This is a genomic window from Brevibacillus schisleri (assembly GCF_055685845.1).
In genome coordinates this window covers 470172-527842 of sequence record NZ_JBVNDM010000001.1, presented here as the reverse complement: position 1 = coordinate 527842, position 57671 = coordinate 470172, and the positions used below count along the sequence as shown (strand labels likewise).

At 48.6% G+C, this 57671-nt stretch carries 58 protein-coding genes and 1 riboswitch (2 of these 59 cut by a window edge); of the genes, 25 read left to right on the top strand and 33 right to left on the bottom strand.

Annotated features, from left to right (window positions below; genetic code table 11):
• Positions 1 to 484, bottom strand: partial view of a hypothetical protein gene (locus ACUUHJ_RS02770; RefSeq protein WP_289675913.1) — the 5' portion only. It extends 287 nt beyond the left edge of the window; only the first 484 of its 771 coding nucleotides appear in the window; the start codon lies at positions 482 to 484; its stop codon lies off the left edge, out of view.
• Positions 485 to 586: 102 nt separating this feature from the next.
• Between ACUUHJ_RS02770 and ACUUHJ_RS02765 the strand changes: the two genes are divergently transcribed.
• Positions 587 to 925 (top strand): YqzG/YhdC family protein, encoded by a 339-nt coding sequence (locus ACUUHJ_RS02765; protein ID WP_289675912.1) that lies wholly within the window; start codon positions 587 to 589, stop codon positions 923 to 925.
• Here the strand turns inward: ACUUHJ_RS02765 and ACUUHJ_RS02760 are convergent.
• Entirely contained in the window at positions 922 to 1575 is a 654-nt protein-coding gene (locus tag ACUUHJ_RS02760) for an SCO family protein (protein ID WP_289675911.1), read from the bottom strand. The two genes, ACUUHJ_RS02765 and ACUUHJ_RS02760, sit on opposite strands and share 4 nt — an antisense overlap.
• 53 nt (positions 1576 to 1628) lie before the next feature.
• Entirely contained in the window at positions 1629 to 1940 is a 312-nt protein-coding gene (locus ACUUHJ_RS02755) for a rhodanese-like domain-containing protein (RefSeq protein WP_007721173.1), read from the bottom strand.
• 311 nt (positions 1941 to 2251) lie between these two features.
• A riboswitch (SAM riboswitch) is annotated at positions 2252 to 2358 on the top strand.
• A 90-nt stretch (positions 2359 to 2448) separates the two neighbouring features.
• On the opposite strand from ACUUHJ_RS02755, the gene ACUUHJ_RS02750 reads away from it, so the two are divergent.
• The 10 genes from ACUUHJ_RS02750 (at position 2449) to ACUUHJ_RS02705 (ending at position 13568) form a co-directional block, all read left to right on the top strand.
• Positions 2449 to 3753 carry a homocysteine synthase gene (locus tag ACUUHJ_RS02750; protein WP_472298209.1) on the top strand — a complete coding sequence of 435 codons (1305 nt, stop codon included), beginning with the start codon at positions 2449 to 2451 and terminating at the stop codon, positions 3751 to 3753.
• 154 nt (positions 3754 to 3907) lie between these two features.
• Positions 3908 to 4957, top strand: coding sequence for an ArsR/SmtB family transcription factor (locus ACUUHJ_RS02745; RefSeq protein ID WP_289675909.1), 1050 nt, complete (start codon positions 3908 to 3910; stop codon positions 4955 to 4957).
• Positions 4954 to 6180, top strand: a complete 1227-nt coding sequence (locus ACUUHJ_RS02740) for an MFS transporter (protein WP_289675908.1) — start codon at positions 4954 to 4956, stop codon at positions 6178 to 6180. The genes ACUUHJ_RS02745 and ACUUHJ_RS02740 overlap by 4 nt, the downstream gene beginning before the upstream one ends.
• Before the next feature lie 48 nt (positions 6181 to 6228).
• Positions 6229 to 7167, top strand: coding sequence for an AAA family ATPase (locus tag ACUUHJ_RS02735; RefSeq protein ID WP_289675906.1), 939 nt, complete (start codon positions 6229 to 6231; stop codon positions 7165 to 7167).
• Positions 7168 to 7171: 4 nt separating this feature from the next.
• The gene (locus ACUUHJ_RS02730; protein ID WP_472298208.1) at positions 7172 to 8362 is read left to right on the top strand and encodes a DUF58 domain-containing protein; all 1191 of its coding nucleotides are present in this window, start codon (positions 7172 to 7174) and stop codon (positions 8360 to 8362) included.
• Positions 8359 to 9687, top strand: coding sequence for a DUF4129 domain-containing protein (locus ACUUHJ_RS02725; protein ID WP_472298207.1), 1329 nt, complete (start codon positions 8359 to 8361; stop codon positions 9685 to 9687). Before ACUUHJ_RS02730 ends, ACUUHJ_RS02725 begins: the two co-directional genes overlap by 4 nt.
• 152 nt (positions 9688 to 9839) lie before the next feature.
• A complete protein-coding gene (locus ACUUHJ_RS02720; RefSeq protein ID WP_472298206.1) occupies positions 9840 to 10937 on the top strand; it encodes an ArsR/SmtB family transcription factor in 1098 nt (365 codons plus the stop codon).
• Position 10938: 1 nt separating this feature from the next.
• Positions 10939 to 11748, top strand: coding sequence for an ABC transporter permease (locus tag ACUUHJ_RS02715; protein ID WP_142498505.1), 810 nt, complete (start codon positions 10939 to 10941; stop codon positions 11746 to 11748).
• A 21-nt stretch (positions 11749 to 11769) separates the two neighbouring features.
• Positions 11770 to 12756 carry an ABC transporter ATP-binding protein gene (locus tag ACUUHJ_RS02710; protein WP_472298205.1) on the top strand — a complete coding sequence of 329 codons (987 nt, stop codon included), beginning with the start codon at positions 11770 to 11772 and terminating at the stop codon, positions 12754 to 12756.
• Entirely contained in the window at positions 12753 to 13568 is an 816-nt protein-coding gene (locus ACUUHJ_RS02705; protein ID WP_472298204.1) for an ABC transporter permease, read from the top strand. Before ACUUHJ_RS02710 ends, ACUUHJ_RS02705 begins: the two co-directional genes overlap by 4 nt.
• Positions 13569 to 14344: 776 nt before the next feature.
• Here the strand turns inward: ACUUHJ_RS02705 and ACUUHJ_RS02700 are convergent.
• The 9 genes from ACUUHJ_RS02700 to ACUUHJ_RS02660 form a co-directional block, all read right to left on the bottom strand.
• Positions 14345 to 15040, bottom strand: a complete 696-nt coding sequence (locus ACUUHJ_RS02700) for a M24 family metallopeptidase (RefSeq protein ID WP_472298203.1) — start codon at positions 15038 to 15040, stop codon at positions 14345 to 14347.
• Between the two features lie 20 nt (positions 15041 to 15060).
• A complete protein-coding gene (locus tag ACUUHJ_RS02695) occupies positions 15061 to 15834 on the bottom strand; it encodes an HAD hydrolase family protein (RefSeq protein ID WP_472298202.1) in 774 nt (257 codons plus the stop codon).
• A gap of 102 nt (positions 15835 to 15936) precedes the next feature.
• A complete protein-coding gene (gene pdxR / locus ACUUHJ_RS02690; RefSeq protein ID WP_472298201.1) occupies positions 15937 to 17322 on the bottom strand; it encodes a MocR-like pyridoxine biosynthesis transcription factor PdxR in 1386 nt (461 codons plus the stop codon).
• Between the two features lie 70 nt (positions 17323 to 17392).
• Positions 17393 to 18772, bottom strand: a complete 1380-nt coding sequence (locus tag ACUUHJ_RS02685; protein WP_472298200.1) for an MFS transporter — start codon at positions 18770 to 18772, stop codon at positions 17393 to 17395.
• Between the two features lie 74 nt (positions 18773 to 18846).
• Positions 18847 to 19437: a TetR/AcrR family transcriptional regulator gene (locus tag ACUUHJ_RS02680; protein ID WP_472298199.1), complete on the bottom strand. Its 591-nt coding sequence runs from the start codon at positions 19435 to 19437 to the stop codon at positions 18847 to 18849.
• Positions 19438 to 19583: 146 nt separating this feature from the next.
• The gene (locus tag ACUUHJ_RS02675) at positions 19584 to 20612 is read right to left on the bottom strand and encodes an NADH:flavin oxidoreductase/NADH oxidase (protein WP_016740841.1); all 1029 of its coding nucleotides are present in this window, start codon (positions 20610 to 20612) and stop codon (positions 19584 to 19586) included.
• 653 nt (positions 20613 to 21265) lie between these two features.
• Entirely contained in the window at positions 21266 to 22369 is a 1104-nt protein-coding gene (locus ACUUHJ_RS02670; RefSeq protein WP_472301131.1) for a citrate/2-methylcitrate synthase, read from the bottom strand.
• Positions 22370 to 22468: 99 nt separating this feature from the next.
• The gene (locus tag ACUUHJ_RS02665) at positions 22469 to 23557 is read right to left on the bottom strand and encodes a DUF418 domain-containing protein (protein WP_472298198.1); all 1089 of its coding nucleotides are present in this window, start codon (positions 23555 to 23557) and stop codon (positions 22469 to 22471) included.
• Positions 23558 to 23654: 97 nt separating this feature from the next.
• The gene (locus ACUUHJ_RS02660) at positions 23655 to 24569 is read right to left on the bottom strand and encodes a LysR family transcriptional regulator (RefSeq protein WP_016740844.1); all 915 of its coding nucleotides are present in this window, start codon (positions 24567 to 24569) and stop codon (positions 23655 to 23657) included.
• A gap of 214 nt (positions 24570 to 24783) precedes the next feature.
• On the opposite strand from ACUUHJ_RS02660, the gene ACUUHJ_RS02655 reads away from it, so the two are divergent.
• The 4 genes from ACUUHJ_RS02655 (at position 24784) to ACUUHJ_RS02640 (ending at position 29530) form a co-directional block, all read left to right on the top strand.
• Positions 24784 to 26433 carry a DUF6583 family protein gene (locus ACUUHJ_RS02655; RefSeq protein ID WP_289675891.1) on the top strand — a complete coding sequence of 550 codons (1650 nt, stop codon included), beginning with the start codon at positions 24784 to 24786 and terminating at the stop codon, positions 26431 to 26433.
• Positions 26434 to 26928: 495 nt separating this feature from the next.
• Positions 26929 to 27489 carry a hypothetical protein gene (locus ACUUHJ_RS02650; protein ID WP_472298197.1) on the top strand — a complete coding sequence of 187 codons (561 nt, stop codon included), beginning with the start codon at positions 26929 to 26931 and terminating at the stop codon, positions 27487 to 27489.
• 139 nt (positions 27490 to 27628) lie between these two features.
• A complete protein-coding gene (locus tag ACUUHJ_RS02645; protein ID WP_172142809.1) occupies positions 27629 to 28054 on the top strand; it encodes a hypothetical protein in 426 nt (141 codons plus the stop codon).
• Between the two features lie 111 nt (positions 28055 to 28165).
• Entirely contained in the window at positions 28166 to 29530 is a 1365-nt protein-coding gene (locus tag ACUUHJ_RS02640; protein ID WP_472298067.1) for an IS1182 family transposase, read from the top strand.
• Positions 29531 to 29660: 130 nt separating this feature from the next.
• On the opposite strand, the gene ACUUHJ_RS02635 is transcribed toward ACUUHJ_RS02640, so the two are convergent.
• From ACUUHJ_RS02635 to ACUUHJ_RS02605, 7 genes are all read right to left on the bottom strand, one after another.
• Positions 29661 to 30095 (bottom strand): metal-dependent hydrolase, encoded by a 435-nt coding sequence (locus tag ACUUHJ_RS02635; protein WP_016740846.1) that lies wholly within the window; start codon positions 30093 to 30095, stop codon positions 29661 to 29663.
• A gap of 89 nt (positions 30096 to 30184) precedes the next feature.
• Entirely contained in the window at positions 30185 to 30547 is a 363-nt protein-coding gene (locus tag ACUUHJ_RS02630) for a cupin (RefSeq protein ID WP_173627348.1), read from the bottom strand.
• 347 nt (positions 30548 to 30894) lie between these two features.
• Positions 30895 to 32580 carry a methyl-accepting chemotaxis protein gene (locus ACUUHJ_RS02625; protein ID WP_289675883.1) on the bottom strand — a complete coding sequence of 562 codons (1686 nt, stop codon included), beginning with the start codon at positions 32578 to 32580 and terminating at the stop codon, positions 30895 to 30897.
• Between the two features lie 165 nt (positions 32581 to 32745).
• The gene (gene clpP / locus ACUUHJ_RS02620) at positions 32746 to 33327 is read right to left on the bottom strand and encodes an ATP-dependent Clp endopeptidase proteolytic subunit ClpP (protein ID WP_142498520.1); all 582 of its coding nucleotides are present in this window, start codon (positions 33325 to 33327) and stop codon (positions 32746 to 32748) included.
• 35 nt (positions 33328 to 33362) lie between these two features.
• Entirely contained in the window at positions 33363 to 33620 is a 258-nt protein-coding gene (locus tag ACUUHJ_RS02615) for a hypothetical protein (RefSeq protein ID WP_472298196.1), read from the bottom strand.
• Positions 33617 to 34210 carry a winged helix-turn-helix domain-containing protein gene (locus ACUUHJ_RS02610; RefSeq protein ID WP_289675880.1) on the bottom strand — a complete coding sequence of 198 codons (594 nt, stop codon included), beginning with the start codon at positions 34208 to 34210 and terminating at the stop codon, positions 33617 to 33619. Before ACUUHJ_RS02610 ends, ACUUHJ_RS02615 begins: the two co-directional genes overlap by 4 nt.
• A gap of 151 nt (positions 34211 to 34361) precedes the next feature.
• On the bottom strand, positions 34362 to 35120 hold the full coding sequence (locus tag ACUUHJ_RS02605) for an MBL fold metallo-hydrolase (protein WP_472298195.1): 759 nt from the start codon (positions 35118 to 35120) through the stop codon (positions 34362 to 34364).
• Positions 35121 to 35238: 118 nt separating this feature from the next.
• Here ACUUHJ_RS02605 and ACUUHJ_RS02600 point away from each other — a divergent pair, with 118 nt between their 5' ends.
• The 3 genes from ACUUHJ_RS02600 (at position 35239) to ACUUHJ_RS02590 (ending at position 36204) form a co-directional block, all read left to right on the top strand.
• A complete protein-coding gene (locus ACUUHJ_RS02600) occupies positions 35239 to 35652 on the top strand; it encodes an Lrp/AsnC family transcriptional regulator (protein WP_289675876.1) in 414 nt (137 codons plus the stop codon).
• Between the two features lie 98 nt (positions 35653 to 35750).
• Positions 35751 to 36041, top strand: coding sequence for a hypothetical protein (locus tag ACUUHJ_RS02595; RefSeq protein ID WP_289675874.1), 291 nt, complete (start codon positions 35751 to 35753; stop codon positions 36039 to 36041).
• 28 nt (positions 36042 to 36069) lie between these two features.
• Positions 36070 to 36204 carry a hypothetical protein gene (locus tag ACUUHJ_RS02590; protein WP_012684166.1) on the top strand — a complete coding sequence of 45 codons (135 nt, stop codon included), beginning with the start codon at positions 36070 to 36072 and terminating at the stop codon, positions 36202 to 36204.
• 50 nt (positions 36205 to 36254) lie between these two features.
• Here the strand turns inward: ACUUHJ_RS02590 and ACUUHJ_RS02585 are convergent, their stop codons facing one another.
• Entirely contained in the window at positions 36255 to 36599 is a 345-nt protein-coding gene (locus tag ACUUHJ_RS02585; protein WP_289675872.1) for a cupin domain-containing protein, read from the bottom strand.
• A gap of 230 nt (positions 36600 to 36829) precedes the next feature.
• Between ACUUHJ_RS02585 and ACUUHJ_RS02580 the strand changes: the two genes are divergently transcribed.
• Positions 36830 to 37993: a cation:proton antiporter gene (locus tag ACUUHJ_RS02580; protein ID WP_472298194.1), complete on the top strand. Its 1164-nt coding sequence runs from the start codon at positions 36830 to 36832 to the stop codon at positions 37991 to 37993.
• 90 nt (positions 37994 to 38083) lie between these two features.
• Positions 38084 to 39241 carry a glycerate kinase gene (locus ACUUHJ_RS02575; protein WP_472298193.1) on the top strand — a complete coding sequence of 386 codons (1158 nt, stop codon included), beginning with the start codon at positions 38084 to 38086 and terminating at the stop codon, positions 39239 to 39241.
• A 1-nt stretch (position 39242) separates the two neighbouring features.
• Here the strand turns inward: ACUUHJ_RS02575 and rpmG are convergent, their stop codons facing one another.
• The 3 genes from rpmG to ACUUHJ_RS02560 form a co-directional block, all read right to left on the bottom strand.
• Complete coding sequence (gene rpmG, locus ACUUHJ_RS02570; protein ID WP_012684162.1) at positions 39243 to 39392, bottom strand: 50S ribosomal protein L33; 150 nt, start codon at positions 39390 to 39392, stop codon at positions 39243 to 39245.
• A gap of 24 nt (positions 39393 to 39416) precedes the next feature.
• Positions 39417 to 40631, bottom strand: a complete 1215-nt coding sequence (locus ACUUHJ_RS02565; RefSeq protein WP_472298192.1) for a GTP-binding protein — start codon at positions 40629 to 40631, stop codon at positions 39417 to 39419.
• 166 nt (positions 40632 to 40797) lie between these two features.
• Positions 40798 to 41754: a hypothetical protein gene (locus ACUUHJ_RS02560; RefSeq protein WP_289675865.1), complete on the bottom strand. Its 957-nt coding sequence runs from the start codon at positions 41752 to 41754 to the stop codon at positions 40798 to 40800.
• A gap of 254 nt (positions 41755 to 42008) precedes the next feature.
• Here ACUUHJ_RS02560 and ACUUHJ_RS02555 point away from each other — a divergent pair, with 254 nt between their 5' ends.
• The 3 genes from ACUUHJ_RS02555 to ACUUHJ_RS02545 are packed head-to-tail and all read left to right on the top strand — an operon-like array spanning position 42009 to position 45499.
• Positions 42009 to 43373: a VCBS repeat-containing protein gene (locus ACUUHJ_RS02555; RefSeq protein ID WP_472298191.1), complete on the top strand. Its 1365-nt coding sequence runs from the start codon at positions 42009 to 42011 to the stop codon at positions 43371 to 43373.
• A gap of 37 nt (positions 43374 to 43410) precedes the next feature.
• Complete coding sequence (locus tag ACUUHJ_RS02550) at positions 43411 to 44118, top strand: response regulator transcription factor (protein ID WP_142498532.1); 708 nt, start codon at positions 43411 to 43413, stop codon at positions 44116 to 44118.
• Positions 44105 to 45499 carry a sensor histidine kinase gene (locus ACUUHJ_RS02545; RefSeq protein ID WP_289675861.1) on the top strand — a complete coding sequence of 465 codons (1395 nt, stop codon included), beginning with the start codon at positions 44105 to 44107 and terminating at the stop codon, positions 45497 to 45499. The genes ACUUHJ_RS02550 and ACUUHJ_RS02545 overlap by 14 nt, the downstream gene beginning before the upstream one ends.
• 107 nt (positions 45500 to 45606) lie before the next feature.
• Here the strand turns inward: ACUUHJ_RS02545 and ACUUHJ_RS02540 are convergent, their stop codons facing one another.
• On the bottom strand, positions 45607 to 46239 hold the full coding sequence (locus ACUUHJ_RS02540; RefSeq protein WP_016738817.1) for a nitroreductase family protein: 633 nt from the start codon (positions 46237 to 46239) through the stop codon (positions 45607 to 45609).
• A gap of 127 nt (positions 46240 to 46366) precedes the next feature.
• Here ACUUHJ_RS02540 and ACUUHJ_RS02535 point away from each other — a divergent pair, with 127 nt between their 5' ends.
• The gene (locus tag ACUUHJ_RS02535; protein ID WP_289675859.1) at positions 46367 to 47122 is read left to right on the top strand and encodes an SDR family NAD(P)-dependent oxidoreductase; all 756 of its coding nucleotides are present in this window, start codon (positions 46367 to 46369) and stop codon (positions 47120 to 47122) included.
• Positions 47123 to 47179: 57 nt separating this feature from the next.
• Here ACUUHJ_RS02535 and ACUUHJ_RS02530 read toward each other — a convergent pair whose 3' ends face one another.
• The 9 genes from ACUUHJ_RS02530 to ytaF all read right to left on the bottom strand — a co-directional run bounded on the left by ACUUHJ_RS02530 (position 47180) and on the right by ytaF (position 56998).
• The gene (locus ACUUHJ_RS02530; protein WP_012684152.1) at positions 47180 to 48853 is read right to left on the bottom strand and encodes a b(o/a)3-type cytochrome-c oxidase subunit 1; all 1674 of its coding nucleotides are present in this window, start codon (positions 48851 to 48853) and stop codon (positions 47180 to 47182) included.
• A gap of 15 nt (positions 48854 to 48868) precedes the next feature.
• Entirely contained in the window at positions 48869 to 49336 is a 468-nt protein-coding gene (locus ACUUHJ_RS02525; protein WP_012684151.1) for a cytochrome c oxidase subunit II, read from the bottom strand.
• Positions 49337 to 49359: 23 nt separating this feature from the next.
• Entirely contained in the window at positions 49360 to 49527 is a 168-nt protein-coding gene (locus tag ACUUHJ_RS02520; RefSeq protein ID WP_087345710.1) for a cytochrome c oxidase subunit 2A, read from the bottom strand.
• Between the two features lie 196 nt (positions 49528 to 49723).
• The gene (locus ACUUHJ_RS02515; RefSeq protein ID WP_289675855.1) at positions 49724 to 50380 is read right to left on the bottom strand and encodes a response regulator transcription factor; all 657 of its coding nucleotides are present in this window, start codon (positions 50378 to 50380) and stop codon (positions 49724 to 49726) included.
• Entirely contained in the window at positions 50352 to 51425 is a 1074-nt protein-coding gene (locus ACUUHJ_RS02510; RefSeq protein ID WP_472298190.1) for a PAS domain-containing sensor histidine kinase, read from the bottom strand. The genes ACUUHJ_RS02515 and ACUUHJ_RS02510 overlap by 29 nt, the downstream gene beginning before the upstream one ends.
• Before the next feature lie 120 nt (positions 51426 to 51545).
• Positions 51546 to 52520 (bottom strand): copper amine oxidase N-terminal domain-containing protein, encoded by a 975-nt coding sequence (locus ACUUHJ_RS02505; RefSeq protein WP_472298189.1) that lies wholly within the window; start codon positions 52518 to 52520, stop codon positions 51546 to 51548.
• A 126-nt stretch (positions 52521 to 52646) separates the two neighbouring features.
• Entirely contained in the window at positions 52647 to 53363 is a 717-nt protein-coding gene (gene yunB / locus ACUUHJ_RS02500; protein WP_064202555.1) for a sporulation protein YunB, read from the bottom strand.
• Between the two features lie 30 nt (positions 53364 to 53393).
• A complete protein-coding gene (locus ACUUHJ_RS02495) occupies positions 53394 to 56198 on the bottom strand; it encodes a calcium-translocating P-type ATPase, SERCA-type (RefSeq protein WP_289675850.1) in 2805 nt (934 codons plus the stop codon).
• A 107-nt stretch (positions 56199 to 56305) separates the two neighbouring features.
• A complete protein-coding gene (ytaF, locus tag ACUUHJ_RS02490; protein WP_289675849.1) occupies positions 56306 to 56998 on the bottom strand; it encodes a sporulation membrane protein YtaF in 693 nt (230 codons plus the stop codon).
• Between the two features lie 165 nt (positions 56999 to 57163).
• On the opposite strand from ytaF, the gene ACUUHJ_RS02485 reads away from it, so the two are divergent.
• Positions 57164 to 57671 carry the 5' portion of a TetR/AcrR family transcriptional regulator gene (locus ACUUHJ_RS02485; protein WP_289675847.1) on the top strand. 83 nt of this gene lie beyond the right edge of the window, so 508 of the gene's 591 nt are visible here — the first part of the coding sequence; the start codon lies at positions 57164 to 57166; the stop codon falls past the right edge of the window.

The window sequence follows — 57671 nt, the reverse complement described above, 5'->3', positions numbered from 1 at the left end:
CTTGTCTGCTGTATACGAGGGCGAGATCAATAGGCTTCTCATTGTCCATCTTCGCCTCTTTCCACTGGTCTTTTGCTTTTTGTACGACGATCACGTACTCCGCTTTCTTCAAAAAGGGACCCATCCCTAAAAAGGCAGCGGCAAAAAAACTAAACAAACCAAAAGCTGTGCATAGAAAAACGAGGTTCATCTTCCAAAACTGTTTTCTCATCGTGATCAAAAAGCCAATATACAGGAGAATACAAACAAACACCAACAGGATACAAAAATAGAAAAAGACCTCCAAATCAGACTCCGTAGGTAACACCGGAATGCCATACTTCACTTGCCAATATACATTCGCGGCAAAGCAGCCTCCGTAAATCAATACGGCTGAAGCAATCGTCAGCCCCCATTTTCTCCAGAAAGGAGGCTTTTGAAAAATCGCCGTAAGAACCCCCAACAAAACAGGAACGCCAAATAAGGGAATGAGCAAGTAATGCATCGAATACCCCCCGCACTTCATTGTCATTATTTTCTACGAATGATATTCCGAAAAGTCTTCAAAATACATGGCAAACCATTCGAAAAAGAGAGGGAATAGCAAGTGCAAGCCGTTCGTCGCCTATTTCGCTATCGGAACATGATGCCCCTTCTCTCCACCGTCCTTTTCCTGCTCATCTTTCAGCCGTTCCCTACCTATGCTCAACCTCCCTATGCAAAATGGGGCAGGCTCGCGATGCAGGAAACGATGAAGCGATATCCAAACGCTCAAATTGTGGACTACCTGCATGTCGGACGAAAACAAAAAACGCCCACCACGTCAGAAGAGACGTTTAAGCTCTTGCTTCAAGAAAGCAATCGCAGGTGGGCGTTACTCGTTCATATTGAATTCGTGAATCAAACAGAAGAGGTCGTAAATATCTTCTATGAGGAGACCCGCTAGTCAGCGAGCTGTACCATCTCTTTCATCATGACTTCCAGTTCCATGTTAGCTGCCATCCCGTACGCGCGACGCATGTTTCCCTCTCCATCCACAAGGAACATGCGAGCCGTGTGGGAATAGGAACCATCTGGCTCCTTAATGACCATCAGACCAAAATCCTTCGTCACTTTCTCTACAGCCTGAGCATCCCCGCGCAGGAACTTCCAGCCACTCTGATCTGCCTTGAACTTGGCTGCATAGTCCTGCAAGACTTCCGGTGTATCGTTATCAGGGTCAAAGGAAATGGAAACAAACTCCACTTTGTCTCCGAACAGTCCTTTTTCCTTCAACTGATCTTGCAGCTTGGCCATGTTGAACGTAGTCGCCGGACAAATATCCGGGCACTTGGTAAACATAAACTCTACCAGTCGTACCTTGCCAGCACTTGAATGAAATGTATAGGTTGTTCCGTCACTATTGTCCAAGGTGAAGTCCGCGATCGGCTTCAACACCTCGATCTTCTCTTTTGTCATGTAATTATAACCAAATACTCCGACGATAGCTAAAATGATAATACCGGCTAACACAGGAAACCAATGTTTCTTCATTGCAGATTCCTGCTGCAATTGTGCTCCTTCACTCATCGGTTGCTTCCTCCCTGCTTGTCCCATGTGTGATGCCTCCTGATTACACTCGGGAGGCATTCACACTGTTTCTATCACGTTTATTGTTCCACTTCACCTGGCCATGCGAGCATGCCGCCAACCATATTCGCCACGTCATACCCTTGTGCACTCAAATACTCTGTAGCTGTATTGCTTCTGGCACCACTGCGGCAAACCATCACAATCGGAATGTTCTTATCCAGCTCATCGATACGATGTGGCAAAAAGCCAAGTGGGATCAGCTTTGCCTCTTTAATGTGACCTGCATTCCACTCATCTACTTCACGTACATCAATGACTTGCAGTTCCTCTTTGGCTTCCAGCTTTTCCAACAGCTCTTGTGGTGTCATTTCCTTTACTCCATGGCTCATCGCTATTTATCCTCCTATATGTACGATCAGATCAGTTGTAACCACCTCCATGATATCACACGCTTTTTTACTTTTCTAACGCGAAGAGCACTTGGCTTCACCCTGCATTCATGCTCCCTATTTTCTACCATTATCTCCTATTTCACTGCGACAGTAGCCCCACGGGATGTGAACAGCTTGAGACAAAACCGTTACAAATTAATGGCATGAGTAAACCACCTTCATTCATATATACACAAAAACCTCCCTGATAACTGTATATTGCACATTGACAGCATGGTTTTATTTTCATACAATTACGACAACAATTATTTTCATCAAGAGCGGTGGAGGGACAGGCCCTACGAAGCCCGGCAACCAGCAGACTAGCTGCATGGTGCCAATTCCTGCAGAATCCAGTGATTCTGAGAGATGAACACAAGCCCGTGCATGATCGGAGCCTTCTTCTTCTCAGGAGAAAGCTCCGTTTTTTATTCGCCGATTTCCCATAGTAAAAGGAGAGATGGACATGTCCGATCAACAACAATGGAAGCCAGAAACACTTGCGGTACACGGTGGGCAAGAGGTTGACCCTGTAACAGGCTCACGTGCTGTTCCGATCTATCAGACGACCTCCTATGTTTTCCGCGATACGGAGCATGCAGCCAACCTGTTTGGCTTAAAAGAGTTTGGGAACATCTATACACGCATCATGAATCCCACACAGGATGTATTTGAGAAGCGTGTTGCCCTGCTCGAAGGTGGTGTTGGTGCACTCGCGACCGCATCCGGGCAGGCTGCCATTACATTCGCCATCTTAAATATTGCACATGCGGGTGACGAGATTGTCGCTTCCAGCAGCCTCTACGGCGGTACCTACAACCTGTTCGCCCACACTCTTCCCCGCCTCGGTATCAAGGTTCATTTTGCAGATCAATCCAATCCGGAAAATTTCCGGACCTATATCAATGAAAAGACAAAAGCCGTGTTTTGCGAGACAATCGGCAACCCGCGCATTGATGTCGCTGATATCGAGGCGATCGCCAATATCGCTCACGAGAATGGTGTGCCGTTGATCGTGGACAACACCTTTGCGACTCCGATTTTGTGCCGTCCTTTTGAGCACGGGGCCGATATCGTCGTGCACTCCACCACCAAATTCATCGGCGGCCACGGAACAGCAATTGGCGGTATCATCGTAGACTCAGGAAAATTCGACTGGAACAACGGAAAATTCCCAGGTCTGACTACACCAGATCCAAGCTACCATGGCGTCGTCTATACAGAAGCAGTCGGTCCGCTTGCCTATATTATCAAGGCACGTGTCCAGCTCCAGCGCGATATCGGAGCAGCAGTCGCTCCGATCAACTCCTTCTTGTTCCTGCAAGGATTAGAAACTCTGCATCTGCGCATCGAGCGGCATAGCCAGAACGCCTTGGCAGTAGCCCAGTTCCTCGCCAATCACTCTGCGGTAGAGTGGGTGAGTTATCCGGGATTGGAGTCAGACTCCCAGCGTGAATTGGCCCAAAAATATTTGCCAAAAGGGGCTGGCGCGATCCTGACCTTTGGCATTCGCGGTGGCGTTGAGGCAGGAAAAACATTGATCGAGTCAGTGAAGCTGTTCTCCCATCTCGCAAATGTCGGAGATTCCAAGTCACTCATCATTCACCCAGCGAGCACAACACATCAGCAGATGACAGAAGAAGAGCAGGCAGCAGCCGGAGTGACTCCGGGACTTATTCGTCTCTCAGTCGGCACAGAAGCGATCGACGATATCCTCTCTGATCTGGAACAAGCACTGCAGCGTGCGTTGCAATTATCCACGGTTGGTTAACCCTACCTTTACAGAAAGAAGAGTCACATAATCTCTTTGGATAGAGATTTGTGATTCTTCTTTTCCTTTCCTCATTTCGCTCTAAAAATATTGAATTTTAAATTCGATTTTTATAAAATACATAATCATGTACAAATTTTGGAAGGATGATCACATGAAGATTTTGAACATTGGCAGTGAACGAACGACCTATCGGGTCGAGATCTCGTATTCTCCTTTATTCGAAGCTGCCTTAGGAATCGCTGCCGCTACCTACGACCAATTGCATCACACGATGGAACACCCTCCTGCCTACTGGCGCCAACTGTTGGACGAGCTATCACCTTCTGTACGGCAAGAGGTCGACTATGCGAAGGAGCACAACACGTGGAAGACGCTTTTGCAACTGCTCGACCTTTGCCCTTTCGCTGATCTGGATTCCTTTCTCTCGTATGCCAGAGAGCTCTCAATCGAACAGCTCCGATACGAAGCCCTCCCTTATCTCGGTGAAAATAGGCAGGAAGCACGGCGGAAGGCTGCACGAGGAAGCAAGGATGATTGCGCCGTTTTACAGGAAGCGTGCAGCACACATCTCTTTTTTGAATCGTATATCGAACATATTACTTCCGTTGATGGAGAAGTGCTGCGGAGTCATATTCTCGGATTGATGGAAGGCTGGTATACCACTCACATCAAGCCACATGAGGGAAAAATCGTTCGCATGCTAGAACGGGATTGGGCGCAAAAGCAAAACAAGCTAGGAAAGCTCAACCCCGAAGCCTTGGTTGAGTATGCAACGGGATCGAGCTACCTCCCAGAGCCTGCCGTGGCACGCGTACTGCTAATCCCGCAAGCGATCTACCGCCCATGGACCGTACAGGCCGATGCTGTCGGTACGAAGATTTTTTATTACCCTGTTGCCGACGAAAATTTGCACGATGCTGTAGATCCTTATCAGCCACCCCCATCACTGGTGCAAGCCTTAAAAGCACTCGGAGATGAGCACAGGCTACGCATGGTCAAAATGCTCGCAGAAAATGACCTGAGCCTGCAAGAGATAACCGATCAACTCTCAATGGCGAAATCGACAGTACACCATCACCTATCCATGCTGCGGTCTGCCCATCTCGTGGAAACAGCAGGCTCCCGTTACAGACTCCGCCGTCATACGCTGGACAAGCTTCCTCTGTTATGGGATGAATTCCTGCACAGGAGCACCCCATGAGCCAAACCGCTGTACAAGCCTCTGTCTGGCAGCAGCGTTCTTATCGTTGGATTGTTTTCGGTCAGCTCATTTCAGAACTCGGCGCCTCACTCGGTACCCTCGCCAATAGCTGGTTAATCTATCAGGCAACAGGCTCACAAGGTGCGGTCGGACAGATGTGGCTGCTGTATTTCGTGCCGTCGCTCGCCATTCAGTTGGTAGCCGGACCGTACATCGACCGATTCGATAAAAAGCGTGTCATGCTTTTTTCTCAATGGATGCGAGCTGCTGCCTTTTGTTTGTCCTTTGCGGTCATTACTTCCGGGACGGAATCGCTCTGGCCGCTGTATTTCACTGCCCTGATCAACGGTCTCGTTCAACCGCTGTATGTGCCAGCCAGCCAGTCGCTCCTCCCAGCTCTGGTCAAAAGAGAGCAGCTCCTCCAAGCCAATGCCTACTTGGATAGTGTCCTGCGCATTGCCTTGATAACAGGTCCGCCATTGGCTGGGATTCTCGTAGCGAGTATCGGCGGTGAGTCCGTACTCGCATTGGTCGCGATCAGCTATGCACTCAGCGGTTTTTTTCTGGTTCTTTGTCCACTCGCCCCAGCGGATACCGCCAACAAGAAGCAATCGTGGTTCGTCATGTTTAAGGCTGGTCTTGCGGTTTTTTGGCAGAAGCCCCTTCTACTCTGGCTCGGTCTGTACTCGGCTCTCGTCCAATTTGCTGTCGGAGTCACACTCGTACTAAACCTGCCTTTTGTAGCCGGCGAGCTGCAAGGCACCTCGTTTCATGTAGGCTTGTTTTTGGCTGGCTATCCGTTGGGATATTTCTTCGGCTCATTGCTCGTGCCTCGCTTCCGTAGCAGCCCTGGACAGCCCCTGATCATGTTGGGGTCACTGGTACTAGGTGGCTTGAGCTTTGTTGCAATAGGCTTTACCCATGACATCTGGCTTGCCATCACCATCGAACTACTGGCTGGTCTGTTTGCTCCCTTTTTCCAGGTACATAGCACAAGCCTGTATCAGCTTCACGTTCCTTCCGAGCTAATGGGGCGTGTACTGTCTGTCCGCTTGCTCATCGTGCGTGCGACGATGCCCGTCGGTATTTGGCTTGGCGGACAGCTGAGCGATCAGGTAGGGATTCGCCCTCTTTACATCTCTGTAGGGGCCGTCATCGTGCTCGCCGCGCTTACGGGATTATTATTTCGAAAATTTGTAACTAACAGGATATTCCATATATAATAAAAACCGTATGACTCCTCAATTTTGAATGGGAAAAGGAGAATTTTCATGACTCATCCGACATTGGATAACCTTCAGCATGCTATCAGCAGCGTCATCGTGGGCAAGGAAAGTCAGATCCGCCTATTGGTAACGGCCTTGCTTGCCCGTGGTCACGTATTGCTGGAGGACTTGCCCGGAATGGGAAAAACCGTGCTTGCCAAAACATTGGCGCAAGCGATTGGCGGCTCTTACAACCGCCTGCAATTTACTGCGGATCTACTGCCATCCGATGTCGTCGGTCTTCACGTATTCAATCAACGAACAAGTGAATTCGAACTTCGAAAGGGACCTGTTTTTGCGGATGTCTTGCTTGCAGATGAAATCAACCGGGCCACTCCCAGGACTCAATCCGGTTTGCTGGAATGCATGGAGGAACGCCAGGTTACGATTGAAGGCGTTACCCTGCCACTCCCATCGACCATGCTGGTTATCGCTACCCAAAATCCGATTGAATCGGAAGGGACCTATCCGCTGCCGGAAGCACAGTTGGACCGCTTCCTTTTCAAGCTGTCTCTTGGCTACGGTACACGAGAGGATGCCAAAGAAATTTTGCGGAGGTTCCGCAGCAGCTCCCCATTAGAGGCGGTCGAGCCGGTCATCACTGTCGACCAAATTGCGGCTCTGCAACGCGAGGTTACGACTGTTCACGTCAGCCAACCGGTGGAAGACTATATCATCGAACTGACGGAAGCGACTCGCCAGCATCGCTCGGTTGAGGTGGGCATCAGTCCGCGCGCCATGCTCGCCCTGTTGCGATCCGCCCAAGCTTACGCGTTCGTTTCTGGTCGTACTTATGTCTTGCCGGATGATGTAAAAGTGGTGTTCCCAAGTCTGACAGCTCACCGCATCCGCCTGTCCATGGAAGCAGAGCTGCACGTGACGGAGCAGGAAGTCGTGGAGCAAATCTTGACCAGCGTCCCCGCTCCCGTCGAAGAAAGCGTGTAGTGCTATGATCACCAAGCAAACCTTTCACGTAATCGGTTTTGTCTTACTGCTCTTCGCCGTTTTTTCCGGGCATTGGTTTTTCTTTCTGTTTGGGGGCTTTTTCTTTTTTCTCCCCGCTGCACAAGACTGGTGGGCCAAGTCCATGTCCAAATGGGTGTCGCTCGATTGGTCCAGTGATCAAACGCGCGTCCTGTCAGGGACACCCGTGCACATTACAGTTCAATTGCACAATCGTTCATGGCTGCCTTTACCTGCTACCTGGCTTCGTTTCACACTGCCGGAGCATGTCGCGGTGGAAGGTGCAGACGAGGTGCGAATCCTCAATCATCGGACGAGCGTTCGCCTGCGGTTTGATCTGCCGATGCGGCAAAGTGCCACACGCACCTTGACTCTCATCCCAAACAAACGAGGCACAGTCTGGCTGACGGATGTTCAATCCGAGACATTGCCATTACTGGGCGAGGAGCCTACCGCCATGACACTGTCGGTTTCCTTTTCCTTGCTGGTCTATCCGCTGCCTCTTGCGCTTTCTCCCGTCGTCCTCGCTGAATCGGAGCCGGACGGGAATCGGCTTTCTCGTCAGCGCCAACAGGATGATGTCACTTTTCAGCGTGGTGTTCGGTCGTACATGCCAGGCGACCGTTTCAAGCACATCCATTGGAAGGCAACCGCCAAAACAGGCTCGCTCGAGACGCGTCTTTTCGAGTTTACAGCCCAACCAAACTGGCGAATCGTCGGGCATATCCTGCCCTCCTATGAACCAATGATGCAAAAGTATAACGATATCACCAATGAACGGACGATCTCCTGTCTTGCGGCTTTGGCTGGCCTGTGCAGGAGAAAATCGGTCGGATACGAGCTGTACCTCACCGTGAAGCAACGAGGACGTGAGCATTTTCATTTGCCTGCGGGAAGTGGCAAGGCACACCACTTGCACGTCATGACCCAACTGGCGCAAATCCACCATTTTGTGACAACGCCACTGGCGCCTGTTCTACGCCGGTTAGAGGGAGCACATGGGAAGGAGGCTATTCTCATTGTGACACCACGAATGGATTCATCCGTCCAAGCCTCTGCGGAGCGCCTTATTCAATGCGGTCATCAGGTTGCGGTACTGGACATTTCTTCTGACCCTGTCATCATCCAGCGCTTCCAGCATGCTCGCCTGAAAAAAAGGAGCGTGATGATGGGATGACACTCTCGTTGATAAGTCGCTGGACGCTCGCGTTTTGGCTAGAGGCCATGCTGACGGGCGTTTTCCTGGTATTGTTTGGGTATATGACAGCAGGCTTTGGTCAACTGCTCACGTTTTGCTTAGTCGCAGCGACCCTGCTCATGGCGGGGGGCTGGTTGTACTATGGTGGTGGCAGTCGATTTATGCTCCATCTGTTGCTGTATCCCCTTGTGTTTTTCGTAGGAATGGGCAGCTTCTATCTCTACGATTCTTGGCTCATCGCGCTTGTACTGGCTGCTGTTTATTTTTGGAGAGTACAAAGCGCTGCATCGAAAGGGTATCGGCACGACAGCCTGCAACGCAGATTTGTTCTGGCGCTGATGGCGGGCCTCATGCAGCTCGCGATAGCAGTACTCTACACCTCCAGCGTTGCCCCAGGTTCCTATACACTCGCAGCCTCTTTTTCCATGCTTGTCTTCATCACTCTCAGCTATATGTTGGTGGCGATTGTGGCGTTCGTGCTGCGGGAAGGATCACTCTCTACGAGGCTACCTGCTCGCATTAGCTTGCTACTCGGCAGTCAAGTGCTTGGCACTCGTATTCTTTTGATCGCAGGCTATTTGGCTGTCAGCTCTATCGTATTTGGTCTTATCTATTGGATTTGGAGTTGGATAAAAGGACCTGTCAGCGATGGGCTGTATACGCTCTTTGAGCCAGTGCTTATTTTCATTGTGGAATTGTTTGAGCAATTGTACGAGAAGGCGAACCAAAAACAGGCAAACATGCAGATACTCATGGAAAGTACCGGACAAAAACCAGATCATCCTGCGGTACAGATACAGCTCGGAGAATCACTCTTTTCTATTCTGCAGCCGTACTTAATCATTGCCTTCATCCTCGTCTGTGTGATCCTGCTCGGCCGATATATATGGAAAAGGCGCTTCAAGGGGACGATTTCGCTCGAAAAAGAAGTGGCGGCTGCACAAAACACCATATTGACCACTGTCCCTCCCTCTTCCAGTGAAGAAAACGCAGAAAATGGCTCTGCCAAATGGTTCAAACAGCCAGTCGGCCCTGAGGATGATCCCACTAGGTACGCCTACTATCAATTCCTTGTCCTCATGGAGAAGCAAGGAGTGCCAATCGAGCTGCATGAGACACCCCAAGAGTTTTTCAATCGCCTGCGCGAACAGCCCTTGCTAGATGCAGATCAGCTGGATGCAGTCGCTCGCATCACCCGTTACTATCAGCAATATCGCTATCAGGAAAAGTCGCTTCCCGAAGCGGATTTGACAGCCATGCAGCAAGCTGTGCAGACGCTCGGCGCTCGTTTCTCTGAGACGTAATACCTCCCCACAACCACGTGCTATGCGTTAGCCGTGGTTGTTTTCTTTTTCTCTTGACATCGGGAAGCCCCTCCGGCATAATTTCTTCAATTTTGCCCGCTCCCAAAATGAATTCACCAGATGGTTAATTGAATGAGAAAGGAGGATGCTCCGTGCAAGATTTGCCTGATTGGCTGCGTAAGCATCTTCATGTCGCATACATACCCGGCTATGAGTTTTTCTTAAGTCTCCACGTGCTTGCAAAGCCGGAGCATCATACCTCCCGCTTGCATTGGGCGGAGGAGTTGCTCACTGCTTTACCTGCCCCGCTCTTGAAAAAGCTTCACTATTTTAGCTCCATGTCCAATCAGTTTCTCGATGCCATGGACTTCTTAGCGCCTTGGGAGGAGTGCTTTGAGCATTCCGTTGAGGCCGCATTGGAGCGTGTACAGGCAATGGATGCTGGCGAGTTTGCCCAGCTCATGATTGGTCCCGTCTATCATCCCAGACAACTTCACGCTTGGATGCAAGGACGTACAAACGAGATTTTTGAAGAGCTGAAACCAGAGCATCGGGAGCTTTTGCGCCATCCACTCTCGACCAAACGCAGTTTTCTGGAATTTTGCTACGACTACCTGCCTTTTTTCCAGACAGAAGAACGGCGGATTGAACCATGGCTCGTCCGTGCCGTACACGAGGCACAAGAGCAGATCAAGCTGGATCCGATTCCGTTTTTGTCACAGGTTCACCCGCGCTTGAAGGTGCACGAGAACTTCTTGCAATTTCATAAGGCAAAAACGTACACATTTGGTTATTCGGAGCTAGCCCGTATTCATTTGCGTGTCTCTACTTTTGTCGCGCCGCATTTGTTGCTCGGCATTTACGACGACCATATCTCCGTGTGCTTATCCGTAGACGTTCCCGGCACCAGAGCCACCTCGGTGATTCCCGCTGACTTCATCAGCAAAATGAAGGTGTTCAGCGACCCGACACGGACTGCGATTCTCAAATCATTATTGGCTCATCCTTACTGCACGCAGCAGTTGGCTGACCTGCACAACATCAGTGAGCCTGCCGTCAACAAGCACTTGAATCTGTTGGTAGACACTGGCTTTATCTGGAGTGAACGGCGGGGACGGTATGTGTTTTACCGCGCGATTGCATCACGGCTGGAACAGCTCGCCGTCGATCTGCATGAGTTCATCGATATGCCTGTTCCCGGACTTGTCTCTCCACCTGCTTCACCACATCTCCCAGAACGGAGGAAATAACGTGTTTCATGTCGCCAAAGCTACCTTTATCCGCAATACCCGCGTAATGCTTCGTGCCTATCCGTGGTCGTTTGTCATCGGCCACATTTTTTCCGGGGTGTATACGGTGCTGTTTGCCTTCTTTGCCTATCACTATGTATTTGCCGGGCAATTGGACGAAAATTTCGCACATCTCACCGGCTCGTCCGATTACTTGTCGTACGCCATCCTCGGCGGAGCTTTTTATGCGTTTGCCGTCTCGACCTTGATGAACGTCAGCCGCTCACTCATTACGGAGCTTCGGGAAGGGACCTTGGAGGCTGTTTTGCTCACCCCTTCCTTGCGCAGGGGGTACTTTTTGGGGAATGTCGCCCAACAGCTCATGCGTACTTTGTTTGAATTTTCGGTGATTGTACTGGTAGGGGCGTTGTTTGGGCTCACCCTCTCTCAAACAAATGTATGGAGCGCCGTCCTAGTCTGGATATTGTCTACAGGAGCTTTCTTTTGTCAGGCACTCGTTTTGGGCAGTCTCATGCTATGGTTCCGCGATACGTACATCACACAAAACACGCTGTTTGCTGTGATGGCCTTTGTCAGTGGCGTGACGTTTCCGATTCCGTATTTGCCTGAATGGGTGCAACCACTCGGTCTCATCATGCCGCTCGCGCCTGCGCTGGATGCTTTTCGGCAATGCGTGATTCAAGGAGCGCCGCTGCATGCTGTTTCCCCACAGCTGTTTCATATGGCAGCCTTGTCCCTCGTCTATCTCGTCATGGGGGTGTGGGGCATTCGTCGGATGGAAAAACGCGTTATGGAATCGATTTTCGGATAACGAACGAGGAGGTCAATACTCATGCTAATCGCAGAAAATGTACGGAAGGTATACCGGGTGAAGGAGAAAAAAGGCTGGTTTCGCCAGCAATGGACAGAGGTCGAGGCAGTTGCTGATCTGTCTTTTCGCATGGTACCCGGCAAAATTATTGGATTGTTAGGCATTAATGGTGCAGGAAAAACAACAACGATCAAGATGTGCTCCACACTGCTCACCCCAACCAGCGGCACGATCACGGTAGACGGATATGACGCGGTAAAGGACGACCGGTTCGTCAAAGCCAAGGTCAACATGATCGCAGGGGGCGAGCGAATGCTGTACTGGCGGCTGACAGGGCGGGAAAACCTGCAATACTTCGGCAGTCTATACGGTTTGCAAGGGCAGGAACTGCGTAATCGGATCGATTCATTGCTTTTGCAGGTTGGCCTGTATGAGGCCGCCAACACCCCTGTCGAGCGCTATTCCAAAGGCATGAAGCAACGACTGCAAATTGCCCGCGGCCTGATCAATGATCCGCGTTACCTGTTCCTGGACGAACCGACTCTCGGCTTGGATGCCCCCATCGCCCGGCAGCTTCGCAAGCATGTGAGTGAGCTCGCTTCTCAGCATGGAAAAGCCATTCTGTTGACCAGCCACTATATTCATGAGGTAGAAGAGCTTTGCGACGAGGTATACATCATCGATAAAGGAAGACTCGTGGCGCATAATACACCGGAGCACCTGATCAAATCGCTCCACCTGGATACAGCCTTACAGGTAGTGATCCCCTCTCTCTCCGACTCGCTCGATTACGATCTGCGCCAGCTGGCTCAAGATTACGGCGGGTCGCGTGAGATCGCAGAAACAGACGAGCAGACCTGGGAAGTGACATTACGGGGAAAAACGGATATGACAACTCCACTACTTTCCCTCTTGGCTGCTCACCAATCTCCTGTCTTGCATCTCTCCACCCAACAGCCATCATTGGAGGACGTCATCCTGCACATGGCAGATCGGAGGGGGGCATGAAACAGCTGGGTAGCCTGCTTTTGGCAGAAATCATCAAGGAGCATCGTCATTCGTTTCACAGCAAAATGATCTACTTCTCGCTCTTGGTCTGGCCTGTCATTAATTTCGTGACCGCGTATTTTTCGTTTGCCCCGTTCCGGATGGGAGCGGATTCCCCTCTAGCCCGGTTCATCAGCTACGAGCAGTTGCCGTTGTTCCTGTTGACTGGCTATCTAGGCTACATCTTTTATTGGTGCCTGGTGCAGTCGTCCTGGCAAATGAGCTTTGAACGGCAAGCGGGAACCATGGAAATGATCTTCATCAGTCCGGTCAACCGACTGGCTTTTCTGTATGGGCGTTCGCTCTCCTCGCTGATCGAGGGAGTCTGGCTGTTCTTTTGTTTTGTCCTGTTAGCCTTGCTTTTTGTCGATGGCATTCAATTGAGTGGCTGGTGGGCGCCTCCACTCGCCTTCCTCATTTTGCTGGTATCGGCCATCGTCTGGGGCGGCTTTCTCTGTGTGCTCTTTCTGTTTTCACGCGACGCGAGCTTTCTGTACACCGTCCTGGATGAGCCGATGCTAATCTTTTCTGGCGTCCGTCTGCCCCCGATGGCCTTTCCGGTTTGGGCCAAGGTCATTTCCTTTTGCTTTCCACTGACCTACGCGCTTCAGTTGATTCGCGAGCTGCTGATGGAGGGAGCTTCATTGCAAACCATGCTGCCGAGTATGGGACTTCTCGCCGCTGTATTGCTCCTGCTGGTGACAGCGACTGTCGTGTTGTTGAAGCTGGCGGAGAAGCATATGAAAAAGACCGGGAACATGGTGATGTATTGACATATGGACCATGCGTCCCCACGTCATTTCGGTCATCGTATGAGTAAAAATCGTTGTAGTCATTGCCTCCCTCTTTTCTTATTCATCCTAGGAAGCACACTATATTGGGTTTGAAGCGAAAAGAGTGGACTGTAATTTTTTACCTATCAGCGGTATAATAAAGATAATCAAGCGACGAAATCCAAAAGCGCCCTTTCCTGATTGGAGAAGGCGTTTTCTCATACTTTTCGCGTAAAGAGTTGATCCCAATGACATCCAAGTGAAACTTTTTCTATATACTTCCTCCCATAAGTAAAATGATATCCAACCTTATCTCCAAGGAAGTCTAGATGAGGGAGAAAGCACGCAAGACCATACGTATATTCGATTGGTCAGAGAGCCCTTTATTCCAGAGGTTGGGGTCAACGAATTCCCTAGAAAGGACATCGTACTTTTCTTAGAGCCTACCGTTCCTAATGATGCCTTTGTCGGCGTTCAAAACCCACAAAAACTAAACGAATGGAAAATTTATCAGGTGGGGGATACTTGGGTAATCTCTCGCAATGAGGGAAGTTTACCAAGCTATCCCCATAGACCCCACGGTTATGACAAAACGAGTACATTGGACTTTTCTCCTTCCAGTTATGGCGGATCTCGCTTCTTTTATCAAGCTCCCACGTGAATAAAGCATAAATAAATGAAAACAGCCATGCTGGAGGTCAATCCGTCATGGCAAGATGCAAGCATGATATCAACAAAACGGCCAGCTTATCGACTCAACGCTATAAGCGCTTTCCTTACTCCACCGTCAACAGCTTCTCCACAAATCCCCCAATTTCCCGTTCCCGATCAACAAAATGAACCTCCAGAATCCAATCGCGCGGATGCCCGTTATGGTCCGGCTCTCTCATTGGCTTGTGATTGTCAGGGTGAATATAGTTGACGATATCATCCCCTTGAATTTTTTCATGCGGGAATTCACCGATGAGATGTCCTGCGTGTGGACCTCCGCACTCCCAACCGTATGCTTTGGCGAGCTCGCACATGTAGGCAAACAGCTCGCTGCTCGTAATATCCGGCTTGGACAAAAAGTAAGCCTTACCCTCGTCCCACGCTTTTTCAATATCGTCGCGCAGCTTTTGTTTTACCGGATCATTTCCAAGCACATACGTCCGACCAAGATCAGCTTCCCAGTCCTCAAAAATGGGCCCGAAATCGAGAAAGACAATATCTTCGGGAGCGACAGTCAAATTCGGTGGGTTTTCTCTGTATGGATATAGCGTGTTTCTGCCCGCTCGCACAATCCGCTTATGCCAATATTTTTTGATCCCGAACAATTGAAAGGCCAGCTCGTAAATTTCCTTGTTGATCTCTTTTTCCGTTACACCGCTCCGAATAATGCCCTTTTCTTCGATGGTGGTAAATAAAAACTCAGCTTTGGTCTCTGCTTCGCGCAGTGCCTGATGTCTCTTCTCCAATAAGGGATTCATCATTGAATAGCCTCCTTTTTCGTTTACGGAAGAGCTAACTCATACCTCTCGCCCAACTCTCGCAATTTTGCGATAATGGATTGCTCTACACAATCATCCGTGGTGATTTTTTCCTTCGCTAATGCAAGCAGTGGTTCATACTCGCCAATCAATACGGAATGATGCGCTTTTTCAAACAGCGGTAAATCATTCATGTCATTACCAAAGCAGATGAATGGCTCCCCTGCCACATCGAACCGATTTAGGGCAGCCCATTTGTTCACTCCCCGATAAGTAAGGTCGAGAATGCCTTCTGCGGAATGGTAATGCAGCGTAACGTCGAGTTCCTTGATTCTCGCCATCAATTCTTCGTAACGGTCACACGATAAAATCAGGATTTTCAGAACGGCATTCAGTTGATCCACGTCCACACGGCTGGCTGTCCGATTGGGATCGATATAGCTCAAAAAGGGATGTGCCGACACACAATTATGTGCGTAATTCCACGAGTCATCGATGAAATACTGCGCGCGATAATCATCGAGAATGCTGATGATTTCATGAGCCAAACAATCCGGGATTGGCATGCTGCCCTGCAAGCTCCCTCGGTGATGTGTCATCGCTCCATTCGCGCCAATGAGGAGATGGTTGGCAAACCGCTCATCGAGGACAGGCAGCATGTCACGGCACGGTCTTGCGGAGGCGAAACCTACAGTATGTCCCTCCTGTTCGAGTGCAAGCAGGCTATCCAAAATGTTCGTTGAGATCGGCTGACCTTTGAAGCAGATCGTCCCGTCCAGATCAAAAATAAATTTCATTTTTCCCACCCTTTCTAATTGCTGTCCTGTCCATCGTAATGGATAGCCATTCGTGGCCAAAGGGACAGATCGTTCAAGATGAGTGGGACAGAAACTGATCTGTTACTCGAACCAGGCGCTCGCCAACAAGCGAATGCCCTCCTGAATATCGTCGGGGGTCAATGCTCCGTACCCTAGCAATACCGTCGGCTGCTCCCTTGTATCATGGAGCCAGTATCGGGCAGTTCCGTAGACTTTTACGCCTTTTTGATAGGCACGTTCCATGAGTTCCGCTTCCGTACACTGACTTTTTACGGTCAAAAATACATGCAGCCCCGTATCCTTCCCTTCTATTTCCACACGTCCGTCCATGTAACGAGTGACTGCTTGAAGAAACACCTCTCGCTTCTCCGCGTAGTTTTTTCGCATGTGCTGCAAGTGTCTATGCCAATAGCCATCGGACAAATACGCCGCTAGCGTCAACTGATCCAAACGGGAAACAGGCTGATCGTATTCAGGCACTCGCTGGTGAAAACGCGATAACAGCTCGTAAGGAAGGACGACGTAGCTGACGTTTATGAGCGGCAGCAATGCTTTGGAGAGCCGCCCAATGTAAACAACCTTTTGGGGAGACAGACTCTGGATCGATGGGATGTAGCTCTCTTGATATTTGAACTCCCATTCGTAGTCATCCTCCACCAAATAAGAATGCGAGAAGGATTGCGCCCACAGAGTCAATTGGTTTCTTTTCTCCAGAGGCATCGTCATTTTGTTGATGAATTGCTGGGAAGGACTCACGTACATGACGCTTGCCCCGCTTTGCCTCAGCTCTTCGATGGATACACCATCTGCGTCCAAGGAAATGCCGTGTACCCGGTAGCCACCGTTGAGAAACGTATTTCTCGCACCATCATAGCCCGGATTTTCTACGCCAATCACATGCTTCTCTCTGTCCAGAAGCTGGACGACAATCGACACCAACTGTTGTGGGGTGGCTCCAATAATGATCTGCTCCGGCGTGGCGAGGACTCCTCTTGTTTCATGCAGCAACTTCGAGAGTTCTTTTCGCAAGACGTATTCACCCTGAGCCAGCCCCTCCACCATATACGTGCGCTGATGGTAGGAAATGAGCTTGTTGCGCAGCTTATTCCACGGATAAAAAGGGAATGTTCCCAACTCGATGTTGCCATAGCGAAAGTCATAGCGAATCGGTGTTATACGAGAGTCATCTCGTTCTGTTCCATGCTGCCTGAAAGGAAGTCCTGCCTTGTACGTCACCTGATATCCTTTTTTCGGAATGCTAGTGACGTACCCTTCCGATACCAGTAGCTGATAAGCAACTTCCACCGTGTTTTTGCTGACAGCAAGCGATTGCGCACAGCTTCTGATCGAGGGGAGAAACTCTTCATACGTAATTTCGTTACGCAATATTTCGTCTTTGATAAAGTGATAGATTTGGATGAACAATGACTCTCCCTCTGTAAAACGAATGGCCGAAAGCTCTCGCACCGAACAGGAACCCCCTTCCTTTTTTGTTTTAGTCTACTACATATTATAGTAAGCCTGAATGAACAAAAGGTCAGCTATCCGCCAGAAGGCTTTGTCTCTTAGCCCTACCGAACTGAATGTAGTAGAAGACCATAAGACACACGTGCATCAGGGCCATCAGCCAATAAATATTGCTGTAAATGAAGCCGCTCGTATGAGGATTTAGCGGGTTCCAAATGGTAGTCGCACCAAGATCGATCACCTTGCTGTATACCGCAGACGCGATCCCCATGGAAATGAAGCTCAGCATCGAGAAGATTCCCATACCTACTCCCGCCTGCTCCTTCGTCAACGTCCTCGAGATCGAGTTCGCCATTGAGATTTGCATAAAAGACTGTCCCACGTTACCCAGTATTAAGAAGAGCGCAATGCCTATAACCGAGGCGCTAGTGAAAGTAGACAGCAAGCCAAAGCAGCCAATCAGTAAGCTAGACGCAACGAAATACAAAAAAGCATTCCCCCGCCTGTCCGCGAGCTTCCCTCCCACACGACCAAGCAATGCCGAAGCGATAGCCGCTGGAACCATCACAAAGCCAATCCAGCTCGTCGATAGCTGCTGCACCTGGGCCAAGAGCAGCGGACTGAGGTAATAAAGCGATATTCCCATTCCATTTATGAGAAATGCCATCAAAATCCCGATTGTATACTGCTTGTTGGCAAAAACCTTCGGCTGTACAAACGGATCAGCTACCGAACGAATTCGTAAAACGAACAAGAGCAAAGTAACCAAGCTGCCCAATGCAAACCACCAGGATCCATTCGTTACTCCCAAAAGCAGTGACGTCACGCTGATCGCAAGTAAGGAGCCACCCACCCAATCAAACTTTCCACCAGACGCGATCTCTTCATCCTCCAAATATTTGCGGTAGAACGGCAGCGTCAGCAAGATCAGGAGCGGTATAGAAAATAGCCAGCGCCAATGGGCAAAGCTAACGATTAACGCCGCGACCACAGGACCGAGTGCACCGCCAAGGGCCAATCCTACTGCCGTTCTTCCTAAAACAGAACCCCTGCTCTCCGGCGGGAAGTATCGCAAAGGAATCAGCATCGCAGTAGCCGGAATGACAGCCGCCCCTGCTGCCTGCAAGCATCTTCCGAAGAGGGCCACCGCAAAGGAATCGGAGACCAAACCGAAAAACGAACCAGCCGTAAACACCAAGAGTCCAAACGTCAGCAAATTCTTGAGCTTGTATCGATCCGCCAGCTTGCCATATGTCACGGTTCCGATCGCGTATAACAATCCATATGCGGTCGATAGCCAGCTCACTTGCGCTATGCTCAAACCAAACTCCTTGCTAATTTCGGGGAGCGCAATGTTAAACACCAAGGCACTCATGGAGGAGATGACCAAGGTAAACATCAAGATTCGGATTAATATGTCCCTGTTTTGCTGCGTTTTTGTCGCTTCCATGCCGTATCTTCCCCTTCACTTTATTATTCACATTTTGACTGTCAGTACTGACTGACATATCGGTGGTAAAAAAACTAGGGAGTCAAACCCCTAGCGAAAACCTCTACACTCTCTTCGATAAATGCATCTAGGGATACCCCTGAAAAATTGCTAGTGCCATCCAGATCGTTCAAAAACGCCCCGAAATTCATGACCATAAAAGCAGTCGCCTGTGCCTCGGGATTCGTTTGGATCACCTTTCCTTTTTTGCCCATCACTTTGAAGTAATCTGTAAAAAGTTCCATCAACTGTCGCGGGTGCTTTTGGGTCCGCTCACGGAATCCGGGCAAATGGGCCTCATCCTTTATGCTAATCAAAATCATTTTCCGATTGCGGTTCATCATTTCGTGATACGTTCGGCTGATTAAAAGCAAATCCTCACGCAAATTCCACGTAAGCTTCTCCGCGAAAAGCTTTGTCAGTCCTTCCGTGTAATGAAAACGGTCAAAGGCGCTCTCCAGCAAATTTCGCTTGCTGCCAAAGTGACGAAACAACGTCTTCTCGCTCAATCCTGCCATAGTGGCAATTTCTTGCGTAGTTACGCCGTTGTAGCCTCTTTCCGCTATGAGATCGATTGCGGCTATCATCAGTTTTTCGCTACTTGTAAGACTTTTGCTGCTGCTCATTGCTATCCTCATCCCCGGAAGTGATTGTCAGTACTGACTGACATTCATCTTAAATCTACTGCCAATAAGTGTCAAGGGGCTCAAAGTAAAAAAGGCTCTCCCCCGACGATACAGTCGAAAGGAAAGCCCCTCGCTCTTTTCCCTGATTAAAACGCTCTTGAATATTGCTTCGGTGGCTGCAACTCATCCGCCGACAGCTCATGAATCGCATGCAGTGCCCAATAAGGATCACGCAGCATACCGCGACCGACTGCTACCAAATCCGTATCGCCATTGCCAATCGATGCTTCCGCCACTTTTGGATCATCGAGGTTGCCGACTGCAATGACTGGGACATCCAGTGCCTGCTTAATCGCGCGTGCCAATGGTACTTGATAGCCAGGATGAACACCTGGACGGCCTGCTGAACCAATCGGTCCTTCCCCGCCGCTGGATATATGGAAAATATCCACTCCTGCTTCCTTGTAACGTCGGCACAGCTCCGTGCTGTAATCTAATCCATATCCACCATCTACGTACTCTACGGCTGAGACGCGCATGATCAGCGGCATGTCAGCTGGAATGACCTCTTTGATTGCCTGAATAATTTCTACGCCAAACAGCGCTTTATCCCGCCCGTACTCATCGTCTCGCTGATTGGTCAAAGGAGAGTGGAACTGGTGAACCAAATATCCGTGCGCACCGTGGATTTCAATGGTATCAAACCCTGCTTCCACCGCACGTCTCGCTGAGTCCTGGAACTTGACGACCATTTGCTTGACCTCTTCTGTCGTCAACGCCCGTGGCGTTTTGTAGCGTCCCCCTGGGAAAGCAATCGCGGACGATGATACAGGCACTTCTGCGTCTTCCGCTTTGCGGCCCGCATGAGCAATCTGTATGCCAATTTTGGCCCCATACTTATGAACCTCGGAGACGATCCGCGCATACGCCGGAATCTGTTCGTCAGACCACAAGCCCAAATCGCCGTTGGAAATTCTGCCATCCGGCTCGACATCGGTCATTTCTACGATGATCAGACCTGTTCCGCCTACTGCACGAGAAACGTAATGAACAAAATGCCAGTCCGTTGGTGTTCCATCGTGTGCATCCACAGAGTATTGGCACATCGGCGGCATGACAATCCGATTTTTCAAGCTAAGTCCTTTAAACTGAAACGGGGTAGACAACAACGCCATTTGCTCCACTCCTTACTTTTTTTCATTATCATGCCAAAAGTAAGCACGTTCTGCAATCCTAAGTTGCACTTTGTAAAAACGAGATATATTTCCGGCTGTTGTGGTGGGGAGGAAACAGGAGAAAACGCTCAGATTCTAGGGCCACCCCCTGCGGGATTGACTGCACGACTCCATGCAAAAAGCGAAACCGCGTCCAAAGTGGTATCTTCAAGGATGCGTTTTCAGAGGTGGACGCTTAAGAGCGTGTTTCGCTTTTTGCATTCCATCTCGGTCGGTGTCCCTAAGATCTTCGCTTATTTTTCCTGTTTCCTCTACGAGCTTTCCGTGCTTAAACGGGTTTTTAAACAATTAAAGATTGAAGAAGATCATCAGTTACGACAGAGAAGAATATTTCCAGACGTAGCGACTTGTGGAGTCCTACCGAGCGGAGAAGGGATTTGCGGGCAAAAGAAACGCAACCGTGCCCGCGCGACGTAGCGGCTACCACTTTTGCGTTTCCCCGCGAATCCCTTCGGAGCGGACAGTCTCAACCCTCAGCGGGACGGAGCCTGGAGCCTAGACTGGAAATATTCTTCTCTCCACCGCGGCCACATTTATAAAACACGAAAAAAAGCCATCCGCATAACGGATAGCTTTTATAATTAACGTCTTTCTTATTCCGGCATCGTGCCAATGTAATTGGATTGCGGGCGAATAATGCGGTTATTGCCTGCCTGCTCCAGAATGTGCGCACTCCAGCCGACCACACGGCTCACAGCAAATGTCGGTGTAAACAAATTGTCATCCAAGCCAACTGCGCGCATGACAGCTGCGGCAAAAAACTCTACGTTTGTATTCAGCTTGCGGCCTGGTTTGTACTCTTCCAGCAGCTGCAAGCCTACTTTTTCTACGTGTGTCGCCAGATCGAACCACGGATCGTTGGACGACAGCTCGGATGCAACGACGCGCAGAGCGGTTGCGCGCGGATCGATCGTTTTATAGACACGGTGTCCGAAGCCCATCAAACGTCCGCCGCTCTCCAGCTTGTTCCGCAGCCACGGCTCTGCATTTTCCTTCGTGCCGATCGCCTCGATCATCTCCGTCACTTCGGATGGTGCTCCGCCGTGCAACGGCCCTTTCAGGGTTCCAATAGCTGCCGTAATGGAAGAAATCAGATCAGATTCAGTCGAGCTCACGACACGACCGGAGAATGTGGAGGCATTCATGCCATGCTCCTGCGTCAAAATCAGGTACGCATCGAGTGCACGTACATGTGCCGCATTCGGCTTTACGCCTTTGAGCATATACAGATAGTTCGCTGTATGATCCAGCTCCGGATTCGGTGCCAGCGGCTCGCGGCCCTCCAGACAAGCGAAGCGATACGCAACGATTGTTGGCATCTTAGCAGCCAGCGCGATCACCTCATCGATGGTTGGCGGGAAGCCGTGCGAGGAACTACTCAGGGCTGAAACACCTGTACGCAGGACACTCATCATATCTACATCTGCTGGGATCAGCTTCAAGATTCCTTTTACATGCTCCGGCAGCTCACGGTTTGCTTTGAGCTTATCTTTTAAATCCGTCAACTCCTGCTCGCTCGGCAAATGTCCGAACCAGAGCAGGTGTGCCACTTCCTCAAATGTGTGGTGAATAGCCAAATCACGCGCCCAATGACCGCGGTACACCAGCAGTCCATTAATTCCATCCACCAAACTAAGGTCTGTTTCTGCTACGGCGATACCATCCAAGCCGATAGCCAAAGGATGTTGTTTTGTCATCATCACCACTCCATTTTCGTCTCTTTTCTCTTCAGTATAATCGATTCATAATCGTGAAGGGAAATAAAAGAAAACCGGGTTTTTGATCACGTTTTACAATCAGTTAGCAGGAGCTGGAACTGCCTTCTTTTTACGTCCGTACGTCAGGAAGCGCCACAGCTTTTCCATTGGACCTCGATTAAAACGCTTCAGCCACAGCCAGCTTGCGAGTAATTGAAACGCATAGATCGGCAGTGCGAGCAAAAGCCATGAAGAGAGCGGCATGGCCGTAATATCGAACAAAGAAATCAGAATGGTCATGATGACTGTCTGACCCAAATAAGTCGTTAACCCCATTTGTCCCGTGTAGGCAAATGACTGGAGAACCTTCCTTGCCGCTTCTCGATCCAGCAACAGAAACAAGCTGGCAATCAAACATAGCGCCATAGGCAGCGTGCTCAGATCAACCAATATTTTATTCACCTGTTCAAGCTTTGGACCAAAGACGACACCGCTCGCCCACACAATCCCTGCTGCGATTGGAAGACTGATTGCCAGAGTGGTGGTAGCGATTCGTTTTAACAACGGTTTATGCTCGCGAATTTGAGCAATCAAACCGCGTTTTCCCGCGTACAAACCAAACAGGAACATCACAAAGATCGGTATCAGTGTCGTCTGGAGTGATGCTACAAATGGATATACTTCTTGACCATTAAGCGTCTGTACAAGTGCCACGCCTTGAGTGAGCATGTACACTCCTCCCAGACTGGCTGCCACTGCTAGAATCGTAGAAGACTTTCTTCGATAAAAAGGCATCAGTAAAAAGCCGAGAAGCGCGTACACCGTCAAAATATCGCCAAACCACAAAATGACGTGAATCACCCCAATGAAAAACATCGCGAACAACCGTCTGCTGAAGAGACGAAATACTTTTTGTCCACGCTGTTCAGCCCGTGACATGAAAATGTAAAAACCTAAGCCAAACAGAAACGAAAAAATCCCAAAAAATTTCGTCTGAATGAATAAATCATAGCTCAAGCGAATCCATGCATCGATCCCTGCCTCTATTGGCATACGGACGTCTTCCGAATACATGATAAAGCTAGGCAAGTTCACCAGCAAAATCCCGAACAATGCCAATCCCCTTACAATATCAATAGAATAAATCCGATCCTTCTGTATGATTGGTTCCGCCTGCATATTCGTCATTCCCTCCTGCTGTCTTTAAGCAGGGTTCAGTGTAGCATACATATACTCATCAAAACTATTGATTCACCTTACCTCTACCTTACAGGCTTGTTATCTTCTATGTCCGTCCACCCGGCTGAACAAGCGGCATCGGTGGATACAAGGAATGCAGGATTTCCATAAAATGCTGCGCTGGCTCGCTAATTCCTGCTTTAGGTACCAGCAAATAAGATGCGACCTTTGGCAAAACAAGGCCAGGTGTGGGCAGTTCAATAAAGCGGTTTTCAAACAAATCCCGATCAACAGCTGTCCGAGGCAAAAAGGAAACACCCAACCCATCCTCGATGAATCGCTTTGTAATGTCTACCTGCGAAACAGCCATCGTACGTAAGGAAAGCCCCCTCTGACGCAAAAGCAACAGCAACTCATCCCAGTAGCCCGGGTGATTATGGGTCAGCAGACGGTTCGATTGCACCTCTTGCTCCCAATCAGGCAAGGGCGCCTCCATATCTCCGCCGCTGTGAGGGACTGCAAAAACAATAGGATCTTCATACAAAAGATAAGTGGACAACTGGAATTCCCCTGGCACCATCCGGGTCAGGCCCAGATCAGCCTGTCCATTTTGCACCAGCGGGCCAATTTCCACGGAGTCGACAATTTTAATCGAAATATCTACATCGGGATAGAGCTTGGTGTAACGGTGCAGCAAATGGGAAAAACGAGCACGGGCAATAATCGGGGAAACAGCCAGTTGAAGCTTCTCCCGATAGCCCTGTCTCCAAGCCTGCAAGTCCTCCATACTGCTATGCCACTGTTGGAGAAGTCCTTTTGCATGTGGCAAGTAGCGTTTGCCCGCAGCCGTTAACCGAACGCGTTTGCCAACCCGTTCAAACAGCTTGATCCCCAATTCCTTTTCCAATTGACGTATATGCTGGCTGACAGTAGGCTGCGCAATGAACAACGCTTCTGCTGTCTGGTGAAAATTTTCTGTCGTGGCCGCGACCATAAACGTTTGCAGCACGCGAAAATCCATGTGATCTCCCCCCTGCTGTCGCTTTTTCTGTGTTCTATATGCATACAAAAGTAGGAAGAATGCAACTTTTTGGGTCTTTCTTCCTCATTTTTGAAGAAATTTACTGGAAATCGTTCTCCTTTTTCCCCCTTATGGTACAATACAAAATCGAGTGCGAAAAATCATTACGCACATTGGACTCACCAAAGAGAGAGAACAAAAGGGGAGAGAAAAGATGGAAACTGCAACAAACGTGAACCCACCGCGCAAAAGCAAGAAAAAAGCATGGCTGATCGCGGGGGCAGCGGCTGTCGTTGTGCTGGGTGGTTTAGGAACCGCCTATGCCAAGTACGACTTGTTTAAGAGTGCAAAAACGATTTACCTGCAAGCGGAAGCGGAGAGCATGATGAAGTTTTCTAGCGACGTATCCAAAGCTTACGGGGAATACCAAGACTACATGAAGCCGTACTTGGAAAAACCAGTTCACTCCACCACTGAGTTGAGTGACATTGCCCTAGATGCAACCATCCCAGACCCGCAAGCGCAAAAAATTCTCGACATGCTGGGCAAAGCGAAGATCGTGATGCAAAGCAACATCGATGAACAGAAAAACCAACAATCGGGGAACCTGGAAGTTCACCTACAAGATAAAAAGCTGGCTTCTCTAGAGTACTTCATGAATGATTCTGTTATGGGCTTCAAGCTGCCGGAGTTTTACTCTAAATACGCTTATATGGACCTGAAAGATCGCGATGCACTTAAGCAAAAGCTGGGCGGCGAGGAACTGCCAAAGCGCTTCGTACGCTATAGCGATTTAAATGAAGCGATCAATTTAAACCAAGATGAACTCAAAACGGTCATGACTCCGTATGCCTTGCTGTATGCTGACAGCATCAAAGACAGCCAGGTAAGCATCAAAAAAGACGTTTCTTTCTCTGAAGAAGGTCTCAAGGAAGATGCACGAGAGATCACTGTTACCTTTAACGCCCAAGAAGGCGCGGCTCTGTCGAAGCAAATTGCCGAGAAAGCAAAAGCTGACCAAAAGCTGTTTGACCTGATCTACAGCCGCTACCACAATGTGGCTACGCTGATGCTCGACAGCGGCTACAAAGTAGAAGAAATCAGCAAAGAAGAATTCAAGAAAAATTACGAGCAAGCCTTCGATGACATCATCAAGGATGCAAAAGATACAGACGCCAAATCAACTGAGCAATTGAGAATGGTCGTGCTCGTGAATAGTGATCATCAAATCTTGTCCCGCAAGCTCTTGGTCGATGACAAAGAGAAAAAAGATCAATTGGTCTACAGCAGTGTTTCTTACGATAAAGGCGCAGAAACGTACCACCGTTACTCCCTGCACAACCTGTCTGATCAGCAAAATGGCGAAATGTCTTTCACCTACAGAGCGACAAAAGAAAAAGACACGACAAAGGGCAAGTTCAGCATCCTGATGAAAGAGACCGACCAGCCAATTCTGGACCTCTCGACTACTTTCGATACAACCAAGCAAGACAAGAAAACAACCGGAAAGTATGACTTTGCACTCGTAGCGGCAGACGAATATTCCTCCAACCCTGTGGCTCTGACCGGTAATGTTACCGTGAACGAGACGAAGACGGACAATGGTGTAGATTCTGACGCCACGGTAAAAGTGAACTTCTCGAACCCTACTCCGGATATGCCAAAAGGCCTTAGCTTCAAGCTGAAGTCTAAAGCAGAATTCGGCAAAGCACTGGAAATTCCAGCTATGACTGCTGACAACTCCATCAATTTCGCTACAGTGTCTGACCAACAAATGATGGAAGCGCAACAAGAAGTCATGCAAAACGCAGATAAGTTCATGAATGAACACGCTGAGCTCGTGCAACAGTTCATGGGGCCTTAATTGTTTCGTGATAAGAAGAATCCACTCATAATGGTCAAAGCTATATGATAGTCATTGAAAAAGTGGCAAGCTGACATCGGTCCCCAACTGATGTCAGCTTTTTTCAGTTTCCAAAGTATTCTAAATATGCGAACGATCGCCAACACGCTGACTATTTTGCAGAATAAACACACTCAATCGTTATTATCCCCCCTAACTCCTTATTCTTTGAGTATTTACCCTAACAATGATCAACGCATTTATCACTCTAGCAAATATTTACAATAATGTTATTTTTTGATATTTTATATTAATAAAAATATCTCAGGAGGTAAAAAATGAAAAAATTAAAAAGGGATTTATTTGGTTTACAGTTATGTCCTTACTTTCCTTATCTAACTTAATTGTAACCAATGATGCCTATGCTTTAGCTAAAAATGGTTTGAGATCACACAAGTTGCTTTAAACATTACGACAGCGAGTGTAAATACTCCTAATGATACAGATGTAGTACCTTTGGCGATGTCTTTACAAGAAAAGATAGAAACATATGACTTAGCTGCTATTGAAACATCAGGGCTTATTTTTTCTGACACTCTAGAGTTTACTGATTGGGATGAGATAACTGGTGAAGAGTTTACTGTCTATGTAACAGTGAATGCTAGTGGACAGATAACATATGTCAATGATGGTGCGCATTCTCCTCAACAAATAGATGCATTCAAAAAGAAAAAGAGAAAGAGACCAGCTTCGGTACCAACTAAAACGAATGGTGGATTTGACGCAAAAGACTTTATCACTGATCATGCTTACACTAAACATAAGTATGATCCGTCAATTAAATCTACGAGTTCAAAAACTCAGTACGGAAAAAACGTAAATGTAAAAAAATTACGTGAAATAACGATGAATGAAGCTGATGACGTGAAAAAAGTTAGAAGTACGAAGTACAATGTTACATTTTATTATAAAAGTTTCAAGAATAATATAAGTACAAGCGATACTCCAACTGATCAACATGTCGTTATCATAAATAATTCGGTTCCTGATAGAAGCACACAATACCCAATGTTCTAGAAAAACTCACTCTTTGAACCAAGTACCTCTTCTTCTAAAAGTCACTAGAGGAAATTAAAACAACCGAATCACTAAATATTCAATTTTCTCTGGAGTTAAGCGAATAGAAAATGCAACAAAATAAGGATGCGTGATACACATGCATAAAGCAGGGCAAAGTTATGTACACTCAAGATCCAGGGTTGGGATAAACCGTAACGTTTTAGAAGAAATAAAAGATGTCATTCGATATCTTGATACGGAACCTGACGAATACATGGAAGTCGATCAAATTACAAAAATCAGTCAAAAATCGTTATTGTTTTCACTAAATAGCTATGGTATCAACCAGAAATCGGAAGCGACTCTAACAAGTAGAGAAAGAGGGTCCTCTATGAAAAAAACAAAACAGACATATGCTTATTTGGAATGCCAAAATAAACAAGAGAGTGATATTGTCGATGTCCTTTATGAACATATGGAGTCCATTGAGAAAGAGCCTAATGAATATGTAGAGATAGGACAAATCGTCAAATTACGTACAAATACTTTTCTGCTGATTATAAATCACTATCATGCTGATTAATAGTGGGACCTCCAGAGGGGGCTGTTGACAAATTGCCGTAGAGATAGGGGTTTCTGGGAATCGTGTAGAAATCATTTCTATACGGTTCTTTTTATTTTGGAGGGCTATCTCATGATGGGAATCGATGGAGACAAACAGCACCAGTTTATGTTCTTAAATTTGGATGATCTTGTACCCGAGAATCATTTTTTACGTGTTGTTCGTAATAAGATTGATTTTTCTTTTATCTATGAGAAAGTGCAACACTTATACTCGCCTGTAGGTCGTCGCTCAGTTGATCCAGTTTTGTTAATGAAAATGATCCTTATCGGGTATCTTTATGGCATCCCTTCCGAAAGGAAGTTGGAACAAGAAATCCAAGTGAATTTGGCCTATCGATGGTTTTTAGGATTGGACTTAACTGACACTGTTCCCGATCATTCCACACTGAGCCAGAACCGCCGTCGTAGATTTAAAGAAAGTCATATTTTTCAGGAGATCTTCGATCACATCGTCTCGGAATGTATTCGAACTGGTTTAGTTACTGGGGAAATAATTGTTGTTGATTCTACTCACATCAAAGCGAATGCATCGATTAATAGGTCAGAAAAAGTTTTAGTGGAGAAAAAGCCTACTGAGTACCTTGAAGAGCTAGAAAAGGAAGCACGGAGAATTAAAAAAGACAGAGATAACGATCCCACTAGGAAAAAACGAGGAAGAAAACCTAAAACCTCTCCTCCTGAGAAGGAAGTAAAACAGAGCACAACAGACCCGGAGTCAGGTTTATTGAACCGTCCTAATAAACCCAAGGGATTTCACTATTTAGCGCATACCAGTGTGGACGTTAAGCATGGAATCATAACTGATATACACGTTACGGCTGCTAATGTGAATGACCACGAACCATTTATAAAGCGATTACAGATACAAAAAGAGAAATTTGGTTTACATATTGGCAAAGTAGGCGCAGATAAAGGGTATGATCGCTCTGGAGTACACCATGAATTAGAAAATTTAAAGATAACCGGTTATATCTCTCCGATAAAAGGTGTTATTGATCAGACCGAAAGGTCAGTACAATTTACATTTGATGAAATGAACGATGCCTATTATTGCTCGAATGGCAAGGCACTTCAATTTACTCATGTTAAGTGGCACAGTTGGAAACAAAGTTATAGCAAAATTTATGCTGCCCAAACAAAGGACTGTAAGTCCTGTGAGTTACGCCAACAATGTTTTGGACAAACCGCATCTCGCAAAACAATAGAAAGACCATTATTCCAAGAGGCTAAAGAACGCAACCAAGCAAGGAAGCAAAGCCAAGAGTACAGTGTTATCCAAAGGCAAAGAAGAATATGGTGCGAGGGTACCTTCGGTACAATGAAAAGGCAGCATAACTTAAAAGAAACATACAAAAGAGGCATTCGAAATGTATCCGAACACTGCCTCTTTTCTGCAATGGCAATTAACATTAAACGAATGATAAAAGCAAACTAATCACAGGTTACGAAACAAAACAATCCGACGACGTATAAGTGAAAAAACGGCAAAAGGGTTAGGGCATTGGGTCCCTAACCCTTTTTGTCAACAGCCCCAGAGGGAGGTCCTTTCTCAATGTCCATTCCTTTTACTGATAACCTTTGATCACAATATACACAATCGCTACATAAAATACGATTCGATCCACAGTCCGATACATCGACTTGGACACCGGAATGCCAAGCCATCCCACTCGCAACGGCCACAATAACTGAATGCGTCCCACCAGCATATCACTGATCAGATGGGACAAAATCCCCCAAAGCGCTGCCATGGCAGCCAAAGAATCGCCGAACAGCAGGAACGGAAGGAATAAAATCACCCATGAATGTGTCACCGTACGATGACCGAATCCTTTTTGCAGCATTTTGGACAAAGGTCCCATCAAGTTTCCAAGCTTGCTATTTGCTTGGTCGATATCGGGTACAAGTGCCATCGTTGCACCAATGACACTGCCCTTCCACGAAGGATAGGCACAGTAACCTGCAATGGCACCGAGTACCATATGTGTTTTCCATGTCATTTGCCTTTCACACCGTCTTTCTATGGGAGTCTTGGGAGCTTATGTACGGTTGGTGGAATGGCAAAACAATACCATCATACATACAGAAGTTATGTCTCCAACAAGGACATGAAGCTCTCCGGATCGAGCCCATCTCCTTCGATCACAATGGCAGTCATTCCGGTTTCACTGCCTGATTCGTGCCCTTCACCTGTGATCCAGAATGCCGCCTGACCACTCTGGATCGGGATGCGCTCTGTACCTTCACCGCGTACCCAGCCTTCACCGTTCACCACGAGAAAAAGCTGAGGGCAAGTCGCCGGATGATAGCCGACAATCCCGCCTGCCTCCAAATGGATACATCCTATTGAAACGGAATCAGGCGTGCGGATGACACGAGAAATCGTCGCCTGGACGGACTGATAGCGATCAATTGTTTTGCCTACTTGCTGATCAAATCGAAATCGTTTCATACTTCCCCCTCCGCCTTTTAACGCGTAAGCCTTATCATAGCGCAACTAGAGGCGCTGTGACAGACTCATCTTCCACGATTACAGAGTATGGCGATGACCTCCACACAGGAAGAGTTTACCACAATAAGAACGTATGTTCTATAGAAATATCGAGAAATTTAACTCAAAAAGCAACAAAGCCCTTACTTCCCAGAGTAGCTTCATCCACCACTTTAGCCAAGCTAAGCGGTGAATCTCGTGGTTTTTCTCGTGTATCGAAGATTGGCTTTGTGGAAATTGGCGTAAACACAAAAAAACACCCCTTAGAATCTCTGTCGATTCTCAGGGGTGTATCCTGTGACGAAGCTTTATACCTTGAAATGGCCTATCAGTTTTTCCAAATCATCCGCGAGGCTCGCAAGTGATGCAGCCGAGGCGTAGATTTCCTCCATCGAAGCAAGCTGTTCTTCTGTAGCTGACGAGACTTCCACCGAGTGAGAGACTGCCGATTGCGCGACAGTCGCGATCATCTGCATCGATTGTCCGACCTTGCCTGTACTTTCCGTAAGGGTATGTGCAGCAATCGATACCTCTTGAATTTCATTCGTCACGCCTACAACTGCATCGCGAATTTGAGAGAACGCTTCTCCTGCTCTTGCGAAGCCCCCCATCCCATCTGCTACTTCTTGAGAGCCTTTTTCCATCGTGAGGACTGCGTTGGTCGTCTCCATCTGGATCGACGCTACCAGTTGGGAGATTTCTTGTGCCGATGCAGATGCCTGCTCTGCCAGCTTTCGTACTTCATCCGCCACGACAGCAAAGCCTCTGCCATGTTCGCCAGCCCTCGCCGCTTCAATGGCGGCATTCAATGCCAATAGATTCGTCTGACCTGAAATTTGCGTAATGACTTCGACGATTTGACCGATTTGCTCGGAGCGTTTTCCCAAGCCACCTACCAGTGCAGTCAAATTCTCCATCGTTTCTCCGATCCCGTTCATCTGGGAAACCGACTGCTGAATGGTTCGATCCCCCTCTGTCGCCAGCTCTGAGGTACTGGCAGCCGCAGCAGACACGCTTTGGGCACGTGCCGCAATTTTTTCAATTCCTGCGGATATTTCTTCGACTTCTTGCTGACTCTCTTCTACGTTTTGGGATTGTCTGTCCGTTCCTTCCGTCATTTCCTGGATCGTGATGGCGATCTGCTCTGTAGCTTGGCTCGTTTGCTTCGAGCTCGCTGTCAGTTGTTCAGCTGCGGCTGCAACCTGCTGGGCATGTCCACGAACCTGAGAAATCAGCTCTCGTAAATTGGCCAGCATCCGGTTGAATGAGCCTGCCAACTGTCCAATCTCGTCTTTGGAAAAGACGGTCAACTCTTGCGTCAAATCTCCTTTTCCTTCAGCGATCTCATGTAGCTGTTTGTTCACCCGGTGTAGCGGTGCCACAATCGAGCGAATTAGAAAACCGCCGACCACAATCGCGACGAGAATTCCCACTGCATTAAAAAACAACTGGATCATGGCCGAAATCCCTTCGTTCTCCGCCAGCTCCTGTCTATCTACTTCGATTTCATTACGCACCTCTTCGACCAATCCACTCACAACCGAATCCAGTGTTATTCTCGATTGCCGCTCCTTGCCGAAATGATGAGCAATGGCTTCTTCATGTAGTCCATTATCTTGTGCCTCTACCGCTTTATCACTCGACTCCAGAAAGGACTTGTACAGTCCCATTGCCTCCTCCATTTTTTCACGATGGTGAGAAGACTCTAGAGAACTATTCATTTTGGCAAACAGGCTGTCCACCTTTGCTGCCTTTCCCTTCAATTCCTTCCGAAATTCTTCATCGCCTGTTAACAAGTAGGCTCGTTCGTCATTATTTCGACCTGTCATGATAAACTGCATTTCACGCAGATCCGTTAATAATTTTTCCTCTTCGATAATCTGAGTGTAGGATGCCTTCATTGCTAGCATTTGCAGGTGCATGTACGTACCTGAGCCGAACATGACTGCCAATATGACACCAAAGGCCAGGATGATTTTTGTTCTGATTTTCACAAGATGTGCCTCCCGTCATCTGATACTTTTGTTCATACCCGACTCCTCCTTCCTTCAAACACTTTGATGTGCACACAAAAGACCGCCAGGAAAAATCCTGACGGTTCCAACATTCAGTACACTAGACTCCGAGCTTCGCAGCCACTTTATCCTCTATCCCCATCTCTATAATTTTTCGATCACTTTATCAATCAAGCCGTATTCAAGCGCCTCTGCGGCGGTAAGGAAATAGTCGCGGTCTGCATCTTTTTCGATTTGCTCGACTGTTTTTCCCGTACGCTCCGAGATGATCGTATACAGCATGTGGCGATGTCGCATGATACGGTCTGCTGCGATCTTGATATCACTCGCCTGTCCTTGACTGCCTCCCCATGGCTGGTGGAGCATGACTTCTGCATTGGGCAGCGCGTACCTTTTGCCGGGCGCTCCTGCTACGAGAAGCATCGCGCCCATAGACGCTGCCATTCCTGTGCAGATCGTGGAGACATCGGGCGCAATGAAACTCATCGTATCGATAATCGCCATCCCTGCTGTGACAGAGCCTCCGGGCGAATTGATATATAAGTGAATGTCTTTTTTCGGGTCTTCTGCTGCCAGGAACAGCAACTGAGCTACGACTGCATTGGCTACCTGATCATCGATGGCACTTCCGAGAAAAATGATACGATCCTTCAACAACCGGGAGTAAATGTCATAGGACCTCTCTCCATAACTCGTTTGCTCGACTACTACCGGAATGAGATTCATGAAAAACCCTCCTTCGCTTGTTTACGCTCAACTTTTTACGCTGCCATTCGCATGCTGGTTGCTTGCGGAACCGCCACTGATTTTTTGTTAAATCCAGATGAAACCTGCGTCACCACTGCCGGATTACTCGCCGGACCCACTGCCCATGTTTGAACAGCTGCTTCTCTTTCGACCGCAACTCCATTTCCGTTTCGGGTCGGCATGGGAATGATCTGATCAGATTGTGGCTGGATACGATTTTCCCAAACGATTACGGGTTTGGACTTGTTTGACTCGACAGCGTGTGCCTTCATGCCTCGTCTCCTCCTTGTTTTGGATAAACCGCAAGAACGACCTGATACGTCTCTTGTCCTTTTTCTTTTGGCTGATACTTCGCCACAAGCTGATTCACCAGTTGGACGTATTCCTCTACAAAAGCACTCCGCTGTTCCGCACTGGCAAGCTGAATACTCGCATTCAGTGAGGCGCTCGGAACCTCCACCTCTTGATCGGACCGCTCCAGCAAGAGCATGGCATCCCGCTTGATTCGTTCTGCTGTCTGGACCAGATGAGACAGCGCACCTTGATCCTTCATTTGCTGAACGGTATCATTGCCCCAGTTCAGTCCTTCCGAGAGCACATACGTCCGCGCAATCGCCAAATAAAGCACCTCGACGAGATTGCGCACCTGTCGACTCCCTACCCGTCTGACCAATCCAACCTTTTCCAAGGCCTTCAAGTGATAATTGACACGCTGCGGGATTTCATTGATACCCCGCGCGACTTCTGCTGCCGAAGCAGGCTCTGCCAAACGGCTTAAAATCTCGGCACGGAGCGGGTTCAATAGCGCCATCGCCTGTTCCGGCTTCTCGACTACATATGTTTCCAGTTGTTCGTGCGCCACAACAACACCTCATGACATTAATCATTTACGTAAAAATAGTTTATTACGTTCGTTTTTGTTTGTCAAATGATGGATAAGCCTTTTTTTTCGACAACGTCAAAAGCCCCGCTAAAGCCTGCGGAGCTTTTGTTTTTCATTACAATTCGATTTGTTATTGAAAGGAGATGGTTTCGCCATCCTTCGGAACATGTACGCGTCCGGATAGCTGTTTTTCCTGCAAACATTCATTCAATTCCCGGCGGCTGAGCAAGCAATGGTTCCACGTCTCCATGTGTGCAACGAGAATTCGGCTGTCAGGCACGGCATTTGCGACATGGACGATATCCTCCTTCGTCATCGTGATCGGGTCTCCCGTCAAGAACCGGGCCGCACCTGCGAAAACAACGATTGCATCCGGCCGATATTCAACGATGGCCTGCTCCACTTCCTCACACCAAATCGTATCCCCCGCCACATACAACGTCTGCTCACCAGCTCGTTGCAAAACGAAGCCAGATACTGGCCCCATCTGCTGCCCAATTTCCCCTGTTCCGTGTTGGCCACCTGTCCGATGCAGGTGAACACCTTGCCACGTATACTCTACTTCGATGGCAATGACTTGTTCGAAGCCATGCTGCACCAGCTTGTCTCGATCAGGTGGCTGGCAAAATACAGGCAAATGCTTCGGGAGAAGGCGGATGGCCGTTTCATCGAGATGATCGAAATGGGTATGCGTCACCAAGACGGCATCCACGCCAGCGAGTACCTCCTCCACGGATATGGGCAATTCTACTCCTGGATTCGGGCACTGATTTGGCGTATTTGGTACGGCTGGCATTTCGCCCTTGGAGCTAAACATCGGATCGACCAAAAATGTTAGCCCTGCATATTCCACACGCAAGGTAGCATGTCGTACAAGCTGAATCTGCATGTCATTTCTTCCTTTCCTCGTTATCGCTATAATGGATGTACGTTTATTGTATAAGGCCGTGAACGGTTGCCGCGAAACGATTGCTGGCTTCCCACTTTCGCCGTGAAAGGAGTTACGCATGCTAGACCAAATTGATCTTTCCATCCTTGCCTTGCTACGCAAAAACAGCCGCTTGCAGTGGAAGGACATCGGCGAACAGGTCCATCTAAGCGGTCAAGCCGTGGGCAACCGCATTAGACGAATGGAGGAGCAAGGGATTATTCAAGGCTATACAACGCTCATTGATGAAGCCAAAATCGCCCCTTTCCTCACTGCTCTGGTCACTATGTTCATGACCACTACCGATCATTCTCTCTTCACTCGTTTCATCAAAGGTCGCAGCGAGGTCGTCGAAGCGCATCGCATCAGCGGAGAAGGCTGCTATTCTATGGTGGTACATGTTCCAGATCAAGAAGCCCTCAATCATTTTTTAGATGCCCTGCTTCCTTTTGGGAACTACCGTGTCAACCTATCGATTAACAAATTGAAATAGTTGGTAGTTTGTCAATGTATTCGCTCTCATTAATTTTTAAGATTGCACGATTTTGTGAACAAGAGTAGAATGATGAATACGAAAGGAGGAGAATCGCCATGGAAGATATGCTGTTATTGCTGTTTTCGCTGGAAGATTTCTTCGCCTTGGTCGCGATTTTTGTAGGATGCTTCACTTCTGCTTTTTGTCTCAGGCAGTGTTGCCTGCAAAACCGGGCTCTACCTCAGAACGTCACGGATATGTACCGACCTCCCATTAACACGTTGTTGGTTGAGACTTATCCAATGGCGGCAAGGCAACCGCAGCGCCTTCGCTTATTCAGGCGCTTGCAGCATACAGACAGCGAAATGGATACATATGATTCCTTTGTTTTGGATCGCGTAGCGTAACGAACACATCCAAAAGGAGGTTGATCATATGATCGCCAAATACATCGGAGAAGCTTTGTTGTTTATTGTGGGTCTGCCTATTTTTGCTTACCAAACATTCGAAGGAATACATGCATTGGCAGATTTCTTCGCGCAAGTATCCGATTTTACCAATTTCAAATAAGCATGACACATACAAAAGCCTGACCGCATCCTTTGACGGTCAGGCTTTCTTTAATTTGCCTGGATGCGGTCTCCTCTTGTTGTCGGCTGCGAGATCACAAGAAATTCCACATCCTCTGCTCCCTCGTTTTTCATCTGGTGTTTGACTCCCGGAGGCACTTCTACCCCTTCCTGCCTGTTGATCACATGACGAACGCCATCCACTTCGAGCATAGCCTGTCCTGACAGCACGAAGAAAAACTGTCGCGACCGCTCGTGATAATGGCGCACTTCTGCTGTATTTCCTGGCATCCGCTCATGAATGACGCTGAGCTCTTGACCTTTGACCAGATGCCAACCATCACATTGATCTCCCCAATGATAATGCTCTGCATTCTCTTTGCTGATTTTCGCCATGTCTGTTCCTCCTCCAGTTTTTGCTCTATCTTCACACGCTGAGGAGCATTTGTCACCAAGTGTTTACTTTTTCGGCTGGCTTTGTTATAATATTTGTGTATGATAAGTGAATATTTGATTCGTAACTGGAGGAGCCTGTCATCATAGGGTTCTTTTTGTCTTTTTTTAGCCGACAAAAAGAAAGCTGTGATTACGGGCTCTTTTTTATTTTGTAAAAAGGGGGAAACCACATGCTTATTTTTCAGCTGGCTGTCATTTTGATTGCCTCCAAAATCGCTGGTGATATCAGCGTGCGGTTGGGACAGCCATCCGTTTTGGGGAAACTGCTCATCGGTATCGTTCTAGGTCCTACCGTTCTCGGGCTAGTCACAGACACAGAAATCCTCAAGGAAATTAGTCAAATCGGGGTTATCCTTCTCATGTTTATCGCGGGCTTGGAGACCGATATTGATGAGTTCAAACGCACTGCCAAGTCTTCAACCAGCGTAGGTATCGCAGGAATTGTCATGCCACTTGCACTCGGTTATGGTGCCGGGATTGCGATTGGTCTCTCCAATATTGAAGCGATCTTCCTGGGCCTGCTGCTCTCTGCTACCAGTGTGAGTATTTCCGTACAAACGTTGAAGGAATTGGGCAAGCTAAAATCACGAGAAGGCGCAACGATCATGGGAGCTGCTGTTATTGATGACGTTTTGGTCATCCTCGCGCTCGCTTTCTTGATGAGCTTTGCTGGCGGCGACGTAAATCTCGGCATGGTCATTTTGAAAAAGGTCGCTTTTTTTGCCATCGTCATCGCTCTTTCCTGGAAGGTCGTCCCTTGGGTTTTGAAAAAATTTGCTCCGTTGCAGGTTACAGAATCGGTCATTTCCGCAGCACTCATTATCTGTTTCCTGTTCGCTTATTTTGCTGAATATACAGGGGTTGCCGCCATCATCGGTTCCTACATCGCCGGTGTTGCCATCAGCTTAACCAATTACAAGACAGAAGTAACGCACAAGGTCGAAACCATCAGCTACGCGGTGTTCGTGCCAGTCTTCTTCACCTCAATCGGGGTAACGGCACAGTTCTCTGGCATCTTGGAAAATCTCGGATTGATTGTGCTCTTGAGCGTCATCGCGATTGTCTCCAAGCTCATCGGTGGTGCCTTTGGTGCAAAAATCACAGGCTTCCCATGGAAAAACTCGATGGCCATTGGTGCTGCCATGGTATCACGTGGAGAAGTGGCACTCATTATCGCCGCCATTGGTTTGGAGAACAATTTGCTCACGCAAGACATGTTTGCCGTCCTGATTGTCGTTGTACTCTTAACCACCATCGTTACTCCACCAATGATGAAATGGTTCTTCTCGAAAACGGCACAGCCAGAAGAAATGGCATTGAAAAAGAACGCCTAACACAACCGAGACTGTTTCTCGCCTAGACGCGAGGGGCAGTCTTTTTTTATTATGGGGAAAATACCCTCTCCCGACTGGAGGAACACCGTCATGAAAATTGTAATCGCTCCGGATTCCTTTAAAGGCAGCCTGACTGCCAAACAGGTAGGCGAAGCTATTCGCTCAGGGATTCAACGCGCACTCCCGCAAAGTGAACTCATCGTGAAACCGATGGCTGACGGCGGCGAAGGTACTATGCAATGCCTGGTCGATGCCACAGATGGCAGAATACTGACCGCCACCGTAAAAAACCCGCTCGGACAGGACATTTCTGCTGAATTCGGTATTTTGGGTGACGGTGTAACCTGTGTGATCGAAATGGCTGCTGCATCTGGACTTTACTTGATTTCTGCCGCAGATCGCAACCCGTTTGTCACGACGACCTATGGCTTTGGTCAGTTGATTACGGCTGGACTGGATCAAGGCTGCCGCAAGTTCATTCTGGGGCTAGGTGGCAGTGCTACCAATGATGGAGGCGCTGGTATGCTCCAAGCTCTCGGGTATGTGCTTCTCGATCAAAACGATCAGCCACTCTCTTTTGGAGGGGGTGAATTATCACGACTGAGCCGTATTGATACCAGTCAGGTTGATAAACGGCTGGCTGACTGTCACTTTGTCATCGCATGTGATGTCACCAATCCTTTTGTTGGACCCAATGGCGCTTCTCACGTTTTCGGCCCGCAAAAAGGAGCTACACCCGAAATGGTGCTGCAATTGGATGATCATTTACGCCATTTCGCTGACTTGATCGAAGCGACCCGCGGCATCGCCATTCACGATCTGCCTGGAACTGGTGCTGCGGGTGGTGTCGCTGGTGCCCTTCTCACTTTTCTGAATGGTCAGCTGCGTTCCGGTATTGAGATTGTGATTGAGACAACCGGACTCGCGGAAGCCATGGACAAAGCCAATCTTGTGATCACAGGCGAGGGCCAAGTCGACTTCCAGACTGCCCAAGGAAAGACGCCATGTGGAGTTGCCCAAGTCGCCCAACGATACGGCATTCCCGTCATCGTCCTCGCTGGTTCCATTGGAAATGGCATCGACACCCTTTATGAAAAAGGCGTTTCTGCCGTTGTCAGCATCACCAACAAACCGATGACGCTGGATCAATCGATGCTCGAAGCTGCCTCGCTTTTGGAGCAGACAGCCGAGCAGGTTATGCGGATTGCTACTATCCCGCTCCAGCATTGTGTTAACCGTATCTTTTGAATTACTTTGTTTCCCTATGAAGGGTATAGCGCTTTAGTCGCGGGGAGTACTTTTTCAGTTCCAATCGCTCGGGATGATTCCGTTTGTTTTTGGATGTGATATAGTTGCGATCTCCGGTTTCGGTGCATTGCAGGGTAATGTTCACGCGCATGGATGTCAGCCTCCTCTTTTTTGGTTACAATGTCGTCTCAATAACAGCATCTGCTGTGGGGAGTGGATCGGGCAGCTTACTCCAGTCCGCCTCGTACTCCTCATCGGTTAGGAGACATGCATCGAGATGCTTCACGATTTGCTCCTGGTTCAGATCAATCCCGATAAAAACGAGCTCTGTGGTTCGATCCCCATGTACGGGATGCCATGTTTTCTGCCAATCCGGCTCCTCTACCAGAATGGCTTGTTGCTCTTCTGCCGATAACGCCGCTGTCCAATAGCCTGCCGTTCCGATTTCGATGGATGGCCCCGCTTGACTGAGTGTCATCGCCACGTCATTTCGTGTCGCCAACCAGAAAAAGCCTTTGGCACGTACGATCTCCTCTGGCCAATCCTCCAACCACTTTTCAAAACGGGCTGGATGAAACGGCCTGCGACTGCGATACACGAAGGAGGAAATTCCGTACTCGTCCGTCTCAGGTGTATGCACTTCCTTCTGGAGTTCAGCAATCCATCCCGCTGATTGACTGGCAGTCTCGAAGTCGAACAGATGGGTATTCAAAATTTCTTGCGGGTCCACCTGTCCACGAACAGCACGAATGAAGCGAGCATTTGGCTGTAGCTTGCGCAAAATCGCTTCCAGCTGGATTAAATCATCTGGAGCAACACGATCACATTTGTTCAGAATCAACACATCACAGAATTCAATCTGGTCGATCAACAGATCCGCTACCTCACGAATATCCTCTTCACCAACTGCCTGCCCTCTATCCAAAAGGTTTTCGCCGGACGAAAAGTCATGCCAAAAGCGGTACGCATCCACAACAGTCACCATTGTGTCCAAGCGGCATAGGGACGATAAATTGATGCCATTTTCTTCGTCTACGTATGTGAAAGTCTGGGCGACAGGAACCGGCTCGCCTACTCCCGTCGATTCAATCAGTATGTAATCATAACGTCCTTCCAAAGCCAGACGCTCTACCTCCATCAGCAAATCCTCTCGCAGGGTGCAGCAAATGCAGCCATTCGACAGCTCCACGACCTTTTCATCCACGCGTGAAAGACCACTACCCGAAAGAATAAGAGAAGCGTCTACATTTACTTCGCTCAAGTCGTTAACGATCACGGCGACTCGTAGCCCATCCCGATTGTTCAGGACATGGTTCAGTATCGTTGTTTTGCCCGCTCCCAAGTACCCGCTCAGGACTGTGACAGGGATTTTCTTTTCAATCATGTTCATGCTAGGTTCTCCTTTTTAGTTTTTCAAAACGTAATTATTACGATTTGATGGTTATCATAACGCATCGAAATATTCAGAGTCAATATAAAACGTAATTGTTACGATTTAAGAAACTAAAAAAATCAGCCAGATTTCACTCTGACTGATTTCGTCTACGCCTACTCTCCTATTGTTTTTTCGCCTTATTCATCCCAACAGCTTCACCATAAACCCCAATGACTGGCTGGTACGCCTGACGATCATTTAATTTCCCCTGATCGACGACTGGCTGCGGGCGATTTTCTTTCCACGTAAGCTGACTATACACATGACCTGTCGCAGTCGGCATCGTGACGAGGATGTCTTTCACCTGATCGGCATTGCCATCTGTGATGGCGAGCTTCGGAAGAATACCACTGTCGTGCTTTCCTACAGAGATAAACGTCTGCTGATTATCCTTCCCTTCCCGAACCACGACACGCAGGTTATGGGCCGTCTGATTCATCGATACGCCCATCTTATCGCCTACAAGGAAAATGTGATCCTTGATGTTGTCCCCCGTCACGTCTGCATACTTCGAGTCAAGGACAAATGTACTATCGCTGCTCATACTGAAGCCGCTATTGATCGTCACATCTGTCGACGGCATATTGTCCCAGTCTGCCTTTTGAACCGTTACCTGTAAAAGCTGCGGTTGTTTGTCGACGACGTTCCACACACTGGTCGCCACTGCCAAACGATCCTCTGTGTTCAGCCCATGCAAGATTTGCTTGCCCATGTAACGCAGGTTGCCTTTCGCATCCCGGAAGGGCACCAGCTCCACCAGCTTTTGTGTATATCCATTGGTTGCCTTTTGCAGCTTTCCATTGGCATGATAAATCCCTTGCTTCACGTACGTAGCCTTATTGTCCGATATATCTACTGTACTCGTCGCTTTTGTTTTTGTGTTCGTTACTTTTGCCACAAATCCATCGACAAATTGTATGGTGAACGGAATATTTTGCTCTGGTTGTAATAAGACGACCGGCGCGAACGCTTGCGATTGGGTGCCGCTCGCTTGAACGGGGTCAGCCCCAACGCCCGAAGCCATGAGAACCGTGCCGCTGCAAAGAACTGCCGCCATTGTTTTATGCCATGCTTTCATCCTATTCTCCTCCTTCGTATAGATAACATCCAACTCCTATCCTACATTTTTAAACGAATTGGCTAGGTCAATTGTTGCTAGTACAATGTTCCCTGTTCTCTCGCACTTTTTTCCTGTATAAGGTAGCTTAGAGCATGTGCGTTCGTTCATGAAAAGCTCAAAAACGGGTTTTTTTACCGTTTTGCAACAAATTTGCGGGATGGGCAAGCTACAATATAGTCAAATGGATGCAGCAATAGAAAGGAACATTTGAAATGAAAAAGGCTTGGCTCGTAACGACAGCACTCTGCGCCTCGCTTGTTAGCGGTTGCGGACTCACAGATACACCCAATGAATTGATGCGCGCCCCGTCAGCAGACGGCGATCAAAAATCGATCAATCAGGCCGTCATGCAATTTTTGCCGGCTGGGTCACAATTATCTGTTCCTCTTCATCCCGCAGAAGCCAGTGCCGTCTCCCTACAGGATCTAAACGGAGATGGGGTTGCAGAGGTCGTCGCTTTTTACAAAACCGAAAAAACCGATTATGAAATCGGTGTGCTTGTGCTTACCCAAAAGCAAGGAAACTGGGAAAAGCTCTCCTCCTTTACTGGTGTCGGCAGCGAATTGGATTACGTCTCCTTTCAAGATCTCACAGGGGACAAAATTCCGGAGATGCTGATTGGAATGGGCGGCGGCGAAGATTTGAACAAGGAGCTCTCCGTTTATTCGCTAGCGAATAATATGACCCAGGAATTGATGAAGCAGCCCTATACCATTATGACCGTAGGCGATTTGACAGGAGATAATCACGCGGATCTCGCTCTCGTTGTTCTCGATAAAAATAACTTCACATCCAAAGCCGAGCTGTATGGGGCAGCGAACGGCAAAATCGCGAAAAAGACGGAGTTAGCCCTTGACGGATATGTGAATGGCTACTATCAGGCTATCATCGGAAAAGCATCACCAACCCGAAACGGACTATTTATTGATGCTGGATTAGGTGCTCACTCTGCTTCCACTGAACTACTCCTCTGGGACAATGGACAACTGTTCAACCCTTTGGCAAAAATAGAAGGAGAGATGGACCTGACCTTCAAGCCGTATTCTTTGGAAAGTGAAGATATCAACGGTGATGGCATCATCGAGATCGGCACAAAGATACAACCCGCTGGGACTGAGGATTTAGCCATGGCAGAAATCCCTTGGGTCTCCTCCTACTTCCAATGGGACGGGAAAACGGGCTTGAAACACATCGAGGATCATTATCAAAATTACTCACAGGGCTTTGACCTCAAGATTCCGGCACAATGGGGCGAAAAGTACACCATCTCCATCAACCATGATACGAATCCACTTCTAGTCCGATTCCAATATTACGGTGCGAATGGGAAAAATAAGGCGGAATTACTAACGCTGCAAAGCATTCCACAAAACGAATGGATCAAATTTGAGAGCGGATTGAAGCAAAAGCAAGTTCCCTACATTTTGCTGAAGGAAGAGGGCAAACAAGTTTTGATCGCCATTTTACCGCAAACAACCCCTACCCTTGGAAAGGCAGCTCTCGCGGAATATCGATCCATGCAGCTTACCGCGGAGGAGATTCGTCAGCTCTACAAACCGATGACGAACCGGGAATAAAGTGAAATAGTAAATCCTTATCAAGGAGATTTGCCCAATGAAGGTTCTATTACTGGAAGACGAGAAATCCATCCGGGATTTTGTGCGCATCAATCTCAAGCGCGAGGGCTATGAGGTGATCGAGGCTGGCACCGGAGAAGAAGCACTTGATCTCGCAGATCAACAAACGGACATCGTTATCGCGATTCTCGACGTCATGCTCCCCGGCATTGATGGCTTCGAAGTATGTGGGCAGCTACGAAAAAAATATCCGCGTCTCGGGATCATTATGTTGACGGCGAAAAGCCAGGAGCTGGACAAAGTCATGGGTCTCGAATTCGGGGCAGACGATTACGTCTCCAAGCCATTTAGCCCTGCGGAACTGCTGGCCCGTGTCAAAGCGTTGCACCGCAGATTGACACCCATTCCTGAAGCCGAGGACAAAAATGAAATTAACATTGCCCCCTTCAGACTATTGCTCGATGAACGAAAGCTAATTCGGGCGGAACAAGAAATTGACCTCACGCCAAAAGAATTTGCCATCATCAAATTACTCGCAGAAAATGCGAACAAAGCCATCAGTCGGGACGAGATTTTGACAGCAGTTTGGGGTCAATTTTTTGTCGGGGATTTAAAAATCGTTGATGTGAATATTCGCCGAATCCGGCAAAAAATCGAGGACGATCCGGCACATCCAGCTTTCCTGGAGACAGTCTGGGGGTATGGCTACCTGTGGCGAAAGGACGTCCCAGATGAAAGGCATTAAGAGTAGGCTGGTTCTTCATTTCGGCCTGATCCTCCTTCTGATCGTGTTGCTTTTGGAGGGACTGTTTTACTGGGCCGTTCATACGTATTACATCGGGACTGCGACCGAAGCATTAGTGACCCGCAGCACGACCTTTACCAATTTTATTAACAAGTACGCCACTGGCTATCGGTTAAAAGACAAAGCACGATACATTTTGGAGAATGTTTCGAATCAGGAATACGCCAAAATCGAGGTCTTGGACCCAGGGGGAAAGGTCATTCTCAACTCCTACGGCTTTCAGACCAGCGAGATCATCAATACCCCTGATGTGATGGATGCCCTCAAGGGACAAAGTGGTCTCTACATCGGGAAAAGTCCTCAGTCGCGGGAGCGTGTCATCGCGGTGTCCAACCCGCTTACGTACAGCGGAGAATTCGTAGGTGTTCTGCGGTACACGATCTCTGCTGAACCGCTCTACCAAGCAGTAAATCGCATTGCCTTGTACGGCGCTGGCGTTGGGACAGGAGTAGTCATCCTGGCTTTTGCACTCAGCCTGCTCATGGCAAAACGCATCGTTGACCCTATCGAAGATTTAACCAACGCGGCTAAACAAATGGCAGAAGGAAATTTTTCTGTCCGCGCTCCAAAACGATTCGATGATGAGGTAGGAACTCTCGCTGATACTTTCAATTACATGGCAACGGAGATCGGGAAAAACGAAAAGCTGAAAAATGACTTCATCTCCTCTGTCTCCCATGAGCTGCGTACCCCACTTACGTCGATTAAAGGGTGGGGCGAAACACTCATTTCGGGTGGCTTGGAAGAACCTGAGGAGACGATGCTCGGTCTGGAGGTCATCTCCAAGGAGACAGATCGTTTGATCGGGCTCGTCGAGGAATTGCTCGATTTCTCGAAGTTTCAATCCGGTGAGATGAAATTGTCTCGTGTACCCATGGATGTCCGGGAGCTTCTCCAGGATTTGCATCTTCAATTTTCAGTACGTGCCCATGCAAAACAAATCGAATTAAAGCTGGAGACTCCCCCTACCCCACTTATTGTTATGGGAGACCCGAATCGGCTGAAGCAAGTATTTGTGAATCTATTGGATAACGCGTTAAAATTCACGCCACAAAATGGCTCGATCGTTATCGCAGCTTCCTTGTCAGCCGATAGGCTTCTTATCACAGTCACGGATACTGGCGAAGGCATTAACCCGGAAGACCTGCCGCATGTCACAGAAAAGTTTTTCAAAGGACGCTCCAAACTCTCCGGCAGTGGTCTGGGATTGGCAATCTGCAAAGAGATTATTCAGCTCCATGCCGGGCGGTTTTCGGTCAGCAGTGCCCTTGGTCAAGGAACATCGATTATGGTGGATTTACCGTTGCTAGCGAATCAATAAGGCAGGAAGAGCAAATTGCTCTCCTGGAGAAGATATGACAAAAAAACTCACCCTTGCCGCATTGATACATGTGGCGTAGATGAGTTTTTTGCTGTTGGAACACGATATTAGAAGCTATTTTGAATAACCAATTGATCCAAGCCGAAACGGGAAGTCGAATAAGCTTGCACGCTTGCTTTCCCCAAAGTCAGCATGAGTGTTGGCAAATAGCGGGATGGGATGTTCAGCTCTTTAATGAGCGCATCACGGTTGTAGCCACCCATTGGGCACGTGTCGTATCCTTTTGCTTTTGCCGCCAGCATGAGCTGCATCGCTGCATAGGATGAATTACGGATTGCTTCATCACGTGCGATTTCCGGGTTGTTATTGTACGCCCCTTCGATTTGCGCGATCATGGTCTCCCGTACTTGCTCTGTAACGTAACCTTTTGCCAATGCTTCGTCATAAACAGGGCGAGCAGACTTGTAAGCCTCCAAATCGCCGAGAATGATGATCGTAGCGTAAGCATCCACTACCTGCTGCTGATTGTATGCGATTGGGAGCAGTTTTTCTTTGATCGCAGGATCAGTTACGACGAGGAAACGCCAATGCTGCAAATTCCAGGACGATGGCGCACTTGCTGCAAGACGCAGAATTTCGTTCAGCTCGCCTTGTGGAATTTTTCCATTCGGATCGTATTTACGTACGCTGTGACGGGCTTCCATTACCTGTTCAGCGGTAATTTTCAGTTCTGTATTCATGATTGAATCTCCTCCATACTGTATAGTACGCTGTTACAAAGATATTACTTACTTTATTATCGTTACAAACATTTTGCAATTACTTTTTACATTTTGCTTCATACTCTATTGTTTGGAGGCACTCTCGATGAAATACACGGATAACATTGTCATCGTCACTGGCGGTGGCCAAGGCATCGGACGGGCTGTCGCCACTATGTATGCTGCCGAAGGAGCACATGTCGTCATCGCCGAGTACAATCGTGCTGCGGGAGAGGAAACGGCATCGCTAATCAACTCGACAGAAGCAGTGAAAGGTACTGCACACTTCGAGCACATCGACGTCAGCGTACCAGCGCAGATCGAACAATTGATGAGAACCGTCGATGAACGCTGGGGGCGACTCGATGTCTTGATCAACAACGCGGGCTTGTCTGTATGGGAATCTCCCTATGAACTGACCGTTGAAGCATGGGACCATATCTTGAACACGAATTTGCGCAGTGTTTTTCTCGCATCGAGAGAAGCAGCCAAAATCATGCGTCGCCATGGTGGAGGCGCTATCCTTAATCTTTGTTCGACGCGGGCGCACATGTCCGAGCCACACTCGGAGGCATACGCGGCTTCCAAAGGAGGCATTTTATCCTTAACACATGCGCTTGGTGTCTCACTCAGCCCCGATGGGATTCGTGTCAACGCGATCTCTCCCGGCTGGATTGAGCACCGCGATTATGCCGCTCTTCGTCCCGGTGATCATGCCCAGCATCCGGCAGGTCGCGTAGGCACACCCGACGATATTGCCCGTGCATGTCTATTTTTGACACAAAAGGACAACGATTTCATTACGGGTACGGAGCTGATTATAGATGGCGGAATGACCCGCAAGATGATATACGAACCATAAAAATAGGAGAGCCGCTCGCTTCCAAATGGAATGAGCGGCTTTTTCGTACGTATCGTCTTACCAAGTCACAAAAGGCGGCGAGCCTGGTGCTTGGTGCTGAATTTGTTGCAAAATCGGATAACCGTACGCGAGAATAATCAGGAAGGCGACCAATCCGATCCAAACTGGCCAGCGCTCCAAAATTTTTGGAACTTCTTGCGTTGTCTCTGTCTCGGCAATCGGATATTCTGTATTCCCTTTTGGTGCGTAGAAAGTCAGATACAGCAAGATCAGGATCAAGAGAATCGCAGATACGAACAACAGTCCTCCACCAAAAGCCATCAGGCGCTGGTAATCCATCCAGCCCAGAGCTAACGGGTGATCCATATACGTTGTGTAGTCCGTGCGGCGTGGCGCCCCTTGCAAGCCCATCGTGTGCATAGCGAGCGACATCAAAAACATTCCTACTGCCCAGAATACCGTTTGCACCATTCCCATCCGATTCGCAGTCTTGGTCAACTGTCGTCCGGTCAATGCTGGAATTAGCCAAAAGGTGACACCGAAGAAGGTGAGCGCAACAGCTGCCCCTACCGTGATGTGGAAGTGACCGGTAACCCAAATCGTATTGTGCACGACCGCGTTAATCTGGTTACTTGCGTTAATAATTCCCCCAGCTCCGCCAGGAATAAAGAACAGCATCCCTACAAATGGAGCAAAGAAACGTACGTCTGTCCAAGGCAGTTTTTTGAACCAACCGAAAAGTCCAACTCCGCCTTTTTTACGTCCAGTTGTTTCAAAAATGGCAAACATTGAAAATGCTGTCATCAAAGACGGGATTACAACAATCAGCGTCAGTGTTACGTGGATCATTTTCCATGCCGGTGAGATTCCCGGCTCCATCAATTGGTGGTGGAACCCGACAGGAATGGAGAACAACAACAGGCAGATAAAAGCAAGTCGACTGAGTGAATCACTGAAGATGTGACCGCCAATGATTCTTGGTAAACATACATACCAAGCCATATAAGCAGGTAATAGCCAGAAATAAACGAGTGGATGACCGAAAAACCAGAACAGCGTACGGCTGAGCATGATATTAATCGTCGGAACCAACCCGAGTGACCACGGGATGAGTTGGAACAGAACCTCCACCGCTACAGGAATCGTCGCAGTAATCCACAGAATGTAAGTAGTGACTCCCATGTAGAGGAACAGCGGAGACGTTTTCCCTTTATTTTCGCGTTTCCATTTGCGATAGCTGGCAAAAACCCCGAATCCCGCTAGCCAGCTGCCTACTACGAGCAAGGCAGAACCAATGTAAAAGTACGGAGATGCTTTCAGTGGTGCGTAGAACGTATAAAGGACAGAAGCTTCATTCAACAGAATGGTAACAACGGCCATCAACGTCCCAAGCGTCATGAGAATCCAGCCGGCCCATCCAAATTTCAGGGCGGCTCCGTGCAAGGAGCCACCTGTCGTGCGGGCAACTCCTGAGAAAATAAATCCGACGATGAAGTACGTGGTAAAAATAAGTGCCATCAACACGCCATGGGCGGTCAAAATTTGATAGTAATTTGTCCAGCTCGGTAGTTCCATGATTCCACCGCGAACCATGCCCTGTACCATCCCAGCCACAGCTGCCAAACCGAATGCAATATAAGCTACCCACACATAGGCCAAACTAAGCCTTGCCGCAGAACGCTGAACCGGGACATGGGGGAGTGTATCTTCGACCTTTCGTGCGATTACCATAGGATTCACCTACCTTTATTTCACAATAATTGTGGTCGCCATTACCTGATGACCTGCGCCACAGTATTCGTTACAAAGGATCAAATACTCACCTGGCTTGTCAAACGTGTGTGTCGCCGAGCTGATGTGTCCAGGCAGAACCATGAAGTTAATGTTGGTCTCTGGAATTTGGAATCCGTGAATAACGTCTGGACTCGTGACGTGGAAATTCACCGTCGCACCAACTGGTATTTCCATCTTGGTCGGAGAGAAGCCGAAAGCAAATGCTGTCATGTAAGCGTCATATTCGTTGTCTCCTACCTGTTTCAAGCCTGGTTTATCAAAAGGAGGCGTCTCCGTAACCTTCTCCGGATCAATCATTTCCATATTACTTGGCGGAGCCATCCCCATGGCAAACGCATTGACGCACAACAATACAATAAATAAGGCCAAACCGCCTGCGCCAAGCATCAACCAGATTTTTTCATATCGATGCAAATGCATAAGTACCCTCCTTTACTTCCTTATTACGCCCTATCTAGGAAAAGCCCAAATACACCCAACCAACCGACTAGAATGATACCTCCGACGATCAGAACCGCGACAAAAGTTCCCTTCAAGTCTTCCTGGTCCGTTTGCAGCTTGCTGGACTTTGATTTCTTGCCTTTCTCCGCCTTGTCAACTTGCGTCTCCATCGCGCTCTTCTCCTTTCCTACGTGCCTCACGGGCGCGGTGTAGTTTTCACGCCTTCATTCTACCGCTGGAACCCCTTGGAAGTAATTCGGGGAAATCCCCTAAAATGTTCCGGGAAACCCCTGATTTCGACCTTTTTATGACCATTTTTGGTCACAGGTTCGACACAAAAAAGACGACCCCGTATTGGGATCGTCCTTACTCAAAATCCAGCCAGCCCTTCTTAATTGCATACCGCACCAAATCAGGCCTCGTACGCAGGTGGAGCTTTTCCATAATATGCGCTTTATGCGATTCTACCGTCTTGACGGAAACAGTGAGCTGTTCGGCAATTTCCTTGTTGCTAAAACCCTTTGCGATCAAGACCAGCACTTCTTTTTCCCGATCAGTCAGGATGTCGTACTTGGCCTGCTCTTCACCGTTCTTGACCATTTGCAGAAATTCCTCGATCAGAGATTTCGTCGCAGATGGATACAAATACGCCATGCCCTGATTGACCGAGCGGATCGCCGTGATCAAATCGAGGTCAGGGGCGCTTTTTAAAATATAGCCAGCAGCACCGGCTTGCAGTACCCGAAACAAGTATTCCTCGTCATCATGCATCGTAAGCACGAGCACCTGAATGTCTGGTGCCGTTTCCTTCAGTCTGGCCGTTGCCGTCAAGCCGTTTTCCCCAGGCGGCATGCTCAAATCCATCAGGACGACGTTGGGCCGGATTTCCCATGCTTTTTCACATGCCTCTTTTCCGTCAGCCGCATAACCGACGACTTCCATGTCCTCCTGGGCGTTGATCAGCATCCCCAGCCCAGAGCGTACAATCGCATGATCATCGGCGATCAAGACACGAATACTCATCCTCTACCCCCTCCTTCGGCACCGGAATTCGGACGATCACCGTCGTTCCTTCCTCGGGTGCAGAGCGAATATCAACGGTACCACCAAGCAGCTGGGCACGCTCCTTCATGCCAAACACACCGAGACCTTTGCCGATTTTCAATGTTTTCTCTACTTCAAATCCTACGCCGTCATCCACAATCGTGACGACAATTTCCTTCTCCCTATTCTCGAACATGATTCCTAGATGGCTCGCCTTTGCATATTTTGCTGTATTAGTCATGGCTTCCTGTACAATGCGGTACAGTGCTGTTTCCATCGCTGCGGAGTATCTGCGTTTTTCCCCCTGAACATGTAGCTCCACCTGAATGTGAAACGTCTTTTCCACCCGTTTCATCAACGAACGTAAGGCAGGCAGTAAACCGAGATCATCCAGTGCAGATGGACGCAGCTCCAGTGCCATACGCTTCACTTCCTCCATCGCCTTGGAAGTCATATTCACCAATTCCGCGACATGCTGCATAACAGGCTCGCTCAATTCTCGTTGTCTGACTACGTTTAGTCCCACTAAAATACTATAAAGCGCCTGCCCTACGCCATCATGCAGCTCCCGGGCGATGCGCTTTCGCTCTTCTTCTTGTGCTTGGATCGCAAAATTCGTCAGCTTGTACTGGTAGCGCTCTTTTTCTACTCGCTGTTGCGCAGACATATCACGCAAAATCATGACCAGCTTCCCCTGCGATTCATCCTCTAGTCTCGCTGAGCTGGCAGCGACAGGGTAATCCACACCCGATTTCGTTCGGAGCCTCATTTCGAATGAAGGCATTTGCACGCGCTTAAAAAAGCAATCCGCGCAGCTCGTTTCTTCCATACACGTTGCCATTCCGAGACACAGCTCGCAAATATGTTTATCTCGAATCAGCTCTTCTTCTGTCCAGCCCGTCATCTGCTCCAACGCAGCATTGGCTTTTACGATTCGTCCCTTCTGATCAATCACCAGGATCGCATCGCTGACGTTGGCAAAGATGGACTGCATCAGGGAAAGCACTTCACTCGACGTACCCATTGCTCCTCCTTTTGAGACAATCATCCTAACGTTATTGTAAAGTTTCCATAAAAGAAAGTGTATCAGGGAATTCCCTGAACATAAGAAAACGGGACAGCAAATGCCATCCCGTACTTTCTCTTACTCTACTACGATTTTTTCAGCAGTGCCGATAGGCGGCAGGCTCTTCGTCATCACTGGGCAGTAGAAGGCAACTACTTGCATATCCTCTTTCAGCTCAGCTGGCGAGAGTACCTTGTTGTCTCGCGCATTGATGATCACCGTTTTTTCGGTAATGTTCAGGTTGATTTTTTCTTGGGAGGTTCCGGTAATACCGCGACCCTCTACGAGCATTTTGTAGTTGCCATCTTTGTCAGCAGAGATGCTCGCTACTTTTCCCGCTGTTCCCAGGATGTCCTGAGTCTCCAATCCGCCTTTTACCGTAATGCTAAGCGCACTTGTTTGTGGCGGCAGGCTCATCGCCATGAATTTTTCAGTCGTAGCATCTACGGCCATACCCAGCTTCAAGTCTTCTGGCTTCAGTACTTTACCAGCTTCATCCGTAATTTTGGTGTCTGCTGTCAGGTGCAGGATGATGCCAGACTCATAGATGTTCAATGTAACTGAGTAGCCTTTATCGGATTTATTGATGTTCGTAATAGTACCCGTACGCATAGGAGCGATTTCGTCCTCCACTACAGTCACTGTATCATCGGTTACATTCACGTCTGCTTGCAGGATTCCGTCTACGAATTTAACTGGCACATAGGTGCTGCCATTCAGTACGCGAGGCTCTGCTCCCAGCGTTTTGTACATTTTTGCGAAAGGATAGCGATCCTCTCCTTCTTTTGCGTAGCTGGTGATCGCGCCTCTTTGCACTTCTGCTGCTTTTTCCTTGTCGTTCCAGCTTACTTTGAAACCAAGGGCTTCAGCAACAGGACGAAGTGGAACCAGTACGGTTTGTTGACCTTTATCGAAGATCGCATCCTGCGCGATTGCTTGACCGTTTATGTTAACAGAAAGCTCTTTTACTGGTTCGGAGGTTGCAGATACCACGCTAGTTCCCAAAGCGGCCAGTGCCGCGATTGTCATCATACCTGTACGGAATGTTTTCATATTGTTTATGCCTCCAATGTTCTTGCTAGTTTTTGTGTGTCTCTATTCATTGGACGGCACCCTTTCAGAAACGTTTCAACAAAATTTTCATAGATGTGTAAATCCTTCATGTATAAGCGAAAAACATCACGGCTGGCTTGGGATCTGGTTGCTTGGGACTTGGTTCGTTTGCGGCATCGGTACATCGGGCTTACCTGATGGATTGTCGTACAAATAAGTCGGTACCTTGCCGACGATCAGGGCTTCGGAGACTGGGATTTGTGTAGTGACCGTCTGTTGCTTGGTCGCAAACGGGATAATGACCCGCAAATCGACTTCTACGTGAATGTAGACAGTTACCAGCACCATGTTGATCCCTGCTTGCTTCAGGCCTGTTTCCAGCTTCGTTTTGACAGCTCCAATCGGAACGAATGACACCGGAATATCAGGCCCAATGTGCTCCAGAAAGACGTTTTTGGTAGCCAAGCCTAGTGGTATGGTTGTCTGGACGTGCTCCTGCTCGAATTCCTTCAAGCGATTTTGAATACGGGCAGTCGTTTCCCCCACAATTCGGGAATACTCTTTGAAATTAAAATTCACCGCTTTGATGCTACCACTCTCGTCTTTCTCCATGATGACTACTTCGTTGACGTCGACACCCTGCTGGGTCATGCGTTTGGTGACTGCATCGGTAATCGCGAGCTTGGCGACCTGCTCTGCCTTGGCCTGGGCAATCAGCATCAACGTCGGCTCCACCCTGCGTTCCACAACGATAAACAAAACAATCAATACTACAAGGATTAGCAGGATCCCAGCAAAAATTCTCCTTCTGCGTCTTTTCCATCCTCCCCTTCTCACACGCACGATGGCCCCCTCTCCCCTTTGGCGGCTCGGTTAGTCAGGACGAACCGTACGCATAGCTGGTTTTTTTTCTTTGCTTGTGCGCTGTCTGCCGCCGGTAAGCACCCCACCGATTCCCGCGACAAACGTAGGAACTCCCGCCGTGACCAAAATTAATGCCCAATCGCGCAGATTCAGATCCGTTGTTTTGAAGATCGGCTGGAGTGCCTCCATGTATACGACACCGATCACGAGCACAATCGACGAAAGTACGGCCCAAACGAGGTATTTGTTTTCAAATACATTGCGGTGAAAAACACTGTATTGACTCCGGCAATCGAAAACGTGAATCAGCTGCGCCATAACCAACGTGACGAAAGCGACCGTTTGGGCATGCACCAAGTCATTCGGATTCTCTTTGAGAGTCAGCCAGAACGCGAGCAGCGTCATGGCCCCGATGAGAAAGCCACGGCTAATAATTTTCCAGCCCAACCCTCGGCTGAATATGTTCTCTGCCTTGTTGCGCGGCTTCTGATACATCGTATCTTTTTCCGCCTGATCGATGCCCAGCGCCATGGCCGGTAAACCATCTGTCACGAGATTGACCCACAATATCTGGATCGGCACCAAAGGCAAAGGAAGCCCGAGGAGCATTGCAAAAAACATGACGAGAATCTCGCCCACGTTGGACGCCAGCAAATAACGGATAAATTTTCGGATGTTGTCATAGATATTGCGCCCTTCCTCGACGGCGGCGACAATCGTGGCGAAGTTATCGTCGCGAAGCACGAGATCGGCCGCTTCCTTCGTCACATCCGTACCAGTAATCCCCATCGCGATCCCAATGTCTGAGGTCTTGATCGCAGGAGCATCATTGACACCGTCCCCGGTCATGGCGACAACATGTCCTTGGCTTTGCAGGGCACGGACGATCCGAAGCTTGTGCTCAGGAGACACACGGGCATAGACAGTCACTCGCTCCGCATACTCTGCGAGTTGCTCATCTGACATGCCATCCAGCTCCCGCCCCTCCAATACTTCTCCGTAGCCACGCATCAAACCAATCTGACGGGCGATTGCTTCTGCTGTCACCTTGTGGTCGCCTGTAATCATGACTGTCTTGATCCCTGCTTGATGGCAAAGATTGATCGCTGGACGCACCTCTTCACGCGGTGGATCGATCATCCCGGCCAATCCGACAAACACAAGATTGTTTTCCAGAGAGCCAATCGGCTGTCCCGGGCGATAGCCTTGCAGCGTCTTATAAGCGAAGCCAAGTACGCGCAACGCTTTGCCGGCCATGTGTTCCGTTTGCTCCAGTACTTGGTGACGAAGCGTTGCGGAGAGTGGAATGAGCTCACCCTTCCACAAAATATGTGTCGCTCTCGCCAGCAATGCCTCCGCCGCGCCTTTGGTCAACAGGGAATACACACCGTCTGTCCCCTTTTCGACGACGGACATCATTTTGCGGTCAGAATCAAAGGGGAGCTCCTCCACACGCTGTCCCTGATTTTTTGGGGTGCTACGCTCTGTATTGCCGCCCATTGCCTTCGCGGCAAGAACCTTGAGAGCACCTTCAGTCGGGTCGCCTATGACTTGCCAAAAGCGTGATGCCTTGCCCATCCCAAGCAGATTGCGCGTGCTTTGCTCCTCGCATGTCAAACGGGCATTGTTGCATCGGTCTGCGATTCGGATGATTTGCGTGAGAGCCCCGTCACGGGCGGGAGATACCATTTTCCCCAGGTAGTGAAAGGCTCCCTCTGGTACGTAGCCGCTACCGCTCACCTCATACGTGGAATCGCTGTGCCACACTTCGGTAACAGTCATTTTATTTTGAGTCAGGGTCCCTGTTTTATCGGAGCAAATAACAGAAGCGCAGCCCAATGTCTCGACTGATGGTAGCTTGCGTACGATCGCATTGCGGCGGATCATCCGCTGGACGCCAAGCGCTAGCGCGACAGTCACAATCGCTGGCAAGCCTTCCGGAATCGCCGCTACTGCGAGACTCACCCCGGCAAGGAACATCGTAAACAGCTCATGACCATGCCAGACACCAGCAGCAATGACCACAATCGTCAACAGTAGTGCTACGACCACGAGAATTTTGCCCATTTGCTCCAAGCGCAGCTGCAAAGGAGTTTCTGCTTCTTCCGCTGTATTCATCAAGTGCGCGATTTTCCCAATTTCTGTGCTCATCCCTGTGGCTACGACGATACCGCTCCCTGTTCCTCCGGTCACCATCGTGCCCATGAACGCGAGATTTTTTTGGTCGCCAAGCGGTACAGTGGAGGCCTGGGCTGTCTCCAGTCTTTTCACGTTTTTTCCGACGGGAACAGACTCTCCTGTCAATGCAGACTCCTCTACCTCTAGCCGATTGGCCGAAAGCAAACGCAAATCTGCGGGAACACGATCCCCAGCCTCCAATTGCACCAGGTCACCAGGTACCAGCCGCGAAGCCGGTATCATGGAAATGTTCCCACCCCGGATGACACGCGCCATCGGGGATGCCAGCTCCTTTAGCGCTTGCAAGGATCGCTCAGCCTTGGCCTCCTGAATAAAACCGAGGATGCCGTTAATGAGGATGATCGCGATGATCGCAATCGCATCCAAGTACTCTCCGAGGAAGTACGAGATCAGTGTTGCGATGAACAGGATGAGTACCATAAAATCCTTGAACTGATCAACAAAGACCGAGTAGAGAGGCTTTCGCTTTTGTTCAGCCAACTGGTTGGCACCTTGTTTAGCCAGTCGCCGCTCCGCCTCCTGCTGAGTCAACCCTTGCGCAGCATCACTATGAAGGGCTTCGGTCACGTCGGCCGCCGCCAGCGTGTACCATTTTCGAATTGGCTGTGTATCCACCTACATCTCCTCCATCCACATCTCACTCATTTTCATGTGTATGCAGACGAGCTAGAAAATAAAACAACCCGTCCATTTATCTGGACGGGTCTGTGTTAGTTTGTCGGTTATTTCAAACTTTTGGCTACACCAATGCAAATCAACAAAATCGGCGGCAGCCAGGTGAGTCGCGTCAGCCAGCTGGCTTTTCCTGCACGGCTACCGAGAGCAATTCCTACCACAAGAAGCAAGGCACTCATCACCGCGATACAGAGAGCGACGAGCAGTGGCGAGTATCCCAAAAACGTAAGGCTGATGCCTGCGCCGAAAGCATCCAAAGACAGAGCAAGCCCCAACATGACGGCCTCCCAGCCCATAATATGCCCAGAACGGTCAGCATCGGCTTTGGACGGATCTTTTAAAATCTGGATCATGACACCAAAAATGCGGAACTGCGACAATAATACGATGGGTTCCTGCTCCTCCTGTTTTTCTTCGGCTAGAACGGCGTTGTCGCTCGGAGCAGTAGACTCCTGAACCTCTGTCCCCGACCTCGTCGCAATCAGCCGCCACAGGGTAAACAAGCCCATGAGGATCAAGACCGCGGCACCAATATACTTGCCAATATCGGGTGTTAACCATTCGGTGAGAGATGAGCCTACGAGCATGACACTATAGACTACAGCAAACGAACAACCAGAAACGACAACGAGCGACAAAAAGGGCATTCTCATGTTCCGTAAACCATACGTCAATCCTACACTGACACTGTCCATGCTGATGGCCAGGGAAACGAGCAGGAGTGCGAGCCATCCGCTCATATGTGGTCACCTCTTTCTCATTGCCTATTAGGTATACGCGAAAAGCTCCGCTGATGTGCCAATAAATCATTGCCTTCTTGGTTGGAAGCTGATACCATAAAATTAAACAATGTTTAAAACATCGTTTAACAAATTGTTTTTCTTCCATTCAAAAGGAGGTTGGTCATGTCCCAGGCAGATAAAAACAGCGAAACGAAAGCAAAAATTTTGCAATCGACACTGGATTTGATCAAGATGGAGGGCTTCGAGAGTGTAACCGTGCGGAAAATCGCAGCGGATTCCGGTACAAACGTAGCTTTGGTTAACTACTATTTCGGTTCCAAGGATAAGCTCATCAATGAAGCCCTCAGCGCTTTTTTAGGCAGCTTTACAGCTACATTCGATATCTTGGATAACACATCTCTGCTTCCCCAAGAACGACTCAAGCAGTTTTTAATGAGCTACGTGCAGATCATCCAGCAATATCCCGAGCTGGTTTCGCGAATCTTCTCACTTGGTGGCGCTGTGTTTACCTCGCAATATGAGTACGGTCAATTTCTCAAAAGCATCGGGTTTGTGAAGATCGAGGGAGTTTTGAAGGAAATTACCCACGAAGAAAACCATGAAGTTCTCATGATGATGATCATGCAGCTGTTTGGAGCGATTTTTCTTCCTGCCTTGCTCAAATCGATAC

Excerpts from the sequence above, each read along its gene's own strand:
- ACUUHJ_RS02760 (WP_289675911.1), bottom strand. The coding sequence starts at position 1,575 with ATGGGACAAGCAGGGAGGAAGCAACCGATGAGTGAAGGAGCACAATTG.
- ACUUHJ_RS02755 (WP_007721173.1), bottom strand. The coding sequence starts at position 1,940 with ATGAGCCATGGAGTAAAGGAAATGACACCACAAGAGCTGTTGGAAAAG.
- ACUUHJ_RS02750 (WP_472298209.1), top strand. The coding sequence starts at position 2,449 with ATGTCCGATCAACAACAATGGAAGCCAGAAACACTTGCGGTACACGGT.
- ACUUHJ_RS02745 (WP_289675909.1), top strand. The coding sequence starts at position 3,908 with ATGAAGATTTTGAACATTGGCAGTGAACGAACGACCTATCGGGTCGAG.
- ACUUHJ_RS02740 (WP_289675908.1), top strand. The coding sequence starts at position 4,954 with ATGAGCCAAACCGCTGTACAAGCCTCTGTCTGGCAGCAGCGTTCTTAT.
- ACUUHJ_RS02735 (WP_289675906.1), top strand. The coding sequence starts at position 6,229 with ATGACTCATCCGACATTGGATAACCTTCAGCATGCTATCAGCAGCGTC.
- ACUUHJ_RS02730 (WP_472298208.1), top strand. The coding sequence starts at position 7,172 with ATGATCACCAAGCAAACCTTTCACGTAATCGGTTTTGTCTTACTGCTC.
- ACUUHJ_RS02725 (WP_472298207.1), top strand. The coding sequence starts at position 8,359 with ATGACACTCTCGTTGATAAGTCGCTGGACGCTCGCGTTTTGGCTAGAG.
- ACUUHJ_RS02710 (WP_472298205.1), top strand. The coding sequence starts at position 11,770 with ATGCTAATCGCAGAAAATGTACGGAAGGTATACCGGGTGAAGGAGAAA.
- ACUUHJ_RS02705 (WP_472298204.1), top strand. The coding sequence starts at position 12,753 with ATGAAACAGCTGGGTAGCCTGCTTTTGGCAGAAATCATCAAGGAGCAT.
- ACUUHJ_RS02700 (WP_472298203.1), bottom strand. The coding sequence starts at position 15,040 with ATGATGAATCCCTTATTGGAGAAGAGACATCAGGCACTGCGCGAAGCA.
- ACUUHJ_RS02695 (WP_472298202.1), bottom strand. The coding sequence starts at position 15,834 with ATGAAATTTATTTTTGATCTGGACGGGACGATCTGCTTCAAAGGTCAG.
- ACUUHJ_RS02685 (WP_472298200.1), bottom strand. The coding sequence starts at position 18,772 with ATGGAAGCGACAAAAACGCAGCAAAACAGGGACATATTAATCCGAATC.
- ACUUHJ_RS02680 (WP_472298199.1), bottom strand. The coding sequence starts at position 19,437 with ATGAGCAGCAGCAAAAGTCTTACAAGTAGCGAAAAACTGATGATAGCC.
- ACUUHJ_RS02675 (WP_016740841.1), bottom strand. The coding sequence starts at position 20,612 with ATGGCGTTGTTGTCTACCCCGTTTCAGTTTAAAGGACTTAGCTTGAAA.
- ACUUHJ_RS02670 (WP_472301131.1), bottom strand. The coding sequence starts at position 22,369 with ATGACAAAACAACATCCTTTGGCTATCGGCTTGGATGGTATCGCCGTA.
- ACUUHJ_RS02665 (WP_472298198.1), bottom strand. The coding sequence starts at position 23,557 with ATGACGAATATGCAGGCGGAACCAATCATACAGAAGGATCGGATTTAT.
- ACUUHJ_RS02660 (WP_016740844.1), bottom strand. The coding sequence starts at position 24,569 with ATGGATTTTCGCGTGCTGCAAACGTTTATGGTCGCGGCCACGACAGAA.
- ACUUHJ_RS02655 (WP_289675891.1), top strand. The coding sequence starts at position 24,784 with ATGGAAACTGCAACAAACGTGAACCCACCGCGCAAAAGCAAGAAAAAA.
- ACUUHJ_RS02645 (WP_172142809.1), top strand. The coding sequence starts at position 27,629 with ATGCATAAAGCAGGGCAAAGTTATGTACACTCAAGATCCAGGGTTGGG.
- ACUUHJ_RS02640 (WP_472298067.1), top strand. The coding sequence starts at position 28,166 with ATGATGGGAATCGATGGAGACAAACAGCACCAGTTTATGTTCTTAAAT.
- ACUUHJ_RS02635 (WP_016740846.1), bottom strand. The coding sequence starts at position 30,095 with ATGACATGGAAAACACATATGGTACTCGGTGCCATTGCAGGTTACTGT.
- ACUUHJ_RS02630 (WP_173627348.1), bottom strand. The coding sequence starts at position 30,547 with ATGAAACGATTTCGATTTGATCAGCAAGTAGGCAAAACAATTGATCGC.
- clpP (WP_142498520.1), bottom strand. The coding sequence starts at position 33,327 with ATGAATCTCATTCCGGTAGTAGTCGAGCAAACGAGTTATGGAGAGAGG.
- ACUUHJ_RS02615 (WP_472298196.1), bottom strand. The coding sequence starts at position 33,620 with ATGAAGGCACACGCTGTCGAGTCAAACAAGTCCAAACCCGTAATCGTT.
- ACUUHJ_RS02605 (WP_472298195.1), bottom strand. The coding sequence starts at position 35,120 with ATGCAGATTCAGCTTGTACGACATGCTACCTTGCGTGTGGAATATGCA.
- ACUUHJ_RS02600 (WP_289675876.1), top strand. The coding sequence starts at position 35,239 with ATGCTAGACCAAATTGATCTTTCCATCCTTGCCTTGCTACGCAAAAAC.
- ACUUHJ_RS02595 (WP_289675874.1), top strand. The coding sequence starts at position 35,751 with ATGGAAGATATGCTGTTATTGCTGTTTTCGCTGGAAGATTTCTTCGCC.
- ACUUHJ_RS02590 (WP_012684166.1), top strand. The coding sequence starts at position 36,070 with ATGATCGCCAAATACATCGGAGAAGCTTTGTTGTTTATTGTGGGTCTG.
- ACUUHJ_RS02585 (WP_289675872.1), bottom strand. The coding sequence starts at position 36,599 with ATGGCGAAAATCAGCAAAGAGAATGCAGAGCATTATCATTGGGGAGAT.
- ACUUHJ_RS02580 (WP_472298194.1), top strand. The coding sequence starts at position 36,830 with ATGCTTATTTTTCAGCTGGCTGTCATTTTGATTGCCTCCAAAATCGCT.
- ACUUHJ_RS02575 (WP_472298193.1), top strand. The coding sequence starts at position 38,084 with ATGAAAATTGTAATCGCTCCGGATTCCTTTAAAGGCAGCCTGACTGCC.
- rpmG (WP_012684162.1), bottom strand. The coding sequence starts at position 39,392 with ATGCGCGTGAACATTACCCTGCAATGCACCGAAACCGGAGATCGCAAC.
- ACUUHJ_RS02565 (WP_472298192.1), bottom strand. The coding sequence starts at position 40,631 with ATGAACATGATTGAAAAGAAAATCCCTGTCACAGTCCTGAGCGGGTAC.
- ACUUHJ_RS02560 (WP_289675865.1), bottom strand. The coding sequence starts at position 41,754 with ATGAAAGCATGGCATAAAACAATGGCGGCAGTTCTTTGCAGCGGCACG.
- ACUUHJ_RS02555 (WP_472298191.1), top strand. The coding sequence starts at position 42,009 with ATGAAAAAGGCTTGGCTCGTAACGACAGCACTCTGCGCCTCGCTTGTT.
- ACUUHJ_RS02550 (WP_142498532.1), top strand. The coding sequence starts at position 43,411 with ATGAAGGTTCTATTACTGGAAGACGAGAAATCCATCCGGGATTTTGTG.
- ACUUHJ_RS02545 (WP_289675861.1), top strand. The coding sequence starts at position 44,105 with ATGAAAGGCATTAAGAGTAGGCTGGTTCTTCATTTCGGCCTGATCCTC.
- ACUUHJ_RS02540 (WP_016738817.1), bottom strand. The coding sequence starts at position 46,239 with ATGAATACAGAACTGAAAATTACCGCTGAACAGGTAATGGAAGCCCGT.
- ACUUHJ_RS02535 (WP_289675859.1), top strand. The coding sequence starts at position 46,367 with ATGAAATACACGGATAACATTGTCATCGTCACTGGCGGTGGCCAAGGC.
- ACUUHJ_RS02530 (WP_012684152.1), bottom strand. The coding sequence starts at position 48,853 with ATGGTAATCGCACGAAAGGTCGAAGATACACTCCCCCATGTCCCGGTT.
- ACUUHJ_RS02525 (WP_012684151.1), bottom strand. The coding sequence starts at position 49,336 with ATGCATTTGCATCGATATGAAAAAATCTGGTTGATGCTTGGCGCAGGC.
- ACUUHJ_RS02520 (WP_087345710.1), bottom strand. The coding sequence starts at position 49,527 with ATGGAGACGCAAGTTGACAAGGCGGAGAAAGGCAAGAAATCAAAGTCC.
- ACUUHJ_RS02515 (WP_289675855.1), bottom strand. The coding sequence starts at position 50,380 with ATGAGTATTCGTGTCTTGATCGCCGATGATCATGCGATTGTACGCTCT.
- ACUUHJ_RS02510 (WP_472298190.1), bottom strand. The coding sequence starts at position 51,425 with ATGGGTACGTCGAGTGAAGTGCTTTCCCTGATGCAGTCCATCTTTGCC.
- ACUUHJ_RS02505 (WP_472298189.1), bottom strand. The coding sequence starts at position 52,520 with ATGAAAACATTCCGTACAGGTATGATGACAATCGCGGCACTGGCCGCT.
- ytaF (WP_289675849.1), bottom strand. The coding sequence starts at position 56,998 with ATGAGCGGATGGCTCGCACTCCTGCTCGTTTCCCTGGCCATCAGCATG.